The organism is Kibdelosporangium philippinense (assembly GCF_021390435.2).
Lineage (GTDB): Bacteria > Actinomycetota > Actinomycetes > Mycobacteriales > Pseudonocardiaceae > Kibdelosporangium > Kibdelosporangium philippinense.
The window spans coordinates 57,148-113,476 of the sequence record NZ_JAJVCN010000001.1; the positions used below are offsets into that span (position 1 = coordinate 57,148).

Below are 56,329 nucleotides of genomic sequence, written 5' to 3' on the forward strand. Positions count from 1 at the left end.
GCCGATGAGTCACGTACGGGCTGTAGAACACTTTCCGGCCCGCCCGGATCCGTTTGCCCGCGTAGGTGAAGTCCTCGACCGGGACACGGACGCTCACGGCTGTCGGCGGCCGTAGGCGCAGCGTCTCCTGTACGACGCCGTGCACGCGGACCAGTTTGTGCAGGTCCTCGCCTGTGGCAGGTCGGTCGCCGAGCACCCGCGTGACTTCCGCACGCGCCAGGTCCCATTCGCGCGCATTGTCCGTCAACAGGTGAACGATCCACGTCATCGCACTGCTGACGGCCGAGAAACCCGCCGCGATCAACCCGAGTGCCTGGTCGCGGATCTCGATATCGGACAGCACGGCGCCGTCGTCGTCACGTGCGGTCGTCATCTTCGCCAGCACGCCGCTGTCCGCCGAACCAGCGCGCACCCGGGCGATCTCGGCCATGATCTGCTCGTCGACAGCCTGCTTTCCGGCCTGCGCGCGCCGCCATGCCGGGGTCCGCAGGATCCGGTGCGCGCCGATGAACAGCGGCTGCTCCTCGACCAGGCTGATCGCCGCTTCGAGCTGGTCGCCGAAGTGGTCGGCCTGCTCGCCGATCCGGTCGCCGAACAGCGACCGAACGCTCATCCGGCGCAGCCCGCGCTGGAATTCCTGGTCGAAATCGATCCGTTGGCCGTCTTGCCAGCTGTCGATCAGCGCGTCCGCGTCCTTGGCCAGCGCGGCGAGGTAGCCGTTGACGTGACGATGGTGGAACGCGGGCTGCACGAGGCCGCGGCGGCGTTTGTGCTCGGCGCCGTCGCTGACGATCATGGACGTCTCGCCGACCGCGGGTTTGAGGAACGAGAAAGCCTTGCTCCAGCTGAACAGCTGCGGGTTGGCGAACACGAACTTGTTCGCGTCCGGTCCCATCAGGTAGGTGTACGGGCCGATCGAGAACACCGGTCCGTACTGCCGGTAGTTCGTGAGCATGCCGTCGAACCCGTGGCGCAGGAACCGGGTCACGGCCGCCAGCTGATTCACCATGTGCCGAAGATTATGCCTCGGCTGCGGCGCTGGCCCGCCCTTTGGGGACGTCGTTAGGCCACGGACGTGTACCGGCCCTGAAACCGAAGCAGCGGTTGGGTTTCCGCGAGATGAGCGATATCCAACGGCTCGCCGATCACCCCGACGTGATCGCCGACCGAAAGTCGTTGCACGGTCCGGCACCGCAACCGAACCGGAGCGTCCAGCAGATGCGGCACACCGTCCACATCGGACTCCCAGTGTGTGCTCGCGGCGAACCGGTCGGCGTTGGTCCGCGCGAACAGGTCCGCGAGGTCCGTGTGATCGGCGTGCAACAGGTGCACGGCGAAACTGTCCGCGTTCGTCAAGCCTTCGAAGGCTGAAGCGCTTGTCCCGACCCAGAATCCGACCAGCGGCGGATGCATCGACACCGAGCCGAACGAGCTGACCGTCAACCCGACCGGGCCTGGCGCGGTGACGATCGTGACCGCCGCCGGATGGTGCCGCAGGGCGTGCCGGAGCTCCTCACTCATTGGGTGCCCTTCAGCAGCGCGGCAACGGCTTCCTCAAGACCGGTCGCGAACACCGACTCATTGAGGAACAAACCCGGTCCAGGAACGCTCAAACCGATCTCGACGAGGACCGGTTTGAGGTGCACTTCGACGGCCAGCGCGTGCCGGTCGCTGGCGGCCACCAGCAACGGAACCGCCGTTTTCCCGCGCAGCGATCCGGCGCCGAACCGGTCGAGGAAGGCCTTCAACAGACCCGTGTACGTGGCCTTGTACGTCGGCGACGCCACGACCAGCACGTCGACGTTGCGCACGTCCTCGATCGCCCGTTCCACCCGGACACTGGTGTAGTCGAACAGCTCGTTGGCGAACTCGCCGAGGTCGATCACCGGGCCTTGCGTGCCGCCCAGCGCGTCCCGGATCGCCAACGCCGCCTGCAGCGTGCGCGAGCCTGGCTTCGGGTTGCCGACCAATACACCTACGACCGTCATGCTATGAGCATGTGAATCGGGAACGGCAAGGTCAACGGTGTCCAACGACTGGGACCACGGGATAACATCCCGCGACCATGACCGTGAGCCGCCGGATCTGTGCCGGATACAGCCTTGGGTCGCTGGTCACCGGCTCGTTCGCGGCGGTGCCCGGCCTGTTGCTGCTGCCCTATCTCACCGACTCGCTCGCCGTGCCCGCCGCCGCGGCCGGGCTGATCGTCCTGCTGCCCAAGGCGTGGGACATGATCTTCAACCCGATTGCCGGGCGGATCAGCGACCGCCGTGGTCCGCGGCGGCCGTTGCTGCTGCAAGGCGGCCTCGTGTTCGGTGTCCTTTTCGCCGCGTTGTTCGCGTTGCCCGCCGGTGGCGGCGCGTACGTCGGTGTCGTGTTCCTGTTGTGTGCCACGGCGTACGCGTTCTTCCAGGTGCCGTACGTGGCCATGCTCGCCGAGATCACGACCGACTACGACCAGCGAACCAGGCTGATGACCTGGCGAATGGCCGTACTGGCTTTGGCGATCCTGCTGTCCGGTGCTGGCGCTCCGGCGATCAGGGACGCGACCGGCGGATATCAGACGATGGGTATCGCCGTCGGCGCGATGATCCTGTTCGGCGCGATCACGGTTTACCTGGGAACTCGTGGCGTGTCCGAGCAAACCCAGGTGGACACCGGGGCCGGTTTCAAGGCTCTGGTCGAGGCGGTTCGTGGGTCGCGGGAGTTCCGGCGACTTCTCGCCGCGTTCGTCATCCAGGCGACCGGCGTCAGCACGTTGCTGGCTGGCGTGGACTACATGTCCCGGGTCGTGTTGCGAGAGCGGCTGCTGACCGAGTTCCTTGGACGCCTTTACACGTCAGGGGTTGATGCCGGTCAGTGACCGGACTTCCATTTCCGCGTGCTTGCGCTCGTCACCCTTGTCACGGCTGATGATCGTGCCGATGAAGCCGAGGATGAACGAGACCGGGATGGACACGATCCCCGGGTTCTGCAAGGGGAAGAACGCGAAGTCCACCATCGGGAAGATGGACGTCGGACTGCCCGAGACGACCGGTGAGATCGCGACAAGCGCGAGACACGACACCAGCCCGCCGTACATGCCCCACAGGGTTCCGCTCGTGTTGAACCGTTTCCAGAACAGCGAGTAGAGCAAAGTGGACAGGTTGGCGGACGCGGCGAACGCGAAGGCCAAGCCCACGAGGAACGCCACATTCTGGCCGTTGGCAAGGATTCCGCCGATAATCGCCATCCCACCGACCACGACGGCGGTCAGCCGTGCGACGCGTACCTCTGTCCCTGGCTTGGCCCGGCCGCGCTTGAATATGTTGGAGTAAACGTCATGCGCGAACGAAGCCGACGCGGTCAACGTCAAACCCGCTACCACGGCAAGGATCGTGGCGAACGCGACCGCGGCAACGATGCCGAGCAGCAGCGTGCCACCGATCTCGTACGCCAGCAGCGGCGCCGCCGAGTTCTCCCCGCCTGTCGCGGCGAGAATCCGGTTTGACCCAACCAACGCGGACGCGCCGTATCCGACGATCAAAGTCGCCAGGTAGAACACGGTCATCGTGCCGATCGCCCAGATCACCGACCGGCGCGCCTGAACGGCGTTCGGCACGGTGTAGAAGCGCATCAGCACGTGCGGGAGGCCCGCCGCGCCGAGGACCAGGGCCAGCGCCAGCGAGATGAAGTTGAGCTTGCTGATGTTGTTCTGGCCGAACATCCCGCCGGGGTCGAGAATCCGCTCGCCCTTGGCGTTGTTGGCCGCGGCCGCTTCAAGCAGCGCGGAGATGTTGAAGCCGAACTTGCCCAGGATGAACACGGTCATCAGCGCGACACACAGCACCAGGATCGCGGCCTTGATGATCTGTACCCACGTTGTCCCGCGCATGCCGCCGACCAGCACGTACAGCATCATGACGACGCCGACGACGGTGATCACGATCGCCTGGCCCCTGCCGTCGTGCACGCCGAGCAGCAACGCCACGACGGTGCCCGCACCGGCCATCTGGGCGAGCATGTAGAAGAACGAGATCACGAGCGTGGACGTGGCCGCCGCGGCGCGGACCGGGCGAGCCCGCATCCGGTAGGAAAGCACGTCACCCATGGTGAACCGGCCGGTGTTGCGGACCAGCTCGGCGATCAGCAGCAGGTTGACCAGCCACGCCACCAGGAATCCGATGGAGTACAGGAATCCGTCGTAGCCGTGGATCGCGATCGCGCCCGCGATGCCGAGGAACGACGCGGCTGACAAGAAGTCGCCAGAAAGGGCGAGGCCGTTCTTGCCGCCGCCGAACGCTCCGCCAGCGGTGAAGTAGTCGTTCGCGGTCGCGTGCCTGCGGTTCACGTTCGCCACGATGACCAGCGTCACGAGGACGAACAAGGCGAACACGGTGATGTTGAGTACCGGGCTGCCAACGTCCGTACTCATGAATGTGCCTCCCGTAGAGCCGCGACCTTCGGATCGATGCGGCGCTTGGCGAAGCGCCGGTACCACAGGGTGATCAGCAGCGTGCTGACGAACTGCAGCACGCCGAGCACCAGGCCGACGTTGATGAAGCCGACCAGCCGGTGCGACATGAACTCGCCGAAGTACGCGGCGAGCACCACGAATCCGAGGTACCACCCGAAGAACAGCAGGGTCACCGGGAACACGAACCGGCGGACTCCGGATCGCAGTTCAGTGAATTCCTTACTGCGTTGAATGGCGACGAAGTCGGGCCCTTCCGGTACTTCTTTTTCTATCGAAGATGTGATTCTGCCAAAGCTGGCCGAAGCGGTTCGGCCGGACCAGTGCGTCATATGTACCTTCCCGGTACGCCAATCGGCGCGCGCCATACTAGCGACGCGATTCAGCTTGTCCAACGGGTAACCGGGCGGTCCGATCACTACATCGGCCGGGTGCGGGCGGTACCTGAGGGGCGACGCTCACACTTCCGGGTGAATCTTACGGTTCCGTAGCGTGTTCATGCCCTGAACAGGCCCGATGTCCCTCACAGGGGTGCGATTCGAGCGCTGTCGGTGGTCTTCGGCGGGCTTGAGCGTCCATCCAGGACCTTTGCCCTACGCGAAACTTCCCCCGATCGGGGCATAAAGCCGCTATTCACACATGCACGCTGTAGCGAATTGTCCACCCACCCCGATTGGACCATTGAATGATCATTCTCCTCATGTAGCATCTTGGCTCCGGCACTTCCTCATCGGGGTGCCGACACCCTGCGAAACCGTACGGTGCGAGTAATTGATCCCCGTCTTTGATGAGGCAATGCAGTAAGCGACTGCGCGCATTGGGAGTGTTTTGACAGTGACCAGCACAGGACGAGCACGCATGCTGCGCTGGCGGGATTGGAACCTGCGCACCAAGCTCGCCGCGGTCACCCTCGTCCCGCTGATCTTCGTCGTCGCGCTCGGCGCGGTGCAGATCCACGATCAGGTGGCGCGGGCTGACTCCTATCGCCGGGTCGACCGGCTGGTGGCACTGTCCGACCAGGTCGGCAAGACGATCGGCGGCCTGCAGCAGGAGCGGGCCGAGTCGGCACGGCTGCTGGTCACCAAGACCGGCCAGCCAGGTGCCGAGCTGCGGCAGGAATACCAGTCGACCGACGTGAACTGGGCCGCGATGAGCCGGGCGGCCGATGTGGTCCAGTTCGTCACGCCGGTCGCACAGGACGCGGCGCAGGAAGTCGCGGCCATGCTCGGCTCGCTCGGCTCGGTGCGTGAGCAGGTCGGCCAGGCGGCGCTCGACCCACGGTCGGCGCTGATCCAGTACACCGACCTGATCACCACGTTGCTCCGGTTCGACCGGGCGCTTGCCGGGGAGATCACCGACCCGGCGTTGTCGGGCACGGCGGCGGCACTGCACGACCTGCAGCTGGCCTCCGAGGAGGTCTACCTGCAGCAAGCTGTGGTCGCGACCGGGCTGGTCCGCGGCTCGTTGTCCGCTGTCGAGCTCAGCTCGCTGCGCGGGTCGCAGTCCCGGCTCGGTGCCAGGGTGGTCGACTTCCACGCGTCGGCCAACCAGGCGCAGCGCCAGGAGTTCAACAAGTCCGCGAGCGGCTCGGGGATCACGTCCCGTGCGCGACTGGTGAACCAGATCATCGAACAGCAGGAAGCCAGGCCGGGCCCGCTGACCATCGAGCCGTCCGACTGGCAGACAAGTTCCCAGCTCACGACGGGCGCGTTCGCTGCCGTCTCCAGCGTGCTCGCCCGAGGGCTGCGCGCTGAGTCGCTTCGCTTGCAGAACGCGGCAAGCGATGCCGCCGGGCTCGTATCGGTCGTGTTGTTCTCGGCGATGCTGCTCGCCGCGGCGGTCGTGGTCGTCGTGGGCCGTCAACTCGTTGGCTCGCTTCGGATTCTGCGGCGCAGTGCGTTGTCGGTCGCGGAACACAAGCTGCCTGAGGCAGTCGCCGGGCTACGGGCGGGTGCTTTGCTGCCGCCGTTGGTCGCGCCGGTTCCCGTGACCACAAAGGACGAACTCGGCCAAGTGGCCCGCGCGTTCGACGCCGTGCAGGACCAGGCGTTGCGGCTGGCCGCGGAACAGGCGCATCTGCGGGCGAGTTACGGCGACGTGTTCGTCAACCTTTCCCGGCGCAGCCAAGGTTTGGTGCAACGCCAGTTGCATCTGCTCGACCGGCTCGAGCGGGACGAGGAAGACCCGGACCAGTTGGCCACACTGTTCCAGTTGGACCATCTGGCCACCCGGATGCGCCGCAACAACGAGAACCTGATGGTGCTCTCGTCGGGAAGTGAGCTGGCTCGCCGTGCCGGATCGCCGGTCCAGCTGGCCGACTTGCTGCGTGCCGCGGTGTCGGAAATCGAACAGTACCAACGAGTTGTCGTGCAGCCGCCGCCGTCGCTGACAGTTGTCGGCTACGCGGGCCGTGACCTCGTCAGGCTCACAGCTGAGCTGCTTGACAACGCCACCGCGTTCTCCGCGCCGGAGACCAAGGTGACGATTGCCAGCAGGATCGCGGACGACGGCACCGTGTCGGTCGACGTCCTCGACAGCGGCATCGGCATGCGCGACGAGGAGATCGCCGAGGTGAACACCCGGCTGGCGGACGGCGGCCAGCTGGACGCGTCGGCATCGAGGCGAATGGGTCTCTTCGTCGTCGGCAGGCTCGCCAGCAGGCACAACGTCAAGGTCGAGCTGCACGGCGGCAAGGAAATCCAGGGCATCAGGGCGACCATGACGATCCCCGCCGACCTGCTGTCTCCCGGCGAGCACGAGGAACACCCGCCGGTCAAGCCGTACACCAACGGGCACAAGGTATCCACTTCGGACATCATGACCCAGCTGGCGACCGGCGCGGCGCCCGTGCACAAGTCGGTCGCCGACCCGGACGGGCCGGTCAAGGGCGACCTGTTCGCCACCGCGGAACAACCACCGGCGAGCACGGCGGAACAGTCGGCCGTGACCACCGGATGGTGGGAACCGATCAACCCGTCGCAGTTGCCTGCCGAGCGCGGAATCCACGAGACCACCCCGATTTTCGACGAGCTGATCTCGGCCTGGTTCACCGGGTCCGATCAGGACGAACCGGCGCCCGACACCCCGACCGAGACGTGGAAATTCGCCGCCGACAAGGGTTTCCAGACCGCGCAGGCGGTCACCGAGCCCCCGATGGGCACCACCAAAGCCGGTCTGCCGCAACGCGTCCCTCGGGAGAAGCTGGTGCCTGGCAGCGTCGCCGAGACCAAGCACGTGCCGGAGATCCGTGGCCCCAAGGAAGCAGAGGCACTGCGCGACCGGCTCGGCGGCCTGCAGAGCGGGCTCTCCCGCGCCCGCGACCACACCGACGCGGGCAAGCCACGGGTCTACACCCCAGCCGACAACGGCTTCAAAGCGGCCGAATCCGCCGCGAAGTCCCCCGAAGGTGTCACGTCCGCGGGCTTGCCGCAGCGCGTCCCCCGGGAGAAGCTCGTACCAGGGAGCATTGACTCGCCGCCGGGATTCGGCGAGGGCTTGGTGCGGGGTGAACGAGGGGCGCAGGAGGTTCGTGGCCGGCTGGATGAGCTTCAGCGCGGACTGAGTAACGGCAGGCGCAGCCTGGCCGGCAACCAGAACGGACAACAGGAGACGAGTCCATGACTTCGCCCCAATCCCAGCCGCACCAGTTCGGCTGGCTGGTCAACGACTTCGCCGAGCGGGTCGCAGGCGTTGCGCACGCGGTCGTGGTGTCCGCGGACGGACTGCTGCTGACCGCGTCGGCCCGGCTGCCGATCGACCGGGCAGACCAGCTCGCCGCGGTCTCGTCCGGCCTGGTCAGCCTGACTCACGGTGCGTCCCGGTGCTTCGAAGCAGGCCCGGTCAAGGAGACCGTCGTCGAGATGGAACGGGGAATCCTGCTGCTGATGTCGATCAGCGACGGGTCGTCCCTCGCCGTGCTCGCCGCGCCGTCCTGCGACATCGGGCAGATCGCGTACGAAATGACGATGCTGGTCGACCGCGTCGGCCAGATGCTCACCCCGGAGCTGCGCGCGGCCCTGCAGGGCGCACGGGGAATGACCGGGGCAGCGGTGTGAGGGTTCCATGACGATCCACGAGGACGCGCCACCAAGCCCGACCTTCGCCGACGTGTTGAACGAACTGACGTTCGGCCGCAAGGCGGGCGACGGGGCCGACGCCAAACCGACGCCGGAGCCCCGTGCGCCACTCGGTCCGCCACAACCGGTGCTGGTGGAGATGCCGGACGACGACCCGGCGATGGTCCGCCCGTACGCGATGACCGGCGGCCGGACGAAGGCGGACGGGGACCTGCGGGTCGAGGCGATGATCTCAACGACCCCGGCTGGGCTGGCCGAAGACGGGCTGACCGAGATCGAACACCGGTCCATCGCCCGGCTGTGCCGTGCGCCGAAGTCGGTGGCGGAGGTCTCCGCGGAACTGGACATGCCGTTGCAGGTAACCAAGATCGTGCTCGGGGACATGGTCGCGACCGGATTGGTCGTCGTCCACCGGACGACCGGCCTCTCCGGCGGTTCATCACATCTCGCGCTGATGGAAAGGGTTTTGGGTGGACTCCGCCGGCTATAGAACCGGGCAGCAAGCAATCGTGCCGACCATGACGTCGGTGAAGATCGTGGTAGCCGGTGGTTTCGGAGCCGGCAAGACGACCTTCGTCGGCTCGGTCTCCGAGATCATGCCGCTGACAACGGAAGCGGTGATGACCGAGGCCAGCATCGGGGTCGACGATTTGGGATCAACCCCGGACAAGAACACGACGACAGTGGCGATGGACTTCGGCCGCGTCTCGCTGGACACGGACCTGATCCTCTACCTGTTCGGAACCCCAGGGCAGCAACGGTTCTGGTTCATGTGGGACGACCTGGTCCGAGGCGCGATCGGGGCGGTGGTGCTCGCCGACACCCGCAGGCTCGCGGACTCCTTCTCCCCGGTGGACTTCTTCGAGGAGCGCGGCCTGCCGTACATCGTGGGCCTGAACTGCTTCGACGGCGAACTGCACCACAACGTCGACGACGTCCGCGAAGCCATGGCAATAGACCCAAGGGTGCCAATAGTCCGTTGCGACGCAAGGGACAGAGAATCAACAAAGCAAACCCTGATAACCCTGGTCGAATACTCAGTAGAGCGCTGGATAGCAGCCAACGGAGTCCCAGCCCACTAAGAGTCGTGTCCACCACTCCGACACACCGTGTCCACCGTTGCTGAAGAGCGTGTCCACCGTTCCCGCACAGTGTGTCCACCGTTCCGGCACACCTTGTGGACCATGGCACCACCATGAACCTTCCATCCGGCACCGCGAAGTTCCCCGCCGAGACCGGTCCAGGCATTTCGGTGTGCTGGAACGTGCATTTCACTGTGTCGGAATGGTGGACACGGTGTACCGGACGGATCGGGTCCAGCCGAACTCCCGACGCTTTGCCCTGCCGCCGGATTGTCACCTCGTGAGTGAATCGTCGGGTACTTACCCTCGATCCACTCACGAGGTGAACGATGAGATTCCTGCTGGCCTTCATCACGGTGGCCGGATTGCTCCTTGCCGTCCAGCAAAGCGGTGCCGACCCTGTTCACACTGGTCAAGTGGAAACCAACGCACACCCCAAGCCGGACGCGCGCAACGTCATCCTCGCGGTGCACGGCGGCGCGGGGAACGGGCTCGTCCGCAAGGACACCACGCCTGAAGTGGAGAAAGCCTATCGAGACGGGCTCACGGCGGCCTTGCGCGCAGGGGAGCAGGTGCTGCGTAACGGCGGCGCGAGCGTGGACGCCGTCGAGGCCGCGGTGAAGGTCCTTGAGGACAACGAGTTGTTCAACGCGGGCAAGGGCGCGGTCTTCACCGAGGACGCCGGGCACGAGCTCGATGCGTCGATCATGCGCGGTGCGGACCTGGCCGCAGGTGCGGTCGCGGGCGTGAAAAGCGTCAAGAACCCGATCTCCGCCGCGCGTCTGGTGATGGAAAAGTCCCCGCACGTGCTGCTCGCGGGTGAAGGCGCGGACGACTTCGCGGCTCGTAACGGCCTGAAGACCGTGACCCAGGACTACTACTGGACCCAGCGGCGCTGGGACCAGCTGATGAACGCCAAGAACCCGCAGGCCCCGAAGCACGCGGAATACAGCACGGTCGGCGCGGTCGCGGTCGACCAGACCCGCAACCTCGCCGCCGCCACGTCCACCGGCGGCCTGACCAACAAGATGATCGGCCGGGTCGGCGACTCGCCAATCATCGGCGCGGGCACGTACGCCAAGAACGACACGGCCGCGGTCAGCGCGACCGGCCAGGGTGAGGTCTTCATCCGTGGCGCGGCGGCGAGCACCATCTCCAACATGATCGAGTTCGGTCGCCGGAGCCTTGCCGAGGCCACGTTCGACGTGATCGTCAAGCGCCTGCCTGCCCTTGGCGGTACGGGCGGTGTGATCGCCCTTGACCGCCAAGGGACTTTCGACGCGCCGCACAGCACGCCAGGCATGCTGCACGCATACCTGACGGCCGACGGGAAGATCGTCACGAAGGTCTTCGTTGACGAGACCCCACCCAACTCGTGAGTGGTTAGGCGTGTTCTAACCCTACTAACCACTCACGAGGGGTGACCAGCGGTGGAAGGTGGATTCCAGTACACCTTCGCCTCGGGTCAACGACGGCAGCAGGCGTTCCAGCTCGTGCACGCGAGCCGCGGGAATGTCGCCTTCCAGGAGGTACGACGAATTCTCCGGTGTGGAACTGAGCGGGAACGCCCGCAGTCGGACCAACACCGGCTGCACTGTGGACAGTGTGTCGCCGGGGATTTCCAGCTGGTACCGATGCATCGGTTCGTGCACAACGGTTCCGGCTTGCTTGAGCGCGTTCGTCAAGACGAGCGCGGTCAGGTTCCGGAAATCCCCGGCGGTGCTGGACATCGACTTGTCGAACGTGCCGTGCGCGTGACTTTGCCGTGCCCAGTAACCGGAATGCGTCATGGTGACGGTGATGTCGGTGACCTCCCAGCCGTGCAGTCCGTGCCGCAACGTCTTGTGCACGCTTTCCTCCACGGCATTGAAGAACGCCGAAGGCATCGACCCGAGCTCGACCTCCAGCCGGAAGGTCACCCCGGTGCCTGGCTCGACCCGGAGGCCTACTGTTGCCAGATAGCGGTTCTCGCCCTCATCGATGATCTCGACGGCGGCACCTACGCCCGCCGGCCGTTCGATGCAGATCGTCGTGGTCTCCTCGAACGACACCGCGATGCCGTACTCGTTCAACAAAGTCGCCTGGATGACCTCTTTCTGCACCTCGCCGTACAACGAGATCACGCCGTCCTGCCGCAGGTTGATCAGCGGGTCCTGTTCGGCGAGCTGAGTCAACGCGAGGTACATCGCACCTCGCGAGGCCTGATTCCCCGGAACCACAACGGTTTCCAGGGTGGGCGGCGAGAAGTGGTGTTCGCTACGAGCGTGCTGCTCGCCGATCTGGTCGCCGATCCGGATGTCGTTGAGGCCCCAGAGCTTCGCGATCTGGCCAGCGGAAACCGCCGAGCTTGGTGAGGCTGGGCCACGATCGAACACGGTGATCGCCGTGATTTTCCCTTCCTGCGATCCGAAACGGACCCGGTCGCGGATCCGGAGAGTCCCGGAGAACATCCGGACGTAAGCGATCTTCTCGCCGCGCTCGCCACGTTCCACTTTGAACACAAGCCCGGATCCGGGCCCTTCCGATTCGCCTGCCGATGATGGCAGAAACGATGGCAGTGCGGCAATCAGCTCGGGAACACCGGCGCCAGTGATCGCGGATCCGAGGAACACCGGATGCACTCGTGCCTGCTTTGTCTGCGCGACAAGGGAAGCCCGCAGATGATCGGCGGTCAACGAACCGTCTACATAGGCGGCGAGCACGGATTCGTCCAGGTTGGACAGCAGATCCGTTGGATCGCCGCCAAGCGGGACCGCAGCTGGAGTCAGCCGCTCGGCTATCTCCGTGAGCAGGCTTTCGTGCCGCGCGCCCATCCGGTCGATCTTGTTCACGAAGATGAGCGTGGGAATGTTCAGCCGCTGCAACGCGCGCATCAGCACGCGGGTCTGCGCCTGCACACCCTCCACAGCGGAAATGACCAGGACGGCGCTGTCGAGCACGCTCAATGAGCGCTCGACCTCGGCGATGAAGTCCGGGTGGCCAGTGTATCGATCAGGTTGACGGTGACGTCGCCGATGACGAACGACACCACCGCGGATTTGATGGTGATCCCGCGCTGCCGCTCCAACGCCATGGAGTCGGTCTGGGTGTTGCCGTGATCGACCCTGCCGATCTCGTCGATCACGCCGCCGAGCTGCAACAAGCGCTCGGTCAGCGAGGTCTTACCGGCGTCGACGTGCGCGAGGATGCCCAAGTTGAGCGTGCGTGCCAAGCTTCATGTCCTTGCGAGAGGGGTGAATTCCTTCCGGGGTGGACATGCCAGCGAGTCGCACTACTGCTCTCCTTGATCGAACTTTCGCGTGGTGAAAGTGCAGCAGACCGGCGCTGAGCTGGGCAACCGATTTATGTGACGCGGGTCGCCAGCACGGACCCAGTGACCGGGTTACCCTCCGGTACAACCCGACGACAGGGAGGTCAGGATGCGTTCGCCGAAGGATTTCTTCCGGCCGTTGGCGCTCGGCGCGCCGCAGCCGGTGCGGGAGATCCCGTTCCGCCCTTCGCGTGCGCTGCACTTCTTCGACCCTGGCAACCCCAAGATGGCCGCGAAGGTCCCTGACCTGGTCACGCAGGTGGACGTGCTGGTCGGCAACCTCGAGGACGCGATCCCGGCCGACCGCAAGGAGGTGGCTCGCAACGGCCTCGTCGAGATCGGCGAGAACACCGATTTCGGCGATGCGCAGCTGTGGACCCGGATGAACAGCCTGGACTCGCCGTGGGCGCTTGACGACTTGCTGACGCTGGTCCCGGCGATCGGGCACAAGCTCGACGTGGTGATCGTGCCCAAGGTCGAGGGCGCGCAGGACATCCACTACGTCGACCGGCTGCTGGCGCAGCTTGAGGCCAAGGCCGGGCTGGATCGGCCGATCCTCGTGCACGCCATCGTCGAAACCGCGACCGGTGTGGCCAATGTGGAGGAAATCGCCGGCGCCTCCCCGCGTATGCAGGGCATTTCCCTCGGCCCTGCCGATCTCGCGGCCAGCAGGCGGATGAAGACCACCCGCGTTGGCGGCGGACACCCTGGCTACCTGGTCCGCACGGACCCGGTCGGCGAGGACATCACCGTCGGCAGGCAGACCTTCCAGCAGGATCTGTGGCACTACACCGTCGCCAGGATGGTGGATGCGTGCGCAGCGAACGGAATCCTGCCCTATTACGGGCCATTCGGGGACATTCGGGACACGGTCGGCTGCGAAGACCAGTTCCGCAACGCTTTCCTGCTGGGCTGCGTGGGTGCGTGGAGTCTGCACCCGGCGCAGATCAAGATCGCCAAGAAGGTCTTCTCGCCATCACCGGAAGACGTCGCCTGGGCACGTCGCGTGATCAGGGAGATGGGCGACGGTACTGGAACGGTCATGATCGACGGCAAGATGCAGGATGACGCTACGGTGAAGCAGTGCCGCGTGGTCGCTGAGCTGGCCGACCAGCTCGCCGCCCGCGACCCGGAGCTTGCCGAGGCGTACGCACTTGCCGAAAAGGACTGAGCCATGCGTCGATCCGTGCTTTACATGCCCGGCGCGAACGAGCGCGCGCTGGAGAAAGCCAAAACACTGCCAGCGGACGCGGTGATCCTGGATTTGGAGGACGCGGTCCACCCGGACTCCAAAGTGGAGGCACGCAAACGCGTCTGCGAAGCCGCCGCGTCCGGCGAGTACGGAAAGCGCGAAATCACTATTCGTGTCAACGGTTTCGGCACCCAATGGCATGCAGATGATCTGCGTGCGGCGGCCGAGGCTGGGCCGGACGCGGTCGTCGTCCCGAAGGTCAACTCGGCCGCTGAGGTCCACGCGATCGAGCGCGCACTGGAAAGCGGTGGCGCACCGGACAAGACGACGATCTGGGCAATGGTCGAGACGCCGATCGCGATGCTGCACGCCCATGACATCGCCAGCGCGAGCGACCGTTTGTCAGTGCTCGTGATGGGCACGAACGACCTGGCAAAGGAGTTGCGTGCGGACCACGTCCCCGGCTGCGCGCCGCTCCTCACTGGACTGTCGCTTTGTCTGCTCGCGGCCCGGGCGGCGGGCAAGGAGATCCTCGATGGCGTCTACAACGACGTGAAGGACATCGCAGGGTTCGAAGCAGAATGCTTGCAAGGCAAGCAGTTCGGGTTCGACGGCAAGACATTGATCCACCCTGGACAGATCGAGCCGTGTAACCGAGTCTGGTCGCCGACCCAGGAAGAGATCGACTACTCGCGCCGGGTGATCGAGGCCTTCGAGCAAGCGGGCCGTGGCGTGGTCACTGTGGACGGTCGTATGGTCGAGAACATGCACGTGGACAACGCCCGCAGGATCCTGGCAATAGCGGATCAGCTCACCATTCACTAAATCTCCAGAATCATTGCCCCGAACAGCCGCTTACACGAGCCACGCGCGTCAATACCCTCCTCTCATACCAAGGGGAGGGTGATCACTTGCTGCGCCGCGTTTGGCCAGTGCTTGTCATAGCTGGCATGCTCTCGACCGGTTGCGGTCTGCTCTCGGACAGAGCCGCCGCCTGCACCGAGAAGCTGGAATCGATGAGCAAGCAGTTCGCCGAGAGCGACCTGCTCGGGCTGACTCCGGCTGGTGCCAAGAACATCGACAAGTACGTGACCACGCCGTGCCAGGACGATGACCAGGTCGGCCGGATCGGCGTGAGCTTCGATTTCACGGGCGACGTACTGTCCTATTACGACAAGGAACTGACTGCCCGAGGCTGGGAACCACGCGGTGGCGGCCCGAGGTTCGAACCTGGCGAAGTGCTCGACGTTGGCCGCCCGCAACAGTGCTTTGAGGACACTCGGCAACCTGGTGTGGTGCTGAACGTGTTCGTCGGCGTACCGAAGAACTTCCTTGAATTCCAGTTGAATGACGCGGGGATGGCATGTGCGGAACTACTGAAGTAGCTGATCGAACCCGGCCTTGATCTGCTTGACGCTCATGCCGCTCTCCCGCTGGTAGACGAACTGCGCAGCGGCCAGCGGAGCCAGTAACGCGTCCGCGCGGAAGTGCGCGTCGATGCCTGGCTCGGCCTCGGCGACGAGCATGGCCAAATGGTTGTGGTGCAGCCGGTAAGCGCCGGTGGTGTATCGAACCAGCGGCGTCTCGGTCTCCGCGACCATCAGCAGTTTTCCTTCGTGCTCAAGGCGATCCACGAACGCGTGCAAGAACGCCCTGATCCGTTCCCTCGCGGAGGCACCTGGCCCCAGGGGCGGTGGGCCACTCATGAAAGCCGCTTGGAACTTCTTCTCGTTCTCTTCGAGCAACGCGTGTGCCAGTGCGCCGCGATCCGGGTAGCGGCGGTACACCGTGCCCACGCCAACTCCAGCCGCGGCGGCGACCTCGTCCAACGCCAGGCTTTCGACTCCGCGCGTGGCCACGAGCTGTGCCGCGGCCCGGAGGATCTTCTGCCGGTTGCGGGCGGCGTCGGCTCGCTCCTTCGGCTCAGACCCGGGCATCGGCAGCACGCCGGAAGCCTAACGTGCATGGCCCGCGCCAGTGGCGATCGCCGAGCCTCCGTCATCCCCGCTAGACAAACGGAAAAAATTCCAGTTAACTAAGTGGAAGAAATTCCACTTACATGGAGGGTGGCATGACGGTTCAACGGTTCGGTATCGACTCTGCTCAGGGCTGGGTCCAGCGGCTTGACCAGCAGATCTTTCTGGCAGACGTGCTCAATCAGGACAGTGGCGTGCAGATGAGCGTCGGTTTCGGTCGGTACGCCAAAGGGGAGAGCAACCCGTGGAAGGTGAGCTACGACGAGGTCCTGATCGTCACCAAGGGCAGCTTCACAGTGAACGGCCCGGACGGTGACGTGACGGCGGGTGTCGGCGAGGTGATCTACCTGTGTGCTGGGACTGACCTCGTCTACTCAGCTCCAGAAGACACCGAAATGGTCTACGTGACCTATCCGCATTGGCTTGCGGCGACTCAGGAATCCGCCGAGGCGGACCGGCTCAAGGAGTGGCATCCCGCCTAACAAGCGACTCGTACTGCAGGGAAAGCCCCTGCAGGAACGAATCAAGCGCTAGTTCGAACGAGCCTTGGTCAATCTCGTCGGCATGCTCGGCCAACCGATGCGCCTGGCTCAAGTTGGGGTAGCGGTCGTTGTAGACGCGAGCATCGTCCTCGAACCCGCGTGAGAACGAACCGATTGCCGCGCCAAGGACCAAGTACTTGGTCGAAGCACCGATCATGGTCGCCAGTTTCGGCGGCCAACCAGCCCGGACCAGCCCGCCATGCACGGCGTCTGCCACCCGCAGTGCCGAATCACGGCGAGCTGGTCCGCCTGCCAAGAACGGCACGATGTTCGGATGTGCGGCCAATGCCGCCCGGTATGACCTTGCCCACGTGCGAATGCCGGTCTGCCAGTCGGCCTTCGAGAAATCGCTGACGTCGACGCTGGCCATCATCTCGTCGCAGACGTCGTCGAGCAGCGCGTCCTTTGTCGGGAAATGGCTGTACAACGAGGGTGCTTGGACTCCGAGGTCGCTTGCCAGCTTGCGCATGGACAGCCCTGGCAGGCCGTCGCGGTCGATGATCTCCAGCGCGGCCGCCCTGATTCGATCCCGGCTCAGGATCGGCGTGCTCGGGCGTGGCATCGGTGTCCTTTCGGAGTTATGCTCCAACTATACCTAACGCTGTACGGTTTTCCGATGACCCGCTTGCGGGGTCGAGCATTGATGCGGAGGCGCGAAGATATGGCGGCACTGGACGGACGCGTAGCCCTGGTCACCGGGGCGGCTCGCGGCATCGGCGCGGCAGTCGCCGGTCGGCTCGCGGCGGACGGAGCTGCCGTGGCTGTCCTCGACCTCGACGAGGCGGCGGGTAAGGCGACCGTCGACGCGATCGAGGCCGCGGGCGGCCGGGCGATCGCCATCGGCGCGGACGTCACGAACGCCGAGCAGATCACCGCGGCGGCCGACCGGACCGCCGAGGAGTTCGGCTCGCTCGACATCCTGGTCAACAATGCCGGTGTCACCAGGGACAACCTGTTGTTCAAGCTGAGCGAGCAGGACTGGGACACGGTGATCGGCGTCCACCTCAAGGGCGCGTTCCTGGCGAGCAAGGCGGCGCAGAAACACATGGTCGCCAAGAAGTACGGCAAGATCGTCAGCTTGTCCAGTGTGTCCGCGCTCGGCACCCGCGGCCAGGCCAACTACTCGACGGCCAAGATGGGCCTGCAGGGATTCACCCGCACGCTCGCGATCGAGCTGGGCCCGTTCGGTATCAACGTCAACGCGGTCGCCCCCGGCTTCATCGTGACCGAGATGACCGGCATTCTGGCCGAACGCCTCGGCACCACACCGGACGAGCTCGCCGCGAAGTACGCCGACGTCACCCCGGTGCGCCGGGTCGGGCAGCCCACCGATGTCGCCGCGACCATCGCATTCCTCGTCAGCGACGAGTCTTCTTTCATCACCGGCCAGACCATCTATGTCGACGGCGGTCGTCGGCTCTAGGAGCAATCATGGTGGACTTCTCCCTCACCGAGGAGCAGCGCGAGGTCCGCGACTGGGTTCGGACGTTCGTGCGCAAGGAGATCATGCCCCTCGAACCCGAGGTGCTGCGCCGTGAACGCGCCGGCAAGCCAGGGCTCGAGCAGTCCGAGTTGCGTGAACTCCAGTTGAAGGCCAAGGAATCCGGCTTCTGGGGCGTCCTCACGCCTGAGGAGTACGGCGGGATGAACCTTGGCGCGGTCATGGCCGCGTTGCTGGAAGCCGAGCTCGGCCGGTCGTTCATCCAGTTCCGGTTCGGCGGCTCGGCGGACAACATTCTGTTCTACGGCAACGATGAGCAGAAGGAGACGTACCTCAAGCCGACGATCGCCGGCGACCGCAAGTCGTGCTTCGCGATCACCGAGCCAGGGGCGGGTTCCGACGCACGCGCGATCCGCGCCACCGCCCGCAGGGACGGTGACGACTGGATCATCAACGGCGAGAAGACGTTCATCACCGGCGGCAACGAAGCCGACTTCACCATGGTCTTCGCCATCACGGACAAGGAAAAAGGTGGTGTCACCTGCTTCCTCGTCGACCGGGAGATGGGCTGGAAGTCGCAGCCGATCGACACCATGGGCGAATGGGGCCCGGCCGCGCTGACGTTCGACAACGTCCGTGTCCCGCACCGCAACATCCTCGGCGAGGAAGGCCGCGGCTTCGAGCTGGCCATGCGCTGGATCGGCCAAGGCCGGTACCTGTTGCCAGCAAGGGCGATCGGCGCCTGCGAGCGTCTCCTTGAGATGGGCATCGAGTACGCCCGCACCCGCGAGACCTTCGGCCTGCCGATCGCCGAGCGTCAAGCGATCCAGTGGATGATCGCGGACTCCGCGGTGGAGATCGAAGCCCTGCGCTGGCTGGTGCTGCACGCGGCCTGGCAGGTCGACCAGAAGCTCGACTCCCGCCAGGCGCAGTCGATGGCCAAGCTTTACGGTGGCGTCAAAGCGAACGAGATCGTCGACCGGGTCCTGCAGATCCACGGCGGCATGGGCTACACGCGTGAACTCCCCGTCGAGCGTTGGTATCGCGAGCTCCGTCTACTGAGGATCTACGAGGGAACCGACGAGATCCAGCGCCGGACGATCGCCCGCAACCTCCTCAAAGGACACGCCTCGGTCAGTGGTGTCCTCGGCTAGATAAGGCAGCACATTGCGCATGGCCCGCGCGATGTACTCCTCCTTCTCGCCGACCGGAGCAACGTAGTGCACGGCTGCCTCAGCGGCCTTGAGGCTGACCAGCCGTGCGATGACCCACGTGGCCAGATAGTGCGAAGCGAGGCAACCGCCCGCGGTTGCCACGTTTCCCTTGGCGTAGAACGGTTGGTTCAACACCTCGACCCCGGCCGCGATGACCCACGGCTTGGTCGTGAGATCAGTGCACGCGGGAACGTCTTGCAGCAAGCCAAGTTTGGCGACGAGCAACGTTCCCGAGCACTGCGCGGCAAGCAGTTGCCGGGAAGGATCGAGGCCCCGCAACACATCCATGATCGCCGGATTCTCGACGACTTCACGCGTCTTGGCGCCGCTGCCCACGATGACGGCATCCGCCTGGCAAGCTTCTTCCAACGTGGCCGTCGACTCGATCACCACGCCGTTCATCGAACGAACCGTGGGCGTCGGACTGGCGATGGACACGCGCCAGCCAGGCCGCTTGACCCGGTTGAGGATGCCAAGGGCAATCAGCGAATCGAGCTCGTTGTACGCCTCGAAAGTCAGGATCGCGATGTGCATATCCGCAGCGTAGGGGCGTTGAGCATGACAGTCTAAAAATTGTCATGGATACAATCGGCCCATGCGGATCCCGAGGTACAAGCGTGTGGTCGACACACTCGCGGCATCGTTGGCACGTCAGCACATCGCAGTGTCCACAGCGGAGCCGTTCGCCACGACTCCGCACGTGCCGCAAGCCCTACGGCTGGCCCTCGGGTCGATCCCGCTGCCTGAGCTTCGACGGACGTTGACTGACGTTATGCGGGTTGCGGAGGTGGATGGTCTGTCGTGAGTGGTTAGTAGGGTTAGAACACGCATAACCACTCACGACCTAGTTCTTGAGCAGCAGGCGAACCGTGAGCTCCAGCCGGGTTGCGACGTCTGTGGCCGATGCCCGCCTGGTCACCCAGGCGACCAAATTGGACAGCCAGACGTCACCGACGACCCTGGCGATCGCCTTGTCCTCGTCGGTGGGTTCGCCTTCGTGCATCGCTCGGGTGAACATCCGCTCCATCAGCTTGCCGACGTGGTCGACTTCGGCGGCCGCTGAGGTGTCCGCGAACATGAAGGCCCGGGTCATCGCCTCGGTCAGGTGGGGCTCGCGCTGCATCGCGCGGGTCACCCGGCCGAGGACGAAAAGGACTCGGTCGTACTGGGTTTCGCCAGGGACCGTTCCCTTCTCGATGCGTTCCTGGTTACGTTCGAACTCACGCGCCAGGCCAGACACGAGTAGGTGGATTTTCGAAGGGAAGTAGCGGTACAGCGTGCCGAGGGCGACCTCAGCGCGTTCCGCGACGGCACGCATCTGGACCGCGTCGTACCCGCCCTTGGTGGCGAGCGCGATGGTCGCGTCCAGGATGCGCTTGCGCCGGTCGCGCTGCGCTGCTGAGCCGAGCTCGTCATCGCCGAGGGCGCTGATGGCACCGGAAGGCGTGGCTGTCATCGATGGGTCCCCTTGCTGAAACCTGTTCCACTTCGGGTAGCAGTGTACCTCGCGCGAGATGATCGTACTGACTCGCAGGGTTGAGTTCAGAACTGAAACACGTTCTATAATGACGGAGTGTCTATCACCGACGAGCAGCGGGCCATCGGCGAGTCGATCACCGCATGGGCCGCCGGTGCTGGCATCGTGCCGACCGTCAGGCGGGCGGAGGGTGCCAGGCACTGGCGCGAGCACTGGGCGGATCTCGCCCATTTCGGGCTGTTCGAGATGGTCGACGGCACGGTCTCGGACGTGGCGGTAGCACTTGAACACGCCGCGAAGGCGTTGGTACCAGGCCCGATCCTGCCGACGGTACTCGCCGGATTGTTACTCGCCCGTACGCCGGAGTCCCCGGCTGCCAAGGAACTCCTGCCGGGACTGATCGAGGGCGGCATACCGGTCGCGCTAGGCCTCGGTGGGCCCATCATCGGTCACGCACCGTATTTGCTGACCCGGTTGGACGGTGCCTGGGCGCTGGCCGAAGCCGAGCTCACAGAGCGGGACGCCCTTGACTCCTCCAGGCCCCTGGCTGAGCTTGGCACTCTCGAAAACGTCCACATCCTGGACGTTGAGGGGGTCGAGGACCTGGCGGTCACGCTGGCCGCGGCGGAGGCTGTCGGCGTTGCGGGCTGGTGTCTGCACACGGCCGTCGAGTACGCGAAAGTCCGTGAACAGTTCGGCAAGCCGATCGGGTCGTTCCAGGCCGTGAAACACCTGTGTGCGGGCATGTTGTGCCGGGTCGAAGAGGCGCGGGCGGCGTGGGATGCCGCACGGGCAGCCGATGAAGCAGCAGTTGAACACCCCTTGGCTGCGGCGGTCGCGGGTGCGGTCGCACTGGAAGCCGCCGTGGAAACAGCCAAGGACTGCGTCCAAGTTCTTGGCGGCATCGGGTTTACCTGGGAACACGACGCCCACCTCTACCTGCGCCGGGCCTTGGCCCTGCGGGCTTTGTTCGGTGGCACGGCCTACTGGCGCAAGCGGGTCGCCGAGCTCGCTCGAAGCGGTGCGAGGCGCCAGGTTCGTGCCGTGTCCGAACCGGACGATCAGACCAAGCGATTGGTCGACGAGGTCGCCCGGCTGCCACAGGCGCAGCAACGGGCCAAACTGGCCGAAACCGGCCTGCTGGTCCCGGAATGGCCAAAGCCCTACGGCCTCGACGCTGATGCCGAGCAGCAGCTGATGATCGCGGACGAACTGCGTCGCAGGAGTGTGCCCCGGCCTGACCTGGTGATCGGCGCGTGGGCGGCACCGACGATCCTCCAGCACGGCACCGCCGAGCAGCGGGAACGCTTTGTCTGGCCGACACTGCGCGGCGACATCTTCTGGTGCCAGCTGTTCTCCGAACCTGAAGCAGGTTCGGATTTGGCGTCGCTGCGGACCCGTGCGGTGAAAGAGGAAGGCGGCTACCGGCTGCACGGCCAGAAGGTGTGGACCTCGCGGGCGACCGAGGCGGACTGGGCCATCTGCCTCGCCCGTACCGACTCGGATGTACCCAAACACAAGGGCATTACGTATTTCCTTGTCGATATGCGGTCCGAAGGCCTGACGATCCGGCCGTTGCGGGAGATCACCGGCGACGCCATGTTCAACGAGGTCTTCCTTGACGGCGTGTTCGTGCCCGACGACTGCGTGGTCGGCCAACCAGGCGACGGGTGGAAGCTGACCAGGACGACTTTGGCCAACGAGCGAGTCGCGATGGGCGGAGCATCGTCTTTCGGCGCCGAAGTCGAGCACTTGTTGTCGAAAGCCGCCGACGCCGATCCGGAGAAGCTCGGTGCTTTGGTCGCCGGTGGCCTGGTGGTTTCGTTGATGGACCAGTTCGGGATCGACCCGAGCATCCGCAAGCTGGTTGGTGTCCGGCATCGGCAGGACGTGGCCGAGGCCGTGCTCGATCTGCACGGCGCCGAAGGCGCGTTGGCCGACGTCGCGGGCGATGCCATCCATACCTTCCTCAAGACCCGGTGCCTGAGCATCGCCGGTGGCACCACACAGATCCTGTCGACCCTTGCCGCGGAACGAGTTCTTGGCCTGCCAAGGACCTAGGAGGTGTTGTGGACTTCACGTTCGACGACACACAACGGGAAATCGCCGACCTGACCGCGGCCGTCCTGCGCCGCGACCCTGACCAGGCCTGGAAAGCACTGGGGCAAGCGGGCCTGCTGACCCTGTCCATCCCCGAACGCCTTGGCGGCGACGGGCTTGGCGTGATCGAGACGTGCGTCGTCCTCAAGGAAGTCGGCAGGGCCGGGGTGGTCACACCGGCCATGGCGACGCTGGCACTTGGCGTACTGCCGATCGTCCACATGGGAACGATCGAGCAGCAGGACCGCCTGCTCACTGAGCCAGGAGTGATCACGGCAGCGCTCGACGGTCAGGCGGAGTGCCGGGAAGGCCACCTTGACGGCATCAAGACACACGTTGCGTATGCGGAAGACGCGCGCTGGATCCTGGTAGCCGCTGGCGACGATGTGTACGTCGTCGATCCAGCGGAAACCGTGATGACCAGGACGTATTCGTCCAGTGGAAGTCCCGAGTACACGGTGAAGCTCGATGGGACGAAGGGGGAGCGGCTGGGTGAAGCCGCAACCCTCCAAGCGTTTGCTTGCGCTGGCGCGGCCGCGATCGGGGACGGGCTGCTGGCTGGCGCGCTGGAACTGACGTCGGAGCACATCAGGACACGGGAACAGTTCGGCAAGCCGTTGGCGACATTTCAAGCTGTCGCGCAACAGATCGCGGACGTCTACGTGGCCGCCAGGACGCTGCACCTCGCGGCCTGGTCGGCGATCTGGCGGCTGCACACCGACCTCGATCCGGGCAAAGCGGTCGACGTCGCGGCCTACTGGCTGGCCGAGGAACTGCCGAAGGCCATGCACGCATGTCACCACCTGCACGGCGGAATCGGCGTCGACATCACGTATCCGATGCACCGCTACTACTCGCTTGGCAAGGACATCGTCCGGTTCGTCGGCGGGGCCGAGCAAAGGCTTGATCAGTTGGGGGCGCGGTGTTCGTAGATCTGACCGAAGAACAGCACGCGCTACGCCAGAAGCTGCGCGTGTACTTCGAAAACCTGCTGACGCCCGAGCAAAGGTCGGCGATGCTGACCGACCGGCACGGCTTGGTCTACCGGGATCTGGTGCGGCGGATGGGATCCGACGGCTGGTTCCGGGACACGACCGAGGTCGAACGGCAGATCTTCATCAACGAGGCCTCCCGCGCCGACATCCCGTTGCCGTACGTGACACTGCAAACCGTTGGCCCCACCTTGAAAGCCTTCGGTTCGCAGGCTCAAAAGGACTATTTCCTGCCGAAAATCGAATCAGGGGAAGTACATTTCGCGATCGGGTACACCGAACCGGAGTCTGGGACGGACCTCGCGTCGCTGCGGACCACTGCTGTCCGGGATGGCGACGACTATGTGGTCAACGGCCAGAAGATCTTCACAACGGGTGCACACGACGCCGACTACATCTGGCTTGCCTGCCGGACCGATCCGCAAGCGCCACAGCACAAGGGAATCTCGATCCTGATCCTGGACACGAAGTCCCCTGGCTACTCCTGGACACCGATCATCACCTGTGACGGCGCCCATCACGTGAACGCCACCTACTACAGCGATGTCCGTGTCCCCGCGGACATGCTGGTCGGTGTGGAGAACGGTGGCTGGCGGCTGATCACGACCCAGCTCAACCACGAACGGATCATGCTCGGCCCGGCCGGTCGCTTGGCCGGGCTCTATGACCGCGTGCACGGCTGGGCCGCGAAACGGGGCCTCCTCGGCAAGTCCGATGTCCGCAGGGCACTCGCCGAGACCATGGCGGCGATCGAGGTCAACGAGTTGCTCAACGGCCAGGTCGCGTCGTCCGAATTGGACGTGGCGGACGCCTCAGCGACCAAGATCTTCTCCTCCGATCGCACACAGCGAATCGGGCGCCTGATGGAGGAGATCGTCGGACGGCACGGCGATCCGGCCGATCCCGAGACCGCCGAGTTGGTGCGCTGGCTTGACGTGCAGGCGAAACGCAATCTGGTCCTGACGTTCGGTGGTGGCGTGAACGAGATCCAACGCGAACTCATCGCTTCTGCCGGACTCAAACTGCCGAGGGTGCCCAGATGACTGATATTGAGCTTGAGGCGGAACGGCTAAAAGCTCTTGGTGAGAGCAAACCGAGGCTGGCCAGGGATCCCGTCAACGAGCCGATGATCAACAACTGGGTCGAGGCACTTGGCGACCGCAACCCGGCGTACCCGAAGTTCGCGCCACCCGCGATGGTTCAGGTCTGGACGATGTACGGACTGAACGGTGTCCGCGACTCGGACGACCCGCTCGGCGCGATGTCCACAGTGCTCGACGAAGCCGGATACACCTCAGTCGTGGCAACCAATTGCGAGCAGACTTATCACCGCTATCTCCGGCCGGGAGAACAGCTCGCGGTGACTACCAGGCTGTCCGATGTGGTCGGTCCGAAGCGGACAGCCCTTGGCGAAGGCTGGTTCGTGACCACGCTCAGCACCTGGTACGTGGACGACGAACCAGTCGCCGAAATGATGTTCCGGGTGCTGAAATTCAAGCCACCCCAGCAACCCACTGGTTCGGTGATCCGGCCGTTGGTAAACCAGGACACGGAATTCTTCTGGGAAGGTACGAGCAAACGGGAACTGCGGATCCAACGCTGCCCGGACTGTCAGCACCTCCGGCACCCACCCGGGCCGTTCTGCCCGCGGTGCGGCAGCGGGACACCGGAGTACGTGCTCGCGTCCGGCCGCGGGTCGATCTTCAGCTACGTGGTGCACCACCACCCGCCGGTGCCGGGCAAGCAGTTGCCGATCGTGATCGCTCTGGTCGAACTCGAGGAAGGCGTACGAATGCTGGGCGAGCTGCTCGATGTCCCGCCCGACGAGGTCCAAATAGGCCAACCGGTGGTAGTCGACTGGTCGCGTGTGGACGGTGACCTCACCATCCCGGTGTGGCGGGCAGAGCGATGACTGAACTGCCGGAACTGAGGATCGACACGACCACGACGTTCGTGGTGAGTACCGCGTTGGCCACGCGGGACTTCCAGGATGTGCACCACGACAAGGAAGCGGCCATCGCGCGTGGCTCCAAGGACATCTTCCTCAACATCCTCACCACGACAGGTCTGGTCCAGCGGTTCGTCACGGACTGGACCGGGCCGGATGTCCTTGTCCGCAACATCTCCATCCGGCTCGGTGTGCCGTGCTACGCGGGCGACACGCTCGTCTTTTCAGGCACGGCGAAGCCGGACGGCAAAGACACTGTGGTCGAAGTGGTGGGCAAATGCTCGCTCGGTGACCACGTAACAGGAACCGTACGGGTGTCGTCACCATGAGCACACTGTCTTCACAGGCCGCGATCGTCGGGATCGGGGCGACCGAGTTCTCCAAGAAGTCCGGCCGCACCGAGCTGAAGCTCGCGGTCGAGGCGGTCAAGGCCGCACTCGCCGACGCCGACCTCACACCTTCCGATGTGGACGGTCTGGTCACGTTCACGATGGACAGCAACTCGGAGATCGCGGTCGCCAGGGAACTAGGCATTCCGCAGCTGAGCTTCTTCAGCCGGATCAACTTCGGCGGTGGTGCGGCCTGCGCGACCATCCAGCAGGCAGCGATGGCTGTCGCGACTGGAGTCGCTGGAGTCGTTGTCTGCTACCGCGCATTCAACGAACGCTCGGGATACCGCTTCGGTCGTGTGTCCACAGCGGCCGCGACCGCTCCGACCTCGAACGGGATCGACGCGTCCTGGTCGTATCCCATGGGTCTTGGCACACCAGCCGCGGACGTTGCCATGTTCGCACGGCGTTACCAGCATGTTTACGGCGCGACCTCGGAGGACTTCGGCCGGGTGGCGGTTGCTGACCGCAAGCACGCTGCCGTCAACCCGAACGCTTGGTTCTACGGAAAACCGATCACCCTGGAAGATCATCAAGCGTCGCGCTGGGTGTGCGAACCACTGCATTTGCTGGATTGTTGCCAGGAAAGCGATGGCGGTGTCGCGTTGGTCGTGACAAGTGTCGAGCGCGCCCGTGACCTGCCACATCGACCCGCGGTGATCGCCGCGGCCGCGCAGGGTAGCGGTTCGGATCAGTTCGTGATGACGTCGTACTACCGGGACGATCTGCTCGGGCTGCCGGAGATGCGGGTTGTCGGTGACCAGCTGTGGGCGCAGTCGGGACTACGGCCGGACGACATCAAAGTCGCCGTTTTGTATGACCACTTCACCCCGTTTGTCCTTGTTCAGCTGGAGGAACTGGGTTTCTGCGGTCCCGGCGAGGCACGCGAGTTCATTGCCGGCGGTGTCATCGAAATGGGCGGCAGACTGCCGATCAACACGCATGGTGGCCAACTCGGCGAGGCATACATACACGGCATGAACGGAATTGCCGAGGCCGTCCGGCAAATTCGTGGCACATCCTGCAACCAGGTCGGCGGACCGGTTCTCGTCACGGCCGGAACCGGAGTTCCCACCAGTGGACTCATAGTCAGCGATGGGCGGATCGACTAGTCTGTCGCGGTGCGTCGGGTCGCCATTCTCCTGTTCTTCGCCTTAGTCTTGTTCGGCGTGGCTGCTTTCCCAGCCATCGCGCCAATAGCCAGGACGACAGATGAGCGGGTAGTGGAAGACACACACGAGGTAGCACTGGTCGCCGCGGTCGCGTTGGTCGGACAGTCAGCGGACGGGATCAAGGCGTTTCCGCACAACGGTGCGATCGAACAGATGGTCACAGTGGCAGTGCGGGAACCGACTTCGACAACGGCGAGGTTGAGCGGCTGGGGCCGCGGCAACGACGGCTGGCGCAGGGAGATCGGCCCGTTCGAGGCGTTCGTTGGCGCCGAAGGTATCGGCGAAGCAAAGGAAGGGCTTTCCCGCACGCCGGTCGGTGTGTACGCGCTGACCGAGGCCTTCGGCATCGAGCCGAACAACGGCACCCGGTTGCCGTACTTCAAGGTGGACGAGCAGGACTGGTGGGTCAGCGACGTCAATTCACCGGAGTACAACAAGCGTTTCCGTTGCCCGCCGGGCAAATGCCCGTTCAACGAGCGCGCGGGTGAGCGTCTGATCAGCGCCGGTGCGGTCTACAACCACGCTGTCGTGATCGACTACAACCGTAACCCTGTCACAGCAGGTGCTGGATCCGCCTTCTTTTTGCACGTCAGCGACGGAAAACCGACCGCGGGGTGCGTGTCCGTGGCTCAGGACGACCTCAACGCCGTGATGCGCTGGTTGGACCCGGCAAGGAAACCGGCGATCAGCATAGGGTGAGCACGGTGTCGGTGAGCACCGGCCGGTCGTCAACCGAACACGTCACGAGCAAGCGCTTGTCCTCCTGCCAGACGTGGCTGCGCAGTGTCTCACCCGGATAGACGACACCCGCGAACCGCGTGCCGAATCCGGACACCTGGCTGACATCGCCGCCGAGCACGCCGTCGATCACGGCCTTGCACACGACGCCGTACGTGCACAGTCCGTGCAGGATTGGCTTGGGGAAACCCGCGGCGGCCGCGAATGCCGGATCGGAGTGCAGAGGATTGCGGTCACCGCACAAGCGATAGAGCAACGCCTGCTGCGGGAGTGTCGGCGTCTCCAGGACAAAATCCGGCGCCCGGTCAGGCATGTCCACTGAGGTCGACGGGCCACGCTCGCCACCAAACCCGCCTTCGCCTCGGGCAAAGATGCTGGATCTTGTGGTGTACAACGGTTCGCCAGCCGAGTCGACGGCCGTTGCCTCCTGCACGACCACCGCGGCTTTGCCTTTGTCGAACACATCGGTGATCCGGGTGTTGATGGTCGCGGTCACTTCAGTCGGCAGTGGCCGGTGCACAGTGATCTCTTGCGTCCCGTGCAACACCTTCGCCAAGTCGATCTCGACTCCCGGCCAGGACACCGCGGGTGGCTTGGTCTGCTTGAAGTTCGGAGCGACAACACCGAAAGTTGGCAGGACTTGGAGATGTGACTCGGTCGCATACCGGAGTTCCACTTCGGACATGGGGTCCGCGCCCGCGCCCAACGCCAAGTGGTACAGCAGCACATCGGACGGCGTCCACGAGAACGTGGTCTCACCGAGCGACGCACCCACGGCGACCGACGGGTCGATAGGCATGGAACTCCTCAGGTGTACGTGATCTTGACTGTATCGGTGACCGGCAGCGACTGGCAGGCCAGTACGATCCCGTCGTCCAGGTCTTCCTGGTCGAGGATCTCGTTCTGCAGCATCTTCACCTCGCCCTGCTCGATCCGGCAGGCGCAAGCACTGCACGCCCCTTCCCGGCACGAGTAAGGCGCCTGGATTCCCTTTTCCAGCAACAGATCGAGCAGCTTCTTGTTGCGCGGCCACTGGAACGTGTGCTGCTCGCCGTCCAGATCCACCTCGACCGTGGCCTCGTCACCGTCGACCGCTTCTTCGACGGTCTCCTCGAACGGGTTGCCGGACAGGGAGATGAACCGTTCGACGTGGATCCGGTCACGTGGCACGCCCATTGACTTGAGGGCTTGCGTGACAACGTCCATGAACGGCGTCGGTCCACACAGGAACGACTGGAACCCGGTGAACGGTTTCAACGCGGTGAGATGCCGTGGCGTCGGCAGCCCTTGCAACGATTCCAGCCAGTGAATCACCGTGAACCGGTCTGGGTATCTGTCGGCGAGCTCACGCAGTGTCGAAGCGAAGATCACCGATTCCTGATCCCGGTTGGCGTACAGCAGAACGATTCTGCCGGTGCCGTTGGTCAATGCGGACTTGATGATGGAGATCACCGGCGTGATCCCGCTGCCTGCCGCGAACAACAACAGGTTGTCGTCAAGCGAGCTCGGCGAGAAGATCCCAGCGGGCGGCAGAATGTCAAGAACCGTTCCCGCACGGACGTTGTCGCACACCCATGCCGACCCGTAGCCGTCCGGAATCCGCTTGACCGTCACTTGTGGACGATCGTCAAGGTGTGGGGAACTGGACAGGGAGTAGCATCTGGCCACCGGTCCACAGCGGAGGGTCAGGAACTGGCCTGGACGGTAGTCCATCTCGGTGTCGAACACGATCGACACCGCGTCGGCCGTTTCCTTGATCACCTCGGCGACCGTGACCTGCTGGTACTCAACCATCCGGCACCTCGAGCAGGCCTTCGGCGACCAGCGACTCGATGCTGGCCCGCAGCTTGGAACACGTGTCCTGCAAGGCGGATGGTTTGTTCTGGGAGGCGTACTCGGGGCAACTCTCGGTCGAGGTCTGCCACTGGATGCTCATCTGGTGCTGGCTACTCTTCTTCACCAGCACGCATGTCCCGCACGCGGTGCACTCCACCGGCCGCAGTCCGTCGACGAGGAAGCCTCGCCGGTCGACCGCGGTCTGCGAGGAGACATCAGCCGCAGGAGCCTTGGCCCACATCACACACCGGCTTCCTTGCGGCGCGCCAGGTTCTCCGCGACCTCGCGCTCCCACGCCTCGTTCGCCTTCGTCGTGTCCACTTCGAACTCGAACCGCCTGGTCATGTCGTCGGAGACTTCCTCGACGTCCACATAGAACTGCTCGTACCAGCGGCGCAGCTGGTAGACCGGGCCGTCCTCCTCGCACAGCAACGGGTTGTCGATCCGGGTCTTGTTCTTCCAGATCTCCACGTCCTGCAGGAAGCCGACCTTGAAGCTCTTCGCGAACTTGCCGGCGACCTTGTCGGCCATCTCGTCGTCCAGGCCGGGCAGCTTCTTCACGATCAGCCCGTACTGCAACATGAACGAGTTGTGCGTGATCGGGTAGTGGCAGTTGATCAGGACCGTCTCGACTTCGATGCCCTTGTAGTTGTTCCACAAGTAGTTGATCATGTACGCCGGGCCGTAGTACGACGCCTCCGAGCGCAGCAGATTGTCCTCACCGGCGTAGTTTCCGGTGTTCGTGCCGCCGGTCGCGGTCACGTCCGGCCTGCCACGCGAGTTGAGGTACTGGGTGGCGATGTGGCCTTCGAAGATGTTCTTGAAATAGGTCGGGAAGGCGAAGTGGATGTAGTAGAAGTGAGCCATGTCGACCATGTTGTCGATGATCTCGCGGCAGTGGGAGCCCTCGATCCGGATCGTGTCCCAGGTCCAGTTGCTCCAGCCCTCTTCGTACGCGCCCGCGACCCTCGGGATCGCCACATGCTCCGGCGGCGGGTTGCCCTGCGGATCGTGCCAGATCAGCAGCTGCCCGTTCTGCTCCAACGTGGTCCATGCCCGGGTCCTTGCCCGCAGCGGAACCCGCTTGGCGTAAGGGATCTCGACACACTTGCCGCCGCCCGACCAGCGCCAGTCGTGGAACGGGCACGCGATCGCGTCGCCTTTGATGCTGCCTTGGCTCAGATCGCCGCCCATGTGCCTGCAGTACGCGTCGAGCACGTTGAGCTTGCCGTCCTGGCTTTGGAAGACCACGAGTTTCGTGCCGAAGGCCTCGATCGCGTGCGGCTTGCCGTCCTTGAAGTTCTTGGCAAGACCGATGCAGTGCCAGCCTCGGGCGAACCTGGTCGGCGGTGTGCCGACGTCGATGGTCCGGATCTCGTCGCGAGTCACTGCTTGCTCCCCTTCGCTAGCGCGGCCATATTGAGCGCGGCCAAGTAGCCAAACGTCATCGCGGGACCAATTGTCGCACCCGGGCCCGCGTACGTGCGACCCATCACGGCCGCGCTGGCGTTCCCGGCCGCGTACAGGCCTTCGATGATCGAACCGTCTTCCCTGAGCACCCGTGCGGCCGAGTCTGTCCGTAGCCCGCCCTTGGTTCCCAGGTCTCCCGGCACGATCCGGACCGCGTAGAACGGCGCGACCTCCAGCGGTGCGAGGCAAGGGTTGGGGCGGTTGCGTGGATCTCCGTAGTACTTGTCGTACGCGGACTCGCCGCGTCGGAACTCTTCGTCCTTTCCGGACTTCGCGAACCCGTTGAACTGCTTGACGGTTTCGGCAAGGCCTTCGGGCGACACGTCGATCTGCTCGGCCAACTCCTGCAATGTCGACGCTTTCACGACCGCGCCTGCCTTGTACCAGCGGCCAGGGAACGGCTGTCCCGGATAGAGCCCGGCGAACACGTACCTGTTGCGATAGCGCTGGTCCGCGATCAGCCAGGTCGGGAAGTTCTTGGCCGGGCCGTCGCCTTCCCCGTACATCGCGTGCACTGCGTCCACGTAAGGCGCTGCTTCGTTGACAAAGCGCTTGCCTTCGGCGTTGACCATGATGCAGCCGGGCAAAGTTCTTTCGGCCAAACAGAAGTACGGCCCACCGCTGAGCACAATGGATGGACCCCACCAGGCGTCGTCCATCAGATCAACGGCCGCGCCGAGCCTCAGTCCGGCTTCGATGCCGTCACCGGTGTTCTCGTGCGCACCAACCGTCCACTGTGTCCCGATTGGCTCACGTTGATACTTCTTGCGTAGCTCCTCGCTGCGCTCGAAGCCACCGGAAGCCAGTAGCACGCCGTAGCGCGCGAAGACAACGGATTCCTTGCCGTCCTTGGTAACCCGCACGCCGGTCACCCGGTCGCCCTGGGTCTCCAGGTCCATCAATGCTGTTTCCAGCCAGACCGGAACACCGGCCTTGGCGAGACCTGCCCGAATACCACCAGCAAGCGCTTGGCCCATTGCCAGTTGTCTGCGTTTACGGACCCTGGCGAGGAAGCCGCGTGCGCCGACACGGAGTGCGCGCAGCATGCCGCGCGGGTGCCTGCGGACCAGGTTGAGCCAGCGGTAGTCGGCCTGGGTGACCGCCACATCCATCGGCGACGCCAGATAAGGCCTGGTGAGCGTCTCCAAATGGGAGCCGATCAAGCTGGCTGGCATCGGCTTTGGCTCGATCGAGCGGCCACCGGGCATACCGCCGGGCGCCTCCGGGTAGTAGTCGGAGTAGCCCTTCACCCACGCGAACTTCAGCGGGGTGTTGGCCAGCACGAAGTCGAGCATCTCCGGACCGTGGTCCAGTACGGTCTTCTTCAACTCGGCCGGGACGACGTCGCCGACAATGTGGTTGAGGTAGGCGCTGGCGGCCTCGGGTGTGTCGGGCACGCCCGAACGCAGGATCACCTGGTTGTTGGGCACCCACACGCCCCCGCCGGAGCGGGCTGTCGAGCCGCCGTACGTCGGCGCCTTCTCCAGCACCACGGCGCTCAGCCCGTTGCGGGCCGCGGCGAGCGCGGCGGTCATCCCGGCGGCTCCGCTGCCTACGACAACGAGGTCGAACTCGGCTGGGTCCGTCATCAGCACCTCCGTGGCCAATACTAGAACAGGTTATAGTCTTGGTCGCCGCAAGCGCTATGGTGTCTCTAGATTTGGGCCTACGAGCTGCAAGCGAAGCACGGTTGGACAGGCGGGCTGACAGTGCAGAAACGTGTTTCACATGACTGGGACGACAGTGCCGATGTCGTCATCGTCGGCTTCGGCGCCGCAGGCGCCTGCGCGGCCATCGAAGCGGCCGGTGCAGGGGCCGATGTGCTGATTCTGGATCGGTTCTCCGGCGGTGGTGCGACCGCGATGTCCGGCGGGGTGGTCTATGCGGGCGGCGGCACGCCGTACCAGGCCGCAGCGGGCATTACGGACACTCCGGACGCGATGCTCCGGTACCTCAAGCTGGAAGTCGGGGACGTGGTGTCCGAGGAGACGCTGCGCAAGTTCGTCGACTCCAGCGTGGACATGATCGCCTGGCTGGAAAAGCAGGGCGTGCCGTTCGATGCCAGCTTGTGTCCGTACAAGACGTCTTATCCGAGCAACAAGCACTATCTCTATTACTCGGGCAGCGAGTCCGCGGGCGGGTTCCGCGATGCCGCGCCTCCTGCCGCCCGTGGGCATCGGACCAAGGGCAAGGGGACTTCGGGGAAGGTGTTCTTCGCTCGTCTCGCCGAGGCCGCGCGGGCGGGTGCGCGGGTCCGGACGCAAACCTTTGCGCAGCACCTGATCAGCTCGAACGGTCGAGTCGTCGGCGTCTCGTGCACGGAGCTCAGCGGTTGGGCGGCACGTAGGCATCGGGTGTACGCGAAGTACGCGGCCAAGCCTGGGCTGTACGTTCCGTTCCTGCGCAAGACGTTGAACCGGCGGGTCCGAAAACTGGAACAGCGTTATGGCCGGACGCTTCGGGTAGAGGCTCGTCGGGGTGTGGTGCTGGCGGCGGGCGGGTTCGTGGCGAACCGGGAGATGATGCGTGAGCACGCCCCGGACTACCGCAAGGGCCTCGCCTTGGGCACTGCGGCCGACGACGGAACCGGGATTGTGATGGGTGCTGACGCGGGTGGCGCCACGGCGTACCTGGATCGGGTGTCCGCGTGGCGATTCATCAGCCCGCCGAGCGCATTCCTTGGCAGCCTGGCTGTTTCTTCCGCGGGGGAGCGGATCGGCGACGAGTCCCGGTATGGCGCGGCCTTGGGGCATGACATGCTCACGAAGCACGGCGCTCGCGGATGGTTGTTCGTGGACAGCGCGCTTGTTGCTGAGGTGCGTAAACAGCTGCGTTCGCAGACCGTGTGGTTCCACCGGCTGCAAACCCGGTTCCTGCTTGGCCGTGAACGGGTCAGTGGGTCCACAGTGGAGGAGGTGGCCCGTAAGGCGGGGATCGACCCGGACGGTCTGGCTGCGACAGTCGAGGCGCACAACATCGCTGCGGCATCAGGAAAGCCAGACCCGGCAGGCAAACCGGCTGAGTTCTTACGGGTGCTTGACGCGCCGCCGTACTCGCTTGTGGACATTTCGATCAAGCCGAGCCTGGGATATCCGTGCCCGATGCTCACGCTCGGCGGGCTCGTGGTCGACGAGCAGACCGGCGCGGTCCGCCGGGACGACGGCACCCTGGTCGAAGGCTTGTACGCGGCTGGGCGGACTGCCGTCGGGATCTGCTCGAACTCTTACGTCAGCGGGTTGTCGCTGGCCGATTGCGTGTTCTCCGGTCGGAGAGCGGGCTTCTCATCAGCGCGAGTGTGAGGAGGACAAGTGCTCACGGCTGACCAACGCACCGAAGCGGCGGACCGGCTGTACGCGGCCGAACGCGACCGGTCGCCGATCGCACCGCTGATCCTGGACTATCCTGGGATCGACGCGGTGGATTCCTACGAGATCCAGCTGCACAACATCCGGCGGCGAGCCCGTCCGGTGCTCGGCCACAAAGTAGGCCTGTCATCCGAGGCGATGCAGCAGATGATGGGCGTGAACGAACCGGACTACGGCCACCTGCTCGACGACATGGCCCTGTCCGAGGACGTTCTGGTCGACACCGCGAAGTACTGCTATCCGCGCGTGGAGGTCGAGGTCGGTTTCGTCCTCGGCGCCGACCTGCCCGGCGAGGGGTGCACGGAGGACGATGTCCTTGCCGCGACGTCCTTTTTGGCGCCCGCGATCGAGTTGATCGACAGCCGGATCGTGGACTGGAACATCAAGCTGCCGGACACCATCGCCGACAATGCCTCGTCGGCCGGGTTCGTGCTGGGTGCCGCTCGGGTTCGGCCGTCTGATGTGGACATCCGTGCGATCGACGCCGTGTTGTGGCGCAACGGGTCCGAAGTGGCCAAAGGCAGATCCGATGCGGTGCTTGGCAATCCGGTGACCGCGGTGGCGTGGCTGGCCGGAAAGGTCGCGAGTTTCGGGGTCCGGTTGAAAGCCGGGCACATCGTGCTGCCCGGATCGTGCACGCGGGCTATCGACGCGCGGCCGGGTGACACGTTCCGGGCTGAGTTCTCGGGTCTAGGTGATGTCTCGTTGACCTTCGGGGGTGGCTGATGGGTGTTCCGGCGGCGATCGTCGGTTCCGGCAACATCGGGACCGACCTGTTGTACAAACTCCAGCGCAGTGCGGTGATCGATCCGGTGTGGATGGTCGGCATCGACCCATCAAGCGAAGGTCTTCGTCGCGCGGCTTCGATGGGTCTGGAGACCACATCGGACGGTGTGGACGTGTTGCTGTCGTCGGCGAATCCGCCGCAGCTGGTGTTCGAGGCGACTTCGGCTTACGTCCATCGGGCGAACGCACCACGGTACGCTTCGGCCGGGATACGGGCGATCGACCTGACTCCAGCCGCGATCGGGCCTTACGTCGTGCCGCCGGTGAACCTTGATGAGCACCTGGGTGCGTCGAACGTCAACCTGATCACCTGTGGCGGCCAGGCCACGATTCCCATTGTCGCAGCGGTTTCCCGAGTTGTTCCGGTTCCGTATGCCGAGATCGTGGCGTCAGTAGCTTCGGTGTCCGCGGGCCCAGGGACACGGGCGAACATCGACGAGTTCACCCGGACCACAAGCCGTGGTATCGAAGTCATGGGCGGCGCCGAACGTGGCAAGGCAATCATCGTGTTGAACCCCGCCGACCCGCCGATGATCATGCGTGACACCATCATCTGCGCGATCCCGTCGAACGCGGATCACACTGCGATCGCGGATTCGGTGACTCGGATGGTTTCTGAAGTCGCCTCGTACGTACCCGGTTATCGGCTGTTGAACGAGCCGCAGTTCGACCCGCCCGAAGGATCAGCGCCAGCACGGGTGACGGTCTTCATCGAAGTCGAAGGGGCAGGGGACTTCCTGCCGCCGTATGCGGGAAACCTGGACATCATGACCGCTGCCGCCGTTCGGGTCGGCGAAAGGATTGCCCATGCTCAGGATCACGGACACGTCGCTGCGGGACGGCTCGCACCATAAGCGCCACCAGTTCACATCGGACGAAGTACGCTCCATTGTGGCCGCACTTGACGCGGCAGGAGTACCCGTCATCGAAGTGACACACGGCGACGGCCTCGGCGGATCGTCCTTTACCTACGGCTTCAGCAAAACCCCCGAACAAGAGCTGATCTCCGTGGCAGTCGCGACGGCTGAACGGGCAAAGATCGCGTTCCTGATGCTGCCAGGTGTCGGAGTGAAAGACGACATCCTGATAGCGCAGGACAACGGTGCCTCGATCTGCCGAATAGCCACTCACTGCACGGAAGCGGACATCGCGGTGCAGCACTTCGGCCTGGCACGGGAACGTGGCTTGGAAACGGTCGGCTTCCTGATGATGGCCCACTCCCAGCCGCCAGAGGTGATCGCCAAGCAAGGCCGGATCATGGCTGACGCAGGCTGCCAGTGCGTCTACGTCGTGGACTCGGCGGGTGCGTTGGTGCTCGAAGAAGTTAGCGACCGGGTCTCAGCCCTGATCGCCGAACTCAGGTCAGACGCCACGGTCGGATTCCACGGCCACGAAAACCTGGGGCTGTCGGTCGCGAACTCCATCGCCGCGATCCGTGCCGGCGCACAGCAGATCGACGGCAGCGCCCGCAGATTCGGCGCGGGCGCGGGCAACACGGCGACCGAGGCGCTTGTCGGCGTCTGCGACAAACTTGGGATCGAGACGGGCATCGACTTCTTCAAGATCGTCGACGCGGCCGAAGACGTGGTCCTGCCCGCGATGCCAGAGGAATGCAAGCTGGACCGAATGGCCCTGCTGATGGGTTACGCGGGCGTCTATTCGAGTTTCCTCAAACACGCGTACCGGCAAGCCGAGCGGTATGGGGTTTCAGGCGCGGAAATCCTTGTCCAGGCAGGGAAGCGGAAGCTCGTAGGTGGCCAGGAAGACCAATTGGCCGACATCGCGATCAACCTCGCGGCTAAAGTGGCTGGGTGAGCTCGTACAGACCCTTGCCGGAAGAAGTAGTGGCTCTGCTGGAAACCGTGGATGCGCCGCCCCGCCTGGCGGCGCATTTGCGTCTGGTGCACGATGTCGCGGTTGAGCTTGTCGAGTGGTTCGAGCAACGTGGAGTTGTGGTCGATCGGGAAGCTGTCCTGTTCGGCGCGGCGACCCATGACATCGGCAAGGTTCTGCATCCTGCCGAACTCTCCGGCCCAGGTTCACAGCACGAACCTGCTGGCTATGAACTTCTGGTGGAACACGGTTTTCCTGAGCGGCTCGCGCGGTTCGCCAGAACACACGCCTCGTGGACCGAGCAAGGCATCGAGTTCGAGGATCTCGTGGTCAGCCTTGCGGACAAGGTTTGGAAGGCCAAGCGTGTGCAAGATCTGGAGAACCTCATTGTCGAGCGGCTTCCAGGGGAGGCCTGGGAAGCGTTCATGGCCCTTGACGATGTGCTCGACCGGATAGCGGCGACCGCTGATACCAGGCTCGCCTTTCAGGCGGCCCACCCCTCGTGAGTGGTTATTCGTGTTCTAACACGAATAACCACTCACGAGGGTTTCAGTCGGCCGCTGGGGTGTTCTTGTCGGCCCGTTTGACCGACTCCAGCAGGAGCTGGGAAACGTCCTTCACCGCAACACCTTCGCCCTTGCCTTCGCTCTGCCGCGCGGTCAACCCGTCGTTGATCATCACGCGGCAGAACGGGCAGCCAGTCACCACGGTGTCCGTGCCGGTCGTCAGCGCCTCGTCGACACGTTCCTCGTTGACACGCTTGCCAATGCGCTCCTCCATCCACATGCGAGCGCCACCCGCGCCGCAGCACAGCGAACGGTCGGCGTGCCGCGGCATTTCGGTGAGCGACGCGCCAGCGGCGCCGATGAGTTCACGCGGCGGCGTGTAAACCTTGTTGTGCCGCCCCAAGTAACACGGGTCGTGGTACGTCACGCCAGGGCCAACCGGGTCAGCAGGCGCCACCGGAGTGAGCTTTCCCGCCTGCACCAGGCGGTTCAGCAACTGCGTGTGGTGCACGACCTCGTAATGCCCTTCCAGCTGCGGGTATTCGCGGCCGAGCGTGTTCATGCAGTGCGGGCAGGTCGTCACGATCTTGCGCTGCAACGGCTCGCGGCCTTCGAAGACGGCGTTCAGCATCTCCACCGTCTGCTGGGCCATCATCTGGAACAGGAACTCGTTGCCCGAGCGCCGCGCCGGGTCACCGGTGCAGCTTTCCTCCTTGCCCAGCACGACGTACTTCACGCCAGCAAGGTGCAGCAACTCCGCGGTCGCCCGGACGGTACGGCGGGCGTTGTCGTCGAACGCGCCCGCGCAGCCGATCCAGTACACATACTCCACATCGGACGCCAGCTCGCCGTCGAACACCGGCACCTCGAAGTCGAGGCCCTTGGCCCAGTCCATCCGCTCGTTGTTGTTCTGGCCCCAAGGGTTGCCCTTGGTCTCCAGGTTGCGAAACAGCGTGCCAAGCTCGGTCGGGAACTCGGACTCGATCATCACCTGGTAGCGGCGCATGTCGACGATGTGGTCGACGTGCTCGATGTCCACTGGGCACTGTTCAACGCACGCGCCGCAGGTCGTGCACGACCACAGCACGTCCGGGTCGATCACGCCACCGGCCTCGAGAGTGCCGACCAACGGCCGTCCGCCCTGGTCACCGGGCACGCGCGGGAAACCGGCCTCGGGCACGTGGTGCGGGTCGTGCTCGACCACGTCCACCGCGTCCGTCGGCTCTTTGCCGCCGATCAGGTATGGCGCCTTCGCGAACATGTGGTCGCGCAGGTCCATGATCACCAGCTTGGGGGACAACGGCTTGCCGGTGTTCCACGCGGGGCACTGGGACTGGCAGCGGCCACACTCGGTGCACGTCGCGAAGTCCAGCATGCCCTTCCAGGTGAAGTCCTCGATCTTGCCCCGGCCGAACACGTCGTCCTCGCCAGGATCCTCGAAGTCGATCGGCTTGCCGTGCGACTGCATCGGCAGCAACGGGCCAAGACCGTCCGGCAGCCGCTTGGCGGTGACGTTGATCGGCGCGAGGAAGATGTGCAGGTGCTTGGAGTGCAGCACGATGATCAGGAAGCTCAGCATCACGCCGATGTGCAGCAGCAGGCCGATCGTCTCGATGATCTCGTTCGCGCTGTGCCCAGCCGGTTCGAGCAGATTGCCGACGCCGATCGAGACGAACGCGCCGCTGTCGTACGGCAGGTTGCCAGCCGCCGCGGACGCGCCACGGAACAGGAACATCGTCCAGACGACGTTGAAGATCATGAAGAGAATCAGCCACGCGCCACCGGTGTGTGAGCCGTAGAAGCGCGACTTGCGCTGTTTGCGCTCCGGCGACTGCCTGATGCGCAGCACGCCGAAGACCACAAGCGACACCGCGACCATCACCGCGATGAAGTCCTGCAGGAAACCGAGGACGGACCAGTGGCCGATGAAGGGGATGACGAACTTCTCGTCGAACAGCGCGCCGTACGCCTCCAGGTACACCGACGCCAGGATCACGAAACCCCAGAACGTGAACAGATGCGCCATACCGGGCACGGACCACTTCAGCAGCTTGCGCTGGCCGAACACCTCGGCAAGATGCGCGGCCACGCGTTTGCCCAGGTTGTCGGATCGCGCATGGTCGGGTTCACCCGAGCGGATCAGCTTGTTCAACCACAGGATTCGCTGCGCGGCGAAGCCAAGCCCGACAACGGTCATCAACAGACCAAGAACAAGACGAACGATCAGCACGTAGCAACCTCGTCAGTGTGAGCTTGTGTAATAACGGCACGCCTTGCACGCGTACCGCATCTTCGCAATCCGCCACCGCTGCCCGTCACCCGGACAAACCCCGAGGCGATCGTAAGGCCGTAGTGGTAGATGCGCTTCATAACGCTCGGTGGCGCGCCCGAGATACGCCCTCCTGACAACAAGCCCACGCCGGGCCGCGCTGCGTGACCGCGCCGAATCCCGGCAGAACACGTGCAGCAGGCCGAGCCCTGGCAGTCCGCCAAGGTCGCTGACCTGCTCGACCACGCCGTAGCCGGGATGCTCGCGTTCGCTCGTGAGCAAAACCGGCAGATCGCAGTAGGCACACCGGGAGCCACACGCAAGGCACTGTGCCAAGCCATGTCGCATCCGTGAGCCTCCCTGTGACCGGCGCCACTATCTTCGGAGACTACTCAAGATTCTTTACTCGCCGGTACCACCCGAATGGGTTAGCGTCGCGAAGGGTCTAGTTAGGGCAGCCTGCCCTTCTTTCTCTTGGGGCAGCTCAGAACGCGGCCTCGGCCACCGCGCGATCGATGAGGTGCTGGGGCAGTCCGGCCTGCTCGCCGTTCCAGCGCACCCACTCGGGGAACAGCGGCTTGACCGCCGCCGTGAAGTCCGGCCGGAAGTCGTCGATCAACTCTTGGTAATACGCCACTCGGCGTGGTGACACCGAATGCACGGCATCGGGCAAGATGCCCTCCAGCCATTCCGCGGCGAGCCCGACGACCACTTCCCGCACAGGCTCGGCGCCGTGGCGTTCGGCGTACCACCGGATGAATTCCTTGGCCAACGCTTCATACCCGTCGCTCTCGTAGAGTCCGATGCTCGGCGGGTCGGGCAGGCCCCGTTCCTCCCTGGCGGTCAGCACGTCCTGGATTCGTCGCAGGCCCCGGAACCAGTTGTCTGTTTGGGCGCGGGTTTCGTCGCCGATCGGACCTATTTCACCCGCGTCCACGTGCATCAGCGGCAGTAGGTCGGTGGGCGAATCGACGAGACGAGGCTGGGCATCGGTCGCGGTCTCGCCGACCCGCGCTCGCCACGAGTCGGCTGCTTGGTTGACGTCTTCGAACACTCCAGGCTCTGCGAACCGGATCTCGGCGCTCATGTCGATGTCGAAGAGGAAAACCGACGGCGCGGAACCGTCCGGGTACCTGAAGTCCGCGATCAAGGCGACCCGGGAGCGGTAGATGTCCCGCATCCGCCATACGTCACCGTTGGCCTCGATGGCTGGCGTCAACCGGAGCCAGGATGGGCCGCCTTCCGGCAGTTGGCTGACCTTCCGCATGGCCTTGGTCAGCAGCTTGCTTGGCACGATCGCGGCAAGGCCGTAGAGCAGCCGTGATGCCCCTTCCGACGCTTCAGCCTCAACCGCGGCGGCGTCGATGAGTTCGCTGAGCCAGTTCTCGAACTTCAGACCACTTTGTCCATCGTGGATCACCGTGTGCAAAGCGGCGCCAGTGAGTTCGGCGGTGGCCTGTTCGAGCTCAAGAGGATTCTGAGCGGTCAAGAGCGTGTGAGCCTGGTCGAGGACAGTCCTGGTGGCCTCGTCAAACCATTCGCCGCGGACCACCGGCAGTTTTCGGCTGCCGGTCGAAAAGTTCGGCTGAGGGGCACTTGGTGCGGCGAAGTGACGGACCGCCTTCGGCAGGGTCGGCCCCTTCTGCTGCTTGTTCTTTTTTCCCTTGCGACCACGCGAAACTGGCGACACTTGGTCGATGATAGATCAGCGGTCGCGTACCTCGCCGGAGGCTGGCCCGAGGTCTTAGCCTGAATCCACCGATAGACCTTGTGTTGATCTTCCGGGGTGTTCTGGTCATGTGTGGATCTTGGGTTTTGGTGGTGGGCATGGTGAAACGGCTGGCTTGTCCAGCGTGTCCACGGGAGGTCTCCGGTCGGGCCCTGGCGGGCGGGTGGTGAAGAAAAGGTCAGGCGGCGGGTGGGCTGGCGGCGGTGTGCAGGGTGGTGAAAGCCTCGGCCCAGGGCCAGTGCTCGGGTAGGTGCAGGACCGGGCGGCCTTGAGGGCGGGCAAGGCGGGCTGGGACGCAGACGAGGTGTTTGCGCAGTGTCGCGCCGCGGGCTTTGGCGTGGAAGGTGCTGGTGAGGCTGCCTGCGGCGCGCAGCAGGTTGTGGGCGAGGGCGGTGCAGACGACCCACGCGGCGTTGGCGTCGAACTGCCCCGATGGCAGATGCGCCAGCGGGCCGTCGATGAGGTCGGCGAAGGTCGTTTCGACGATCGCGTGCTGCCGGTGGGCGAGATCAGCGTCTACTGTGGATAGTTCGGTGTTGGTGAAGAACGCGTGGTAACGCCAGATCGGGAACAGGGCGTTCTCGGAGTTCTTGTCCTTCACCCGGCGTACCACCAGCCGGGCGGTGATGACGTGGCGGGTTCCGGCGAAGGCGGTATAGCCGGTCTCGGCGACCTCGGCGTCAGAGATCAGCTCGCCGGTATCGGGATCTTCCACCGAACCCGGGTAGCGCACCGCGACCCACGCGTCCTCGGCGATCGCCGTGATGGCGGCCTGGATTGACGGGTTGGTCGCCACGGTGATCGAGAACATCGCCCCGGCGCGGCGTGCGGCACTGACCACTGTGCCGGCGTAGTAGGCGGAATCGCCGCGGACCAGGATCCGTCCCGCGCGTGCCCCGGCGGCTTTCGCAGTGTTCAGGGCTTGGGTCAGTAACCTCGCCGCGCCCCGCGCGGAACCGGCGTTGCCTGCCCGCAGACGGATCGCGGCGACGAGGGGTGCGGCCAGCCGGGTGGAGATCGTGACCACCAGCGGCGAGAGCCCTCGCAGCAACAATTGGTAGCCACCGACTTTGGCCGGCCCGAACCGCGCACCTCGTTTCTGGGTGCCGTACACGCGGCGCAGCAGCGAGTCGATGTCCACAAAGGTCATCTGATCCGCCCCGGCCAGCACCGGGGTCTTCGCCGCCAGCGACACCAGCATCGCGCGCAGCACCGCGGCCAGTTGCAGCGCATGGCCGTGGGTGAACGAGCGCAGAAACGATCCCAGCGTCGAGGGCGCGTACACCCCGGTGAACAGACGTTTCATCCCGCCGTGGCGGATCACGTCCAGGTCATCGATACAGTCCGCGCCCGCGAGCATCCCCGCGACGATCGAGGCGACCTTGCCTGCCGGGCTGGCCCCAGTCGACGGGATCGGAGCGTTCGTGATCTCTACCTTCTGCGCTACCAGTTCCGACATGCCCGCCCGCTCGGCCAGCGCCATCACCGGCACGATCCCGGCGCAGGACACGAGATTCTCCTCATCGAACCGCACCGCCGCCCGCGACCACCTGTGCGATAATTTCACTGAAAGTGCCTTCCATCCCCGGGTGATAATCGAGCCTCAGTAACTCGTATTATCGCAGGTCAGAAGGCACTTTCACTTGTAACACGCCGCCCCGAACACCCACTCATCAGTGGATTCAGGCTTAGAGGGCATCTGATCTTGGTTGGGGCGATATGTCTGTGTCGGGTGACGGCTGATACCTTGATCAACTTGTGGGGTCCCGGCGTGCGTACCGCAGCGACTTGTCCGATGCTCGCTGGGCGTTGATCGAGCCAACGCTGACGGCGTGGCGTGCTGCCCGGCGTGGGCCGGGAACCGTGATGCGCGTGCATGACTTGCGGGAGATCGTGAACGCGATCCTGTACGTGTGCCGGACCGGGATCGCCTGGGAGTATCTGCCGCACGACTTCCCGCCCTGCAAGACGGTTTATGACTACTACGCCAAGTGGGAAGCCGATGGCACAACGGAAACGCTGCATGACCTGTTGCGTGACCAAGTCCGCGTCGCGAAAGGCCGCGCTGCTGCCCCGACGGCGGCGATCATCGACTCGCAGAGCGTGAAAACCTCCTGCAATGTCAGCGAATCCAGTCAGGGTATCGACGCGGGCAAGAAGATCAAGGGCCGCAAACGGCACATCGCCACCGATGTGCTCGGCCTGCTGCTGGCGGTAATCGTGACCGCGGCGTCGGTGCAGGATTCCGCTGGCGGGCAACAGGTTCTCGATCATCTCGCCGCTGCGCATCCGACCGTGTCGGCGGCATGGGTGGACGGTGGCTACAACAACACAGTCATCCGTCATGGAGCCCAGCGGGGTATCCGGGTTGAGGTCGTCAAACGCCCTTCTGCCAAGGGATTCCACGTGTTGCCCCGGCGGTGGGTAGTGGAGCGCAGTCTGGGCTGGCTGATGCAACACCGCCGACTCGCGCGCGACTACGAAGCCCTGCCCCAGCGGTCGCGCACGATGGTCCACTGGGCGATGACTAACCCTGAGTATTCATGGCGATCTTGATTCGGGCGCCGTGTCGGAACAGGGAAAAGTGCTCCTGAGCTGGGAAGATGAGGTTGCTAATGCCTGTTCTTACCCATGAAGCTCTGGAGCACTTTCGACGTGGATGTTACTGGGTGGTCGCGGGATCTGGCGGTAGAAGTCGGTGGGCGTGGCGTGGTCAGTCATGCCGGGACCGCGGCGGTGCGGTTGCTGGCCGACCGCACCGGGTTGACGGAAGGCTTGTCGCGGGCGATGGCGCGGCGTGGGTTCATGCCGGTGCATGACCGTGGCCGGGTGTTCGCCGACACCGCGGTGTTGATCGCTGACGGCGGGCGGGTCCTGTCGGATCTGGCTGTCCTGCGCGATCAGGCCGAACTGTTCGGGCCGGTCGCCTCAGATCCGACGTTGTGGCGCACGTTGGACGCGGTCGGTCAGGTGCAGCGCAACAAGATCGCCCGTGTGCGTGCCCGGATCCGCGAGCATGTGTGGTCGTTGATCGAGCGACGGCACGGCCGGATTCCGCCGTCGCGGGTGGCCGACCGTGATCTGGGCACGACCGTGGTGGTCCGGTTGGATGGTTCGCTGGTGATCGCGCACTCGGACAAACAACTCGCCGCGGGAACCTACAAGGGCAGCTTCGGTCATCATCCGCTGCTGGCCATGTGTGACAACACCGGCGAATCGCTGGCCCTGTTGCTGCGCACAGGAAGCGCCGGATCCAACACGACAGCTGATCACCTCGAGGTCCTCGACGCCGCGATCGCCCAGATCCCGGCGAAACATCGAAGGAACCTTCTAGTCACCGTGGACGGCGCGGGCGCCTCCCACGGTCTCATCAAGTACATCACCGCGCTGAACGCCAAGCCAGGCAGGCAGGCGCACTACAGCGTCGGCTGGGAACTCGGTGCGCGGGAACGAGCCGCGATCGGCCGTGTCCCCGCGAAGGCATGGCAGGCAGTGCTCGATCACCACGGCGATCCTCGGCCGCTGGACAAAGCCGGCGTGGTGGAACTGACCGCGCTACTACGTCACCACCCCGACGGGGACCAACTGGAGAACTGGCCGGCCGATCTGCGGATCATCTGTCGTCGTGAGAAACCCCACCCCGGCGCACAGTTGTCCCTGTTCGAAGAAGCCGACGGCTGGCGCTACCAACTGGTGGCCACCAACACCCCGGGCAGCGGTTCGGGCGCCACCGTCCAGTTCCTGGAAGCCCGTCACCGCCCGCACGCCCGAGTCGAGGACCACGTCCGCTGCGGCAAGCAAACCGGCCTCGGTCACCTGCCCTCCACCAAGATCGAGATCAACCGGGCCTGGTGTCTGGCCGCCACCATCGCCATCGACCTGCTCGCCTGGCTGCGCCTGCTCTGCCTTGAGGGCACCCTCGCCAAAGCCGAACCCAAAACCCTGCGCTACCGGCTACTGCACACCGCCGCCCGCATCGTCCGCGGCCAACGCAAACGCAAGATCAAAATCCCGGAAACCTGGCCCTGGGCCGACCCTCTCGCCGCCTGCCTCCGGGCAGCGCTGGCCCTGCCACCACCAACTCGATGACCCCTGTCCCTGCCCCTCGACCTGAAAGGCCCGCCCCCCAACCCGGCGCCCAGCCAACACCGGCGGCCGGGCTCGAACCCTGACCATCACCACACAGCAACCAACTCAAGATCAACATCCGAACCGGCACAGGCGGACACGTCACCCACGTGAATGATCAAGGCTAACATAATGAGCCGCACCCTGACCGGGGAATCCACCCAAACCTGGCGAAACGATCCACCCAAAGCAGACATTCTTGCCTAACTAAGATCAGATGCCCTCTTAGGACCGAGCCGTCACCGTGGCTCCTGGGGCGGTCGCCAGCCAGGCGGAGCTGTTGGTGTGCTCAGTTGCCGCCCGGCAACCTGGGCTCAATCAGCGGCGCGACTTGGGCCGCGACCTGACACGCCTTCGTCGCGTCATTTCCGGCGGCTACTGCTGCGTCAACTCGTGACGTATCGGAGATTGCCATAGTAACGGTACATGACGGTCCGTACATAAACTGAACCGCTTGATGGCTACCTATCGCAGGAATTGATTTGACTTCGCCGGTCGCCTGAATGTCTTTGACGCCAAGCTTGTCAAAGACATCGACTTGGATCGTATATTGGCCAGAAGCCACCCATCGACAACCTCTGGTGTCGGCGTCCAGTCCATCTCTCCGCGTTCCCGCTGCCGCTCCGAATGTTGAAATATCCGCCGAAGTCAGAAGCGTGCAGGGGTCGATATTGCTGGTCGGGCTATTGTCATGACCGGGAACTGGTGCCTTGCTCGTGCTGCCCGGCGTACCGCCTTGACCAGGGATTGTCGGCCGACCAGTCGGTGCTGGCGTGCTAGCAGGCGTAGGCGAACCGTCGGTTTGAGTCGCACACGCGATCAAGCTTGAGGTCAGAGCGGCGAGGATGGTGACGGCCATGATCGAACTCTTCAATGGGGGCTCCATCGGTTCGCAGTTCCTCCTGGAGTCAACATTAGACTTCCATATTACCGAGAGAGGTACGGTTAGCTTCTTCGGTGGCTTTGTAGTTCGCCATCGCTGTGCGGATACCCTGTTCCGCCTTATCGAGGGACTCGACAAACTTCGCAAGTTGTGTCAAGAAGCCCTGGTCGTCGATCGCCACCTGCTGTACGTATGGCTTCATCACCTTCGCGGCATGGCTGGTTCCCAACGGCATCTGTTGCGCCAGTTGCCTGAGATCCAGTACCTGCCCGTTCGCCCAGTCGCGCATCCGCTGGATGGCCTTGATCAAGGCTTCGCCGCCAGCTTCGTTGACCTCGAAGCCGCCGCTCGCGGCCAAGTTGGCAAACGAAGCCACACTCGCACCGAAGGAGTCCCAGCTTGCGTCGGGTTGTGCGGGGGTTCCGCTGCCGTCGTCGACGTACTGCCGTCCCTCCTCGGTTGCTCAGAGTTACGGTAGCAACGGCTTGCTTCCCCGTGTCCGGAATCCGGATATCCCCAGTCCTGTCACGCTTTCGGGGTACGTCAGAGGCGTGCCAACCGGTCCGCGCATCGACAGAAACTGGAACGTGTTCTAGTCTGGGTCGGTAGTGAGAACACGTTCCAGTTCGGGAGTGCTGATGAGCGAGGTCGTCGACGCGGTCCGGGAACTCCTACCGGTCCTGCGGGAACGCGCACAGGAGACCGAGGACCTGCGCAAAGTCCCGGCGGAGTCGATCGAGGCACTCCAGCGAACCGGGTTCTTCCGTATCCTCCAGCCAGCGCGGCACGGTGGCCACGAGGCCGATCCGCTCGACTTCTACCGGTCCGTCCGGCTCATTTCGAGTGCCTGTGGGTCAACGGGTTGGGTGTCGTCTGTGCTCGGCTGTCATCCGTGGCAACTGGGGTTGTTTCCGGCGCAGGCACAACAGGACGTCTGGGGTGAGGATCAGGACACCCGGATTTCTTCTTCCTACGCGCCAATGGGTCGGGCTACGCCGGTTGACGGCGGCTTCCGGTTCTCCGGGCGGTGGAGTTTCTCCTCCGGCTGTGATCACGCGTCCTGGGTTTTCCTTGGCGGGCTTGTCCTCGGCGACGACGGCAATCCGGTGGACTTCCGCACATTCCTGCTGCCGATCTCCGACTACAAGATCGAGGATGTCTGGGACACCGTCGGCCTTCGCGGCACGGGCAGCAACGACATTCTGGTCGACGACGTCTTCGTCCCCGAATACCGGACGTTGAGCTTCATGGACACCGGCAAGTGCGTGTGTCCCGGCCAGGAAGTGAACACGGGCCCGTTGTACAAGCTGCCATTCGCCTCGGTCTTCTCGTACTCGATCGCGGCCCCGGTTGTGGGAATGGCCACCGGCGCCTACGAGTCGCACGTTTCCTATATGCAAGAACGGGTTCGTGCTTCTTACGGCAACAAAGCCGCCGAAGATCCGTATTCGCAGGTTCGGGTGGCCGAAGCGGCAAGTGACATCGATGCCGCGTGGCTCCAGTTGGAACACAACATCGGGACCGCGTACAAGCATGTGGTCGCGGGCGAGAAGGTCCCCTTCGACCTGCGGATGCGGATCAGGCGTGACCAAGTCAAAGCGACCTCGCGGGCAATCGGCGCGGTGGACAGGCTTTTCGAGAACTCCGGTGGGAAAGCGTTGAACGCGGGCACTCCGATTCAACGGTTCTGGCGGGACGCGCACGCCGGACGAGTGCACGCGATCAACGACCCCGAACGCGCGCTTGCCATGTACGGCAAGGCGGAACTGGGTTTGAAGGTGCAGGACGCATGGCTGTGACCACAACATTCGAATCCACGTCACGCACAGCCCAGGCGGGCCCGGACCTGAAGCTGCATTTTCACGAGGCAGGGGAAGGCGAGCCGGTTGTGATGTTGCACGGCGGCGGGCCTGGCGCGTCCGCGTGGAGCAACTTCGGGCGCAATCTTGAGGTTTTCGCCGAACACCACCGGACCTTGCTCGTCGACCAACCAGGTTTCGGGCATTCCGACAAACCGGAGATCACCAGCCAGTTCTTCACATTCAGCGCGGACGCGCTCGTCGGCCTGCTCGATTCCCTTGGCATTGAACGGGTCCACATCGTCGGCAATTCCCTCGGCGGCGGAACCGCCGTCAGGTTCGCATTGCGACACCCCGATCGCGCGGGACGTCTTGTCTTGATGGCGCCAGGTGGCCTCGGGTTGAACGTATTCGCGCCCGACCCGACCGAAGGAATCAAACGGCTGTACGCCTTCGCCGCACCGCCCGGGCCTTCCAAGGAAAAGCTCGGCGACTTCCTCAGGACGCTCGTCTTCGACCAGTCCTTGGTCACCGAAGAGCTGATCGAGGAACGCTTCCGAGTGGCAGCGGACCCGGAGTCGTTGCGAGCCATGGCATCCATGGGCAAATCGTTCACCAGTCCGGAAACCTTCGAAGAAGGCATGCTCTGGCGTGAGGCATACAAGCTACGGCAACGCGTGCTGCTGGTGTGGGGCCGTGAGGACCGGGTCAACCCGCTCGACGGCGCCCTGCTCGCGCTGAAACTCATCCCGCGGGCGCAGTTGCATGTCTTCGGCCGATGTGGACATTGGGCGCAGCTGGAGAAGTTCGCCGAGTTCAACCGGCTTACCCTCGATTTCCTGAGGAGCGCGTGATGGGCATCCGGCAGCTCGGCTACCTGCGGATCGAAGCCACCGATATGGCCAAGTGGCGCGAGTACGGCCTCAAAGTGCTCGGCATGGTCGAAGGAAAAGGCAGCGACCCCAACGCCTTGTACCTGCGGATGGACGACTTCCCTGCGCGCCTGGTGATCTTCCCGGGCGAAGCCGACCGGCTCGCGCAGTCCGGCTGGGAAACCGCGAACGCGGCCGAATTGGACGAAGTCCGCAAGAGTCTCGAAACCGCAGGCGTGCCGTACAAAGAAGCGACACCGGCCGAGTTGGCGGATCGTCGCGTGGTCGAGCTGATCAGGTTCGACGACCCGTCCGGCAACACTCTTGAGGTCTTCCACGGCGCCGCGCTTGAGCATCGGCGCGTCGTGAGCCCGTACGGCCACAAGTTCGTGACTGCCGAACAAGGGCTTGGTCACGTCGTGCTGTCCACACACGACGACGAAGCCGCGTTGACGTTCTACCGCGATGTGCTTGGGTTCAAGCTGCGCGACTCAATGCGCTTGCCACCACAGCTCGTCGGGCGTCCCGCGGATGGTCCGCCCGCGTGGCTGCGATTCTTCGGCTGCAACCCGCGTCACCACAGCCTGGCGTTCCTGCCGATGCCGACACCGAGCGGGATCGTGCACCTGATGGTCGAGGTCGAGAACAGCGACGATGTCGGGCTCACGCTTGACCGCGCGCTACGCCGCAAGGTTCCGATGTCCGCCACACTGGGCAGGCACGTGAACGACCTGATGCTGTCGTTCTACATGAAGACCCCAGGCGGGTTCGACGTCGAATTCGGCTGTGAGGGACGACAGGTCGACGACGACGACTGGATCGCGCGGGAAAGTACAGCGGTCAGCTTGTGGGGACACGACTTCAGCGTTGGCGCGAAGCAGTGACGTCCACGATGACAGCGGATTTCCGCAGGGTGCTTGGGCATTTCTGCACAGGCGTCACGGTGATCACCGGCGAAGGCCCGGTCGGATTCGCCTGCCAGGCCTTTGCCGCGCTGTCACTGGACCCGCCGCTGGTGCTGTTCTGTCCCGGCCGGACTTCCCGTACCTGGCAGGCGATTTCGCAGACCGGAAAGTTCTGCGTGAACGTGCTTGCTGAGGACCAGCAGGACGTCTCGTCGGTGTTCGGCACGGCAGGCGCGGACAAGTTCGCGTGCACGGGATGGACTCCGGCGCCGAGCGGTGCGCCGATCCTTGACGGCGCGCTGACCTGGGTCGACTGTGACGTCGATGAAGTCCGTGACGCGGGCGACCACTATGTCGTGATCGGCCGTGTGCGACAGCTGGGCGCCTGCCGGGACGCCCAGCCGCTGCTGTTCTACCGTGGCCGTTACACCGCGACCGACGCGAAGGCTGAACGCAAGCCGAATGCCATGCTGGACAACCTTTTCACGTGGTCGAAGCACAACGACTGGATCTAGGGCCTGAGTCCGACCGGTGTCCAGAGCGTGTTGCCTGTACACGTGGCCTGAATAACCCAGATGCTGCTGGGGTTGTTGGCAAGGCACTTCCCACTGTGCACGGCCACATAGGCCCGGGGCGCGCCCGCGTGGATGTTCACGCGGAACATCTGATGGAATTTCCGTTCATCGCACTCCTCGGCCCGGATGCCCGCGCCGTCGGCCGTCGACTTGTCCTGGACCTCCATACACCGACCGGTCTTGACGCCGCCGCGGTCGTTGCGGATCTGGTAGATGTCCGGTTCGTGCAACATGTACAAGGCCCAGTGCTGCGTGGCGTTCGCAGCCGTGCCGCATGACTGCACGAACACTTGATGGAACAACCCCTCGCCTGCCTTCGTGGCACACAGGGCGGTACTGCCGCGGTAGGCCAAGCCCGACGGCCATGACGGCGGGTCTGCCTTCGCGGTCGTGGTTAGGCTGAGCAGCAACAATGCCGCCACAGCCAGGATTCTGTGTTTCATCACGCCAGGCTGGCGGACGCCGATCCCGGCGAGGAAGGGTGCCAGCCCCTACAGCGCCCGGGAAATCCTGGTCACGTGCTCGTGCGGCTGGCCGAACAGCTGCGCACTGTTGTGTGCCCGCTTGAAATACCGGTGCGCGTCGTGTTCCCAGGTGATCGCGATCCCGCCGTGCAGCTGGATCATCTCACCGGCCACAAAGGACAGTGTCTCGCCGCAGTACGCCGTCGCGGCGGCCGCGAGGTCGGGATTCTCGACGGCCGCGTACGAGATGGACCGCGCGGTCTCCACTCGGACGTACATATCCGCCATCCGGTGTTTCAGCGCCTGGAAACTCCCGATCGGACGGCCGAATTGCACCCTGGTTTTGGTGTATTCCACGGTCATGTCGAGGCATTGTTGAGCGGCCCCGACTTGTTCGGCGGTCTGTGCGACCAACGCGATGTCACGCAACTGCGGCGCGGGCGGCCCGATTCGCGTTCCGCCCGAAAGACGCACAGTCGCGAGCCGCTTGCTTTCGTCCATCGTGGGCGTATGTACGCGATGCGTGGAATCGCCGAGAAAAAGACCATCTGGAGTTGAGACGATCAGCACATCCGCCGTATCGCCATCCAGGACGTACCGAACCGTTTCAGAAACCGAATCGGCCCACAGGACCGTCGCGATAGTCGTGCCCTCCACAATCTCGGGAAGCAGATCCGCGCGTTCGCTGAGCAGCAGTGCCTGAGCGGCCACTGTGGCCGACAGCATAGGGACAGGTGCCAGCATTCGGCCGGTTTCCTCAAGCACGACATGGGCTTCGAGCAATGTCGCGCCCGCTCCGCCGTACTGCTCGGGCACGGCAAGTCCGGCAACGCCGATCTGTTGGCACAGACCGGACCATGAGGCGTTGCCGCGGCTGAGCATGTGCCGCACGGCGTCTCGTAGATCGTCGTGTTCCGCGCTCAGCATACGCTCATCAAACCAAACAATCGCTTGGTTTGCTACGAACTGACCCCGTGCCACGTCGCTCGGCAGTGGCCACGGTTCGATAAGGTTGACGCAGTCAGGTACACGCACGCGAGGAAGAGTCGTCATCGAAAAGGGGCAGCTGGTCGCCGGTCGCTACCGGCTGCTGGACACCATCGGCAGCGGCGCGATGGGCATCGTCTGGCAGGCGCGCGACGAGCGTCTTGACCGAACGGTTGCTATCAAGCAGCTGTTGATGCGCGCTGGGCTCTCCGAGAGCCAGACCGCCGACGCACGCCGAAGGGCGATGCGTGAAGGCCGGATCGCCGCGAGGTTGCAGCACCGCAACGCCATCGCGTTGTTCGACGTCGCCGAACACGACGGCGACCCTTGCCTGATCATGGAATATCTGCCGTCACTGAGCCTTTCCGGGCTGCTCGCCGAGCGCGGCACGCTCTCGCCGGAGGAGACGGCCCAGATCGGTGTGCAGGTCGCCACCGGGCTGACCGCCGCGCACGCGGCCGGAATCGTGCACAGGGACGTCAAACCGGGCAACATCCTGATCGACGACACCGGCACGGTGAAGATCACCGACTTCGGCATCTCCCGGTCGACCGACGACGGCACGATGACCCAGTCCTCGGTCGGCATGCTCGCCGGGACGCCCGCCTACCTGGCGCCGGAAGTGGCCCGCGGCCAGGACCCGACCAGGGCGTCAGACGTGTTCTCCCTCGGCGCCACCCTGTACCACGCGATCGAAGGCCAGCCGCCGTACGGCTTCAAGGACAACCCGCTGGCCCAGCTGTACGCGGTGGCCATGGGCAAGGTGCCGGAGCCCAAGCAGGCCGGCGCGATGTCCAAGACCCTGATGCAGCTGCTGAGCCTGGACCCGGCCGACCGGCCGACCATGCCGGAGCTCGTCGGCACGCTCGGTGAGATCGCCGGCGGCGCGACGGTTGTCGTGCCGAAGATCGCCCAGCCGCCGAAGCAGCAAGCGCCGCCACCGCCCGCGCAAGCCACGCTCATCGCGCCTGCAGCACCGGTAGCTGTCCAGGCGCCACCGAAGCCACCGCCGCAGCAGCCCGTTACGCCACCGACTCCGCCGCCCCCGCCACCTCCGGCAAAGCAGGGTGGAAACAAGCGCGTCGCCGCGATTATCGGCGCCGTCGTCGTGGCCGCCGTGCTTGGCGGTGTCATCGCGACCGTGCTCAGCGCAGGCGGCTCCGGCGACAACAACGCGAACAGCCCGGCGCCCATCACTCCGCCGCAGCAAACCGTCACTGTGACCACGGGACCGCCGGAGCAGTCGTCGTCGACGCCGACCGCGCCGGTGACCCCGCAGGGTGGTTCCGAGGGCGGGATCGACTGGAGTTCGGCGGGTCAGCTGGTGATCAAGTACTACAACCAGGCTGACGTGAACACTCGATGGAATCTGCTCTCTGCTGAGATGCAGGCGACCTTCGGCACGGTTGACGCCTTCGGTCAGTACTGGTCTCAGTATCCGCAGTTCAGCGCGCGCAACGCGAACGGTGTGCGCAACAACGGCGACGGCTCGGTGACCGTCCCGGTGGACGTGAACTACGGGCAAGGCAACGTCCAACACAAGGAACTGCGTGTGATCAAGACCGGCGGCCAGCTTAAGATTGCTTCGGACGGTAGGTAATTCGATTGAGTCGGCTGACCAATCGCGACGCGATTGGTCAGCCGATCCGTGCTCCGGGACGCAATCAGCCGCGACTTATTGCCTCAAGGTTGAAAAACGTTGCGCTTCCCAGAAGCCCTGGAAGTGCTCTGATGTTTCTGCCGGTACAGTTGTCAAATTCCCAGAAGATGATAGAGGGGATGCCGAAATTTCCGAATGACTGACTTGTGTGAATGTCGTTACATCCTCGCACCGAGGCGGTCGTACGCCGATATGTATGCCCTTGCCAATCAAGGCTTCGGTAAGCGCAGACATGGCTGGTAGGGCAGGGAGGGTCGGGTTCCGGTGTTGAGGCCTGGGCGGTAACTGGTGTGAGAGCAACGACTGCGTATGCGGACAGCAGTGCGAACTTGAACCTCATGTTCCCCCGCTCATTTGTGGTTTATGACTGTCGTGATGGGTGAGTTACTCGCGAAAACTGACTGAATAGTGATCAGTAAAAGGGGTGTTGCCGGAATCTGCGTCTTTGAAGTACCGTCACAACGTTATCCCTCGACTGATCTTGGATTGTTCAGGTTGGCGGTGTCAAGCAACGGGAGTTGTCCGGCATGGGAATATCTGAATGGCGTAATAGTTGGATCAGTGTTGTGGGTCACAAATTGTGAGCGCTGTTGTCCTAGAGTTGTATTGCGACCTGCGATTATCGTTAGCGGGGACAAGGATGTCAGTTCTGAGTGGAGCGACTACCTTGCTACAGGTTGTGAACTTGCGCGATTCGCGGTATGCAGATAGTGATGAACCTCGGCGACAGGGAGACCGGATGACGGCCGGCCGCGACACGTCCGACTACGACATTCCGTTCCAGGACACCGCGGTCATCGCGTGGCTTGAAGCGGCCGGAATCGACGCGACCCTCCCGTCACCTGACCGGGTCTACGACGCCTACCTCGGCGGATCGCACAACACTGCGGTCGATCGCGCCTTCGTCGACAAGGCCGAGCAGATCCTGCCGTCCATCAGGCCGCTCGCCCGCAGCAACCGCTCGTTCCTGCGCCGCGCGGTGACCTACGCCGTCTCGCAGGGGATCACCCAGTTCCTGGACATCGGCTCCGGTGCGCCGACGGTCGGCAACGTGCACGAGATCGCGCTGCGGGCCAACCCGGATGCCCATGTCGTGTACGTCGACTCCAACACCATCGCGGTGCAGAGTTCGGCGATGGTCCTGCAGGAGCACAAGGTCACCGACCGGGTCGCGATGATCCAGGAGGACCTGCGTAACCCGGACGGCATCCTGAACCACCCGCGCACCCTGGAGCTGATCGACTTCAGCAAACCGGTCTGCGTGCTGATGGTTGCGTTGCTGCACTTCGTCGGCGACGAGGACAAACCGGGCGAGCTGATCGCGTATTACCGCTCCAAGCTGGCGCCGGGCAGCATGCTCGCGTTGTCCCACATCTGCAACGACGAGGCCCCGCAGGACCAGAAGGACCAGGTCGACGCGTTCGTCAGGGCGTACGAGAACACCACGACCCGGCTGTACAGCCGTACCAAGGCCGAGATGGAGAAGCTGTTCGAGGGCTGGGACATGGTGGAGCCCGGCGTCGTGCACCCGCCGGACTGGCGTCCCGACAACCCCATCGACAGCGACATGAGCGCTTACTACCTGGGCTGGTGCGGAGTGGGCCGCAAGGCCTAGCGGCCCTGCCAGTTCACCTGCCGTTTCGTGCCGAACGCGGCGACTGCGTTGTGGAAGTCCTCGCTGCCGAAGACCTTGCTGACGAAGTCGTCGCCGTCGGGCAACGCGGCACGACGCAGCCGCGCAATCGCTTGCTTAGTCGCCCACATGCTCAATGGCGCGTTGCGCAGGACGGTCCCGACGACGGCGTTCGCGGTGCGGTCGAGGTCGTCATCGCCGCACAGCTCGTGCACGAACCCGGCGGCCTTAGCGTCGCTACCGGTCACCATCTTGGCTCTGAGCAGCATGTCCATCGCTCGTGACGGCCCGAGGTGGTTCACCAGCAGCGAGTACGAGTTCATGGACAAGCAGTTGCCGAGGGTGCGCGCGATCGGGACGCCGAACCGCGCGGACGTACCCGCGACCCGCAGGTCACAGACGGCCGCGATGGCCAGGCCCGCGCCGACGCAGTAGCCGTGGATGACCGCGATCGTCGGCACGGTTACGTCCTCCAGGCGGTTGAGCACCTCGGCGATACGGCGTTCGTACGCGATTCCGTCCTCGCC

General features: G+C 64.5%; 56 protein-coding genes and 1 pseudogene (2 of these 57 running past the window's edge). 33 read left to right on the top strand and 24 right to left on the bottom strand.

Annotation, left to right across the window (positions count from 1 at the left end; genetic code table 11):
* The 3 genes in view from LWC34_RS00280 to LWC34_RS00290 are tightly spaced (at most 53 nt apart) and all read right to left on the bottom strand, a layout consistent with a single transcriptional unit that may run on beyond the window.
* On the bottom strand, window positions 1–1,009 hold the 5' portion of the coding sequence (locus LWC34_RS00280) for a cytochrome P450 (protein ID WP_233722363.1). Its footprint begins 314 nt before the window's first position; the window shows 1,009 of its 1,323 coding nt (coding positions 1–1,009); it begins with the start codon at window positions 1,007–1,009; its stop codon lies off the left edge, out of view.
* A gap of 53 nt (window positions 1,010–1,062) precedes the next feature.
* Window positions 1,063–1,521 carry a flavin reductase family protein gene (locus LWC34_RS00285; protein WP_233722364.1) on the bottom strand — a complete coding sequence of 153 codons (459 nt, stop codon included), beginning with the start codon at window positions 1,519–1,521 and terminating at the stop codon, window positions 1,063–1,065.
* Window positions 1,518–1,988, bottom strand: coding sequence for an NADPH-dependent FMN reductase (locus tag LWC34_RS00290; protein WP_233722365.1), 471 nt, complete (start codon window positions 1,986–1,988; stop codon window positions 1,518–1,520). The genes LWC34_RS00285 and LWC34_RS00290 overlap by 4 nt, the downstream gene beginning before the upstream one ends.
* 77 nt (window positions 1,989–2,065) lie before the next feature.
* Between LWC34_RS00290 and LWC34_RS00295 the strand changes: the two genes are divergently transcribed.
* A complete protein-coding gene (locus tag LWC34_RS00295) occupies window positions 2,066–2,863 on the top strand; it encodes an MFS transporter (protein WP_233722366.1) in 798 nt (265 codons plus the stop codon).
* Here the strand turns inward: LWC34_RS00295 and LWC34_RS00300 are convergent.
* Window positions 2,840–4,414 carry a monocarboxylic acid transporter gene (locus LWC34_RS00300; protein WP_233722367.1) on the bottom strand — a complete coding sequence of 525 codons (1,575 nt, stop codon included), beginning with the start codon at window positions 4,412–4,414 and terminating at the stop codon, window positions 2,840–2,842. The genes LWC34_RS00295 and LWC34_RS00300 overlap by 24 nt on opposite strands.
* Window positions 4,411–4,821: a DUF485 domain-containing protein gene (locus LWC34_RS56550; protein WP_308199942.1), complete on the bottom strand. Its 411-nt coding sequence runs from the start codon at window positions 4,819–4,821 to the stop codon at window positions 4,411–4,413. Before LWC34_RS56550 ends, LWC34_RS00300 begins: the two co-directional genes overlap by 4 nt.
* 466 nt (window positions 4,822–5,287) lie before the next feature.
* Here LWC34_RS56550 and LWC34_RS00310 point away from each other — a divergent pair, with 466 nt between their 5' ends.
* The 5 genes from LWC34_RS00310 to LWC34_RS00330 all read left to right on the top strand — a co-directional run bounded on the left by LWC34_RS00310 (window position 5,288) and on the right by LWC34_RS00330 (window position 10,990).
* Window positions 5,288–8,074 (top strand): sensor histidine kinase, encoded by a 2,787-nt coding sequence (locus tag LWC34_RS00310; RefSeq protein ID WP_233722369.1) that lies wholly within the window; start codon window positions 5,288–5,290, stop codon window positions 8,072–8,074.
* Window positions 8,071–8,508, top strand: a complete 438-nt coding sequence (locus LWC34_RS00315; protein ID WP_233722370.1) for a roadblock/LC7 domain-containing protein — start codon at window positions 8,071–8,073, stop codon at window positions 8,506–8,508. Before LWC34_RS00310 ends, LWC34_RS00315 begins: the two co-directional genes overlap by 4 nt.
* A gap of 7 nt (window positions 8,509–8,515) precedes the next feature.
* Window positions 8,516–9,019 (top strand): DUF742 domain-containing protein, encoded by a 504-nt coding sequence (locus tag LWC34_RS00320; RefSeq protein ID WP_233722371.1) that lies wholly within the window; start codon window positions 8,516–8,518, stop codon window positions 9,017–9,019.
* Between the two features lie 28 nt (window positions 9,020–9,047).
* The gene (locus LWC34_RS00325) at window positions 9,048–9,611 is read left to right on the top strand and encodes a GTP-binding protein (RefSeq protein WP_233722372.1); all 564 of its coding nucleotides are present in this window, start codon (window positions 9,048–9,050) and stop codon (window positions 9,609–9,611) included.
* A 329-nt stretch (window positions 9,612–9,940) separates the two neighbouring features.
* Window positions 9,941–10,990: an isoaspartyl peptidase/L-asparaginase family protein gene (locus tag LWC34_RS00330; protein WP_233722373.1), complete on the top strand. Its 1,050-nt coding sequence runs from the start codon at window positions 9,941–9,943 to the stop codon at window positions 10,988–10,990.
* A 24-nt stretch (window positions 10,991–11,014) separates the two neighbouring features.
* Here LWC34_RS00330 and LWC34_RS00335 read toward each other — a convergent pair.
* Window positions 11,015–12,822, bottom strand: a pseudogene (locus tag LWC34_RS00335) (GTP-binding protein).
* Window positions 12,823–13,030: 208 nt separating this feature from the next.
* Here LWC34_RS00335 and LWC34_RS00340 point away from each other — a divergent pair.
* The 3 genes from LWC34_RS00340 to LWC34_RS00350 all read left to right on the top strand — a co-directional run bounded on the left by LWC34_RS00340 (window position 13,031) and on the right by LWC34_RS00350 (window position 15,498).
* Complete coding sequence (locus LWC34_RS00340; RefSeq protein ID WP_233722374.1) at window positions 13,031–14,092, top strand: HpcH/HpaI aldolase/citrate lyase family protein; 1,062 nt, start codon at window positions 13,031–13,033, stop codon at window positions 14,090–14,092.
* A gap of 3 nt (window positions 14,093–14,095) precedes the next feature.
* On the top strand, window positions 14,096–14,938 hold the full coding sequence (locus tag LWC34_RS00345; protein ID WP_233722375.1) for an HpcH/HpaI aldolase/citrate lyase family protein: 843 nt from the start codon (window positions 14,096–14,098) through the stop codon (window positions 14,936–14,938).
* A gap of 125 nt (window positions 14,939–15,063) precedes the next feature.
* On the top strand, window positions 15,064–15,498 hold the full coding sequence (locus LWC34_RS00350; RefSeq protein ID WP_233722376.1) for a hypothetical protein: 435 nt from the start codon (window positions 15,064–15,066) through the stop codon (window positions 15,496–15,498).
* Here the strand turns inward: LWC34_RS00350 and LWC34_RS00355 are convergent.
* Window positions 15,487–16,050: a TetR/AcrR family transcriptional regulator gene (locus LWC34_RS00355; protein WP_235728848.1), complete on the bottom strand. Its 564-nt coding sequence runs from the start codon at window positions 16,048–16,050 to the stop codon at window positions 15,487–15,489. The genes LWC34_RS00350 and LWC34_RS00355 overlap by 12 nt on opposite strands.
* Before the next feature lie 134 nt (window positions 16,051–16,184).
* Between LWC34_RS00355 and LWC34_RS00360 the strand changes: the two genes are divergently transcribed.
* Window positions 16,185–16,571 carry a EutQ-related cupin domain-containing protein gene (locus LWC34_RS00360; RefSeq protein ID WP_233722378.1) on the top strand — a complete coding sequence of 129 codons (387 nt, stop codon included), beginning with the start codon at window positions 16,185–16,187 and terminating at the stop codon, window positions 16,569–16,571.
* Here LWC34_RS00360 and LWC34_RS00365 read toward each other — a convergent pair.
* Complete coding sequence (locus tag LWC34_RS00365) at window positions 16,549–17,193, bottom strand: TetR/AcrR family transcriptional regulator (RefSeq protein WP_233722379.1); 645 nt, start codon at window positions 17,191–17,193, stop codon at window positions 16,549–16,551. The two genes, LWC34_RS00360 and LWC34_RS00365, sit on opposite strands and share 23 nt — an antisense overlap.
* A 99-nt stretch (window positions 17,194–17,292) precedes the next feature.
* Here LWC34_RS00365 and fabG point away from each other — a divergent pair, with 99 nt between their 5' ends.
* A complete protein-coding gene (gene fabG / locus LWC34_RS00370; RefSeq protein ID WP_233726332.1) occupies window positions 17,293–18,054 on the top strand; it encodes a 3-oxoacyl-ACP reductase FabG in 762 nt (253 codons plus the stop codon).
* Window positions 18,055–18,065: 11 nt separating this feature from the next.
* On the top strand, window positions 18,066–19,226 hold the full coding sequence (locus LWC34_RS00375; RefSeq protein ID WP_233726333.1) for an acyl-CoA dehydrogenase family protein: 1,161 nt from the start codon (window positions 18,066–18,068) through the stop codon (window positions 19,224–19,226).
* Here the strand turns inward: LWC34_RS00375 and LWC34_RS00380 are convergent.
* Window positions 19,128–19,820, bottom strand: coding sequence for a DJ-1/PfpI family protein (locus LWC34_RS00380; protein WP_233722380.1), 693 nt, complete (start codon window positions 19,818–19,820; stop codon window positions 19,128–19,130). The two genes, LWC34_RS00375 and LWC34_RS00380, sit on opposite strands and share 99 nt — an antisense overlap.
* A gap of 61 nt (window positions 19,821–19,881) precedes the next feature.
* Here LWC34_RS00380 and LWC34_RS00385 point away from each other — a divergent pair, with 61 nt between their 5' ends.
* Window positions 19,882–20,091, top strand: a complete 210-nt coding sequence (locus LWC34_RS00385) for a hypothetical protein (RefSeq protein ID WP_233722381.1) — start codon at window positions 19,882–19,884, stop codon at window positions 20,089–20,091.
* 39 nt (window positions 20,092–20,130) lie between these two features.
* Here LWC34_RS00385 and kstR read toward each other — a convergent pair whose 3' ends face one another.
* A complete protein-coding gene (kstR, locus tag LWC34_RS00390; RefSeq protein WP_233722382.1) occupies window positions 20,131–20,742 on the bottom strand; it encodes a cholesterol catabolism transcriptional regulator KstR in 612 nt (203 codons plus the stop codon).
* A 117-nt stretch (window positions 20,743–20,859) separates the two neighbouring features.
* On the opposite strand from kstR, the gene LWC34_RS00395 reads away from it, so the two are divergent.
* The 7 genes from LWC34_RS00395 to LWC34_RS00425 are packed head-to-tail and all read left to right on the top strand — an operon-like array spanning window position 20,860 to window position 28,063.
* Complete coding sequence (locus tag LWC34_RS00395; RefSeq protein WP_233722383.1) at window positions 20,860–22,824, top strand: acyl-CoA dehydrogenase family protein; 1,965 nt, start codon at window positions 20,860–20,862, stop codon at window positions 22,822–22,824.
* 8 nt (window positions 22,825–22,832) lie between these two features.
* The gene (locus LWC34_RS00400) at window positions 22,833–23,795 is read left to right on the top strand and encodes an acyl-CoA dehydrogenase family protein (protein WP_233722384.1); all 963 of its coding nucleotides are present in this window, start codon (window positions 22,833–22,835) and stop codon (window positions 23,793–23,795) included.
* Window positions 23,786–24,898, top strand: a complete 1,113-nt coding sequence (locus LWC34_RS00405; protein ID WP_233722385.1) for an acyl-CoA dehydrogenase family protein — start codon at window positions 23,786–23,788, stop codon at window positions 24,896–24,898. The genes LWC34_RS00400 and LWC34_RS00405 overlap by 10 nt, the downstream gene beginning before the upstream one ends.
* Window positions 24,895–25,767, top strand: coding sequence for a bifunctional MaoC family dehydratase N-terminal/OB-fold nucleic acid binding domain-containing protein (locus LWC34_RS00410; protein ID WP_233722386.1), 873 nt, complete (start codon window positions 24,895–24,897; stop codon window positions 25,765–25,767). The genes LWC34_RS00405 and LWC34_RS00410 overlap by 4 nt, the downstream gene beginning before the upstream one ends.
* Entirely contained in the window at window positions 25,764–26,132 is a 369-nt protein-coding gene (locus LWC34_RS00415) for a MaoC family dehydratase (RefSeq protein WP_233726334.1), read from the top strand. The genes LWC34_RS00410 and LWC34_RS00415 overlap by 4 nt, the downstream gene beginning before the upstream one ends.
* Window positions 26,129–27,304: a lipid-transfer protein gene (locus tag LWC34_RS00420; RefSeq protein ID WP_233722387.1), complete on the top strand. Its 1,176-nt coding sequence runs from the start codon at window positions 26,129–26,131 to the stop codon at window positions 27,302–27,304. The genes LWC34_RS00415 and LWC34_RS00420 overlap by 4 nt, the downstream gene beginning before the upstream one ends.
* A 9-nt stretch (window positions 27,305–27,313) precedes the next feature.
* Entirely contained in the window at window positions 27,314–28,063 is a 750-nt protein-coding gene (locus LWC34_RS00425) for a L,D-transpeptidase family protein (RefSeq protein ID WP_233722388.1), read from the top strand.
* Here the strand turns inward: LWC34_RS00425 and chsH3 are convergent.
* From chsH3 to kstD, 5 genes are read right to left on the bottom strand one after another with little or no spacing between them, the layout of a single operon-like run.
* Entirely contained in the window at window positions 28,050–28,901 is an 852-nt protein-coding gene (gene chsH3 / locus LWC34_RS00430) for an enoyl-CoA hydratase ChsH3 (RefSeq protein ID WP_233722389.1), read from the bottom strand. The two genes, LWC34_RS00425 and chsH3, sit on opposite strands and share 14 nt — an antisense overlap.
* A gap of 8 nt (window positions 28,902–28,909) precedes the next feature.
* Window positions 28,910–29,896 (bottom strand): ferredoxin--NADP reductase, encoded by a 987-nt coding sequence (locus LWC34_RS00435; RefSeq protein WP_233722390.1) that lies wholly within the window; start codon window positions 29,894–29,896, stop codon window positions 28,910–28,912.
* A complete protein-coding gene (locus LWC34_RS00440; protein ID WP_372496410.1) occupies window positions 29,889–30,182 on the bottom strand; it encodes a hypothetical protein in 294 nt (97 codons plus the stop codon). The genes LWC34_RS00435 and LWC34_RS00440 overlap by 8 nt, the downstream gene beginning before the upstream one ends.
* Window positions 30,179–31,327 (bottom strand): 3-ketosteroid-9-alpha-monooxygenase, oxygenase component, encoded by a 1,149-nt coding sequence (locus LWC34_RS00445; protein ID WP_233722391.1) that lies wholly within the window; start codon window positions 31,325–31,327, stop codon window positions 30,179–30,181. Before LWC34_RS00445 ends, LWC34_RS00440 begins: the two co-directional genes overlap by 4 nt.
* Complete coding sequence (gene kstD, locus LWC34_RS00450) at window positions 31,324–32,997, bottom strand: 3-oxosteroid 1-dehydrogenase (RefSeq protein ID WP_233722392.1); 1,674 nt, start codon at window positions 32,995–32,997, stop codon at window positions 31,324–31,326. The genes LWC34_RS00445 and kstD overlap by 4 nt, the downstream gene beginning before the upstream one ends.
* A 120-nt stretch (window positions 32,998–33,117) precedes the next feature.
* Here kstD and LWC34_RS00455 point away from each other — a divergent pair, with 120 nt between their 5' ends.
* Genes LWC34_RS00455 through LWC34_RS00475 form a run of 5 tightly spaced genes read left to right on the top strand, consistent with a single transcriptional unit; the run spans window position 33,118 to window position 37,898 of the window.
* Window positions 33,118–34,707, top strand: coding sequence for an FAD-binding protein (locus LWC34_RS00455; protein WP_233722393.1), 1,590 nt, complete (start codon window positions 33,118–33,120; stop codon window positions 34,705–34,707).
* 9 nt (window positions 34,708–34,716) lie between these two features.
* Window positions 34,717–35,499, top strand: coding sequence for a 2-keto-4-pentenoate hydratase (locus LWC34_RS00460; RefSeq protein WP_233722394.1), 783 nt, complete (start codon window positions 34,717–34,719; stop codon window positions 35,497–35,499).
* Window positions 35,499–36,413, top strand: coding sequence for an acetaldehyde dehydrogenase (acetylating) (locus LWC34_RS00465; RefSeq protein ID WP_233722395.1), 915 nt, complete (start codon window positions 35,499–35,501; stop codon window positions 36,411–36,413). The genes LWC34_RS00460 and LWC34_RS00465 overlap by 1 nt, the downstream gene beginning before the upstream one ends.
* Entirely contained in the window at window positions 36,367–37,374 is a 1,008-nt protein-coding gene (gene dmpG / locus LWC34_RS00470) for a 4-hydroxy-2-oxovalerate aldolase (RefSeq protein ID WP_233722396.1), read from the top strand. The genes LWC34_RS00465 and dmpG overlap by 47 nt, the downstream gene beginning before the upstream one ends.
* Complete coding sequence (locus LWC34_RS00475; protein ID WP_233722397.1) at window positions 37,371–37,898, top strand: HD domain-containing protein; 528 nt, start codon at window positions 37,371–37,373, stop codon at window positions 37,896–37,898. Before dmpG ends, LWC34_RS00475 begins: the two co-directional genes overlap by 4 nt.
* Before the next feature lie 43 nt (window positions 37,899–37,941).
* Here LWC34_RS00475 and LWC34_RS00480 read toward each other — a convergent pair whose 3' ends face one another.
* The 4 genes from LWC34_RS00480 to LWC34_RS00495 form a co-directional block, all read right to left on the bottom strand.
* Entirely contained in the window at window positions 37,942–40,125 is a 2,184-nt protein-coding gene (locus LWC34_RS00480) for a (Fe-S)-binding protein (protein ID WP_233726336.1), read from the bottom strand.
* A 15-nt stretch (window positions 40,126–40,140) separates the two neighbouring features.
* Entirely contained in the window at window positions 40,141–40,515 is a 375-nt protein-coding gene (locus LWC34_RS00485) for a hypothetical protein (protein WP_233722398.1), read from the bottom strand.
* A 136-nt stretch (window positions 40,516–40,651) separates the two neighbouring features.
* Entirely contained in the window at window positions 40,652–41,857 is a 1,206-nt protein-coding gene (locus LWC34_RS00490) for a hypothetical protein (protein ID WP_233722399.1), read from the bottom strand.
* 217 nt (window positions 41,858–42,074) lie between these two features.
* Entirely contained in the window at window positions 42,075–43,463 is a 1,389-nt protein-coding gene (locus LWC34_RS00495) for an IS1380 family transposase (protein ID WP_233722400.1), read from the bottom strand.
* Window positions 43,464–43,684: 221 nt separating this feature from the next.
* Between LWC34_RS00495 and LWC34_RS00500 the strand changes: the two genes are divergently transcribed.
* Window positions 43,685–44,452 (top strand): IS5 family transposase, encoded by a 768-nt coding sequence (locus LWC34_RS00500; RefSeq protein WP_233722401.1) that lies wholly within the window; start codon window positions 43,685–43,687, stop codon window positions 44,450–44,452.
* A gap of 75 nt (window positions 44,453–44,527) precedes the next feature.
* Window positions 44,528–45,985, top strand: a complete 1,458-nt coding sequence (locus LWC34_RS00505; protein WP_233722402.1) for an IS1380 family transposase — start codon at window positions 44,528–44,530, stop codon at window positions 45,983–45,985.
* A gap of 328 nt (window positions 45,986–46,313) precedes the next feature.
* Here LWC34_RS00505 and LWC34_RS00510 read toward each other — a convergent pair whose 3' ends face one another.
* Complete coding sequence (locus LWC34_RS00510; RefSeq protein ID WP_233722403.1) at window positions 46,314–46,898, bottom strand: DUF3558 family protein; 585 nt, start codon at window positions 46,896–46,898, stop codon at window positions 46,314–46,316.
* A gap of 40 nt (window positions 46,899–46,938) precedes the next feature.
* The gene (locus LWC34_RS00515) at window positions 46,939–47,283 is read right to left on the bottom strand and encodes a hypothetical protein (RefSeq protein WP_233722404.1); all 345 of its coding nucleotides are present in this window, start codon (window positions 47,281–47,283) and stop codon (window positions 46,939–46,941) included.
* A 262-nt stretch (window positions 47,284–47,545) separates the two neighbouring features.
* Between LWC34_RS00515 and hsaA the strand changes: the two genes are divergently transcribed.
* Genes hsaA through hsaB form a run of 4 tightly spaced genes read left to right on the top strand, consistent with a single transcriptional unit; the run spans window position 47,546 to window position 50,998 of the window.
* Window positions 47,546–48,706 (top strand): 3-hydroxy-9,10-secoandrosta-1,3,5(10)-triene-9,17-dione monooxygenase oxygenase subunit, encoded by a 1,161-nt coding sequence (hsaA, locus tag LWC34_RS00520; RefSeq protein WP_233722405.1) that lies wholly within the window; start codon window positions 47,546–47,548, stop codon window positions 48,704–48,706.
* Window positions 48,697–49,560 carry a 4,5:9,10-diseco-3-hydroxy-5,9,17-trioxoandrosta-1(10),2-diene-4-oate hydrolase gene (gene hsaD, locus LWC34_RS00525; protein ID WP_233722406.1) on the top strand — a complete coding sequence of 288 codons (864 nt, stop codon included), beginning with the start codon at window positions 48,697–48,699 and terminating at the stop codon, window positions 49,558–49,560. The genes hsaA and hsaD overlap by 10 nt, the downstream gene beginning before the upstream one ends.
* On the top strand, window positions 49,560–50,462 hold the full coding sequence (hsaC, locus tag LWC34_RS00530) for an iron-dependent extradiol dioxygenase HsaC (protein ID WP_233722407.1): 903 nt from the start codon (window positions 49,560–49,562) through the stop codon (window positions 50,460–50,462). Before hsaD ends, hsaC begins: the two co-directional genes overlap by 1 nt.
* A gap of 8 nt (window positions 50,463–50,470) precedes the next feature.
* Window positions 50,471–50,998 (top strand): 3-hydroxy-9,10-secoandrosta-1,3,5(10)-triene-9,17-dione monooxygenase reductase subunit, encoded by a 528-nt coding sequence (gene hsaB / locus LWC34_RS00535; protein ID WP_233722408.1) that lies wholly within the window; start codon window positions 50,471–50,473, stop codon window positions 50,996–50,998.
* Here hsaB and LWC34_RS00540 read toward each other — a convergent pair.
* Window positions 50,995–51,501, bottom strand: coding sequence for an RICIN domain-containing protein (locus tag LWC34_RS00540; RefSeq protein WP_233722409.1), 507 nt, complete (start codon window positions 51,499–51,501; stop codon window positions 50,995–50,997). The genes hsaB and LWC34_RS00540 overlap by 4 nt on opposite strands.
* A 48-nt stretch (window positions 51,502–51,549) precedes the next feature.
* Complete coding sequence (locus tag LWC34_RS00545) at window positions 51,550–52,449, bottom strand: acyl-CoA dehydrogenase family protein (protein WP_233722410.1); 900 nt, start codon at window positions 52,447–52,449, stop codon at window positions 51,550–51,552.
* A gap of 85 nt (window positions 52,450–52,534) precedes the next feature.
* Here LWC34_RS00545 and LWC34_RS00550 point away from each other — a divergent pair, with 85 nt between their 5' ends.
* A complete protein-coding gene (locus tag LWC34_RS00550; protein WP_284051404.1) occupies window positions 52,535–54,109 on the top strand; it encodes a serine/threonine-protein kinase in 1,575 nt (524 codons plus the stop codon).
* 799 nt (window positions 54,110–54,908) lie between these two features.
* Window positions 54,909–55,784: an SAM-dependent methyltransferase gene (locus tag LWC34_RS00555; RefSeq protein WP_233722411.1), complete on the top strand. Its 876-nt coding sequence runs from the start codon at window positions 54,909–54,911 to the stop codon at window positions 55,782–55,784.
* On the opposite strand, the gene LWC34_RS00560 is transcribed toward LWC34_RS00555, so the two are convergent.
* Window positions 55,781–56,329, bottom strand: partial view of an enoyl-CoA hydratase/isomerase family protein gene (locus tag LWC34_RS00560; protein WP_233726338.1) — the 3' portion only. The gene runs 213 nt beyond the window's last position; only the last 549 of its 762 coding nucleotides appear in the window; its start codon lies off the right edge, out of view; the stop codon is at window positions 55,781–55,783. The two genes, LWC34_RS00555 and LWC34_RS00560, sit on opposite strands and share 4 nt — an antisense overlap.

Excerpts from the sequence above, each read along its gene's own strand:
- LWC34_RS00285 (WP_233722364.1), bottom strand. The coding sequence starts at position 1,521 with ATGAGTGAGGAGCTCCGGCACGCCCTGCGGCACCATCCGGCGGCGGTC.
- LWC34_RS00290 (WP_233722365.1), bottom strand. The coding sequence starts at position 1,988 with ATGACGGTCGTAGGTGTATTGGTCGGCAACCCGAAGCCAGGCTCGCGC.
- LWC34_RS00295 (WP_233722366.1), top strand. The coding sequence starts at position 2,066 with ATGACCGTGAGCCGCCGGATCTGTGCCGGATACAGCCTTGGGTCGCTG.
- LWC34_RS00300 (WP_233722367.1), bottom strand. The coding sequence starts at position 4,414 with ATGAGTACGGACGTTGGCAGCCCGGTACTCAACATCACCGTGTTCGCC.
- LWC34_RS56550 (WP_308199942.1), bottom strand. The coding sequence starts at position 4,821 with ATGGCGCGCGCCGATTGGCGTACCGGGAAGGTACATATGACGCACTGG.
- LWC34_RS00315 (WP_233722370.1), top strand. The coding sequence starts at position 8,071 with ATGACTTCGCCCCAATCCCAGCCGCACCAGTTCGGCTGGCTGGTCAAC.
- LWC34_RS00320 (WP_233722371.1), top strand. The coding sequence starts at position 8,516 with ATGACGATCCACGAGGACGCGCCACCAAGCCCGACCTTCGCCGACGTG.
- LWC34_RS00325 (WP_233722372.1), top strand. The coding sequence starts at position 9,048 with ATGACGTCGGTGAAGATCGTGGTAGCCGGTGGTTTCGGAGCCGGCAAG.
- LWC34_RS00330 (WP_233722373.1), top strand. The coding sequence starts at position 9,941 with ATGAGATTCCTGCTGGCCTTCATCACGGTGGCCGGATTGCTCCTTGCC.
- LWC34_RS00340 (WP_233722374.1), top strand. The coding sequence starts at position 13,031 with ATGCGTTCGCCGAAGGATTTCTTCCGGCCGTTGGCGCTCGGCGCGCCG.
- LWC34_RS00345 (WP_233722375.1), top strand. The coding sequence starts at position 14,096 with ATGCGTCGATCCGTGCTTTACATGCCCGGCGCGAACGAGCGCGCGCTG.
- LWC34_RS00350 (WP_233722376.1), top strand. The coding sequence starts at position 15,064 with ATGCTCTCGACCGGTTGCGGTCTGCTCTCGGACAGAGCCGCCGCCTGC.
- LWC34_RS00355 (WP_235728848.1), bottom strand. The coding sequence starts at position 16,050 with ATGCCCGGGTCTGAGCCGAAGGAGCGAGCCGACGCCGCCCGCAACCGG.
- LWC34_RS00360 (WP_233722378.1), top strand. The coding sequence starts at position 16,185 with ATGACGGTTCAACGGTTCGGTATCGACTCTGCTCAGGGCTGGGTCCAG.
- LWC34_RS00365 (WP_233722379.1), bottom strand. The coding sequence starts at position 17,193 with ATGCCACGCCCGAGCACGCCGATCCTGAGCCGGGATCGAATCAGGGCG.
- fabG (WP_233726332.1), top strand. The coding sequence starts at position 17,293 with ATGGCGGCACTGGACGGACGCGTAGCCCTGGTCACCGGGGCGGCTCGC.
- LWC34_RS00380 (WP_233722380.1), bottom strand. The coding sequence starts at position 19,820 with ATGCACATCGCGATCCTGACTTTCGAGGCGTACAACGAGCTCGATTCG.
- LWC34_RS00385 (WP_233722381.1), top strand. The coding sequence starts at position 19,882 with ATGCGGATCCCGAGGTACAAGCGTGTGGTCGACACACTCGCGGCATCG.
- kstR (WP_233722382.1), bottom strand. The coding sequence starts at position 20,742 with ATGACAGCCACGCCTTCCGGTGCCATCAGCGCCCTCGGCGATGACGAG.
- LWC34_RS00410 (WP_233722386.1), top strand. The coding sequence starts at position 24,895 with ATGACTGATATTGAGCTTGAGGCGGAACGGCTAAAAGCTCTTGGTGAG.
- LWC34_RS00415 (WP_233726334.1), top strand. The coding sequence starts at position 25,764 with ATGACTGAACTGCCGGAACTGAGGATCGACACGACCACGACGTTCGTG.
- LWC34_RS00420 (WP_233722387.1), top strand. The coding sequence starts at position 26,129 with ATGAGCACACTGTCTTCACAGGCCGCGATCGTCGGGATCGGGGCGACC.
- chsH3 (WP_233722389.1), bottom strand. The coding sequence starts at position 28,901 with ATGCCTATCGACCCGTCGGTCGCCGTGGGTGCGTCGCTCGGTGAGACC.
- LWC34_RS00435 (WP_233722390.1), bottom strand. The coding sequence starts at position 29,896 with ATGGTTGAGTACCAGCAGGTCACGGTCGCCGAGGTGATCAAGGAAACG.
- kstD (WP_233722392.1), bottom strand. The coding sequence starts at position 32,997 with ATGACGGACCCAGCCGAGTTCGACCTCGTTGTCGTAGGCAGCGGAGCC.
- LWC34_RS00465 (WP_233722395.1), top strand. The coding sequence starts at position 35,499 with ATGGGTGTTCCGGCGGCGATCGTCGGTTCCGGCAACATCGGGACCGAC.
- dmpG (WP_233722396.1), top strand. The coding sequence starts at position 36,367 with ATGCTCAGGATCACGGACACGTCGCTGCGGGACGGCTCGCACCATAAG.
- LWC34_RS00485 (WP_233722398.1), bottom strand. The coding sequence starts at position 40,515 with ATGCGACATGGCTTGGCACAGTGCCTTGCGTGTGGCTCCCGGTGTGCC.
- LWC34_RS00505 (WP_233722402.1), top strand. The coding sequence starts at position 44,528 with ATGAAGCTCTGGAGCACTTTCGACGTGGATGTTACTGGGTGGTCGCGG.
- hsaA (WP_233722405.1), top strand. The coding sequence starts at position 47,546 with ATGAGCGAGGTCGTCGACGCGGTCCGGGAACTCCTACCGGTCCTGCGG.
- hsaD (WP_233722406.1), top strand. The coding sequence starts at position 48,697 with ATGGCTGTGACCACAACATTCGAATCCACGTCACGCACAGCCCAGGCG.
- hsaC (WP_233722407.1), top strand. The coding sequence starts at position 49,560 with ATGGGCATCCGGCAGCTCGGCTACCTGCGGATCGAAGCCACCGATATG.
- hsaB (WP_233722408.1), top strand. The coding sequence starts at position 50,471 with ATGACAGCGGATTTCCGCAGGGTGCTTGGGCATTTCTGCACAGGCGTC.
- LWC34_RS00540 (WP_233722409.1), bottom strand. The coding sequence starts at position 51,501 with ATGAAACACAGAATCCTGGCTGTGGCGGCATTGTTGCTGCTCAGCCTA.
- LWC34_RS00545 (WP_233722410.1), bottom strand. The coding sequence starts at position 52,449 with ATGCTGAGCGCGGAACACGACGATCTACGAGACGCCGTGCGGCACATG.
- LWC34_RS00555 (WP_233722411.1), top strand. The coding sequence starts at position 54,909 with ATGACGGCCGGCCGCGACACGTCCGACTACGACATTCCGTTCCAGGAC.